The organism is Streptomyces sp. CB02400 (assembly GCF_001905725.1).
In the GTDB taxonomy this organism is placed as follows: domain Bacteria; phylum Actinomycetota; class Actinomycetes; order Streptomycetales; family Streptomycetaceae; genus Streptomyces; species Streptomyces atrovirens.
This window is the reverse complement of sequence record NZ_LIWB01000024.1, coordinates 41024-87452: the sequence shown is the minus strand read 5'-3', so window position 1 is coordinate 87452 and position 46429 is coordinate 41024. Positions and strand designations below refer to the sequence as shown.

Sequence of the window (46429 nt, the reverse complement as noted above, 5' to 3'; positions counted from 1 at the left end):
TCCTTAAACGTGCGTGTGTTCCGTGAAGAGGGTGCCGCCCACGGGGCGGCCCGCGATATAACTTCTACAAGCGAGTAGAAGCATAGGGGATCGGCTCGAGGGAACTTTGCGTTTCCTTTACAGTTGGTGTCGTCTGTCGCCGCCGTCGGGAACACGGTTCCGGCCACGATCGTTATCCGTTCACACACCCACAGAAGGAGCACGTACTTGTCCGCCAGACCGACGGACCCCCCGGGGCACAGTCCCCGACCATCCCGCCAGGCATTTCCTGAGCACGGCACACGGCGGGATGGTGTTCGATGAGTGCCGCGAACGCTCTCCTGGGCCTGCTGGCCGTCTTCGTCCTGACCGCCGGCACCGGATACTTCGTCGCCCAGGAGTTCGCCTACGTCTCCGCCGACCGCCTCGCCCTGGCGCGCGAGGCCGAGTCCGGGGACCGCAAGGCCGCCCGCGCCCTGACGGTGCTGGAGCGGCTGTCCTTCATGCTGTCGGGCGCACAGCTCGGCATCACCGTGACCGGACTGGTCGTCGGCTTCATCGCCGAGCCCTCGGTGTCCGCCCTGCTGAGGCCCGCGCTGTCGGGCCTGGGCCTCCCCGACGCGGCCGTGAGCGGCATCGCGGTCGTGCTGGCCTTCGTGCTGGCCACGGTCGTACAGATGGTGCTGGGCGAGCTGGCCCCGAAGAACCTGGCCATCGCCGTGCCGGAGCGGCTGGCGAAGGCGCTGGCCGGCTCCACGCTGGCGTATCTGAAGGTCGTCGGCCCCCTCGTGCGCGTCTTCGACGGCGCGGCGAACAGGCTGCTGCACCGGGTCGGCATCGAACCGGTGGAGGAGCTGCACCACGGCGCCACCCTGGAGGAGCTGGGCCACCTGATCGGCGAGTCCCACGAGCAGGGCGCGCTGCCCAAGGACACCGCCGCGCTGCTCGACCACGCCCTGGAGTTCTCCGACCGGACGCTGGACGAGGTGATGGTGCCCCGCGTGGACGCCGTCTTCGTCCGCGAGGACGCCACCGCCGCCGAGGCGGTCGACCTCATCGCCAAGCACGGCCACTCCAACTACCCCGTCCTCGGCGACCACCCCGACGACGTCGGCGGCGTCCTCGGCGTGGCCGAGCTGATGCGCCTGCCCGCGGACCGGCTGCCGGACACCACGGCCGGCGCGGTCGCCCGGCGCCCGCTGCTGCTGCCGGACACCCTCCCGCTGCCCGACGCCGTGACCCAGATGAGGGAGCGGGGCGACGAGTTCGCGGTCGTCCTGGACGAGCACGGCGGCGTGGCCGGCATCGTCACCTACGAGGACATCGCCGAGGAACTCGTCGGCGACATCGCGGACGAGACCGACACCGTCACCCAGGTCGCCGTCGCGGACGGTGACGGCTGGCTGGTGGACGCGGGCCGCCGGCTGGACGAGGTGGCCGAGGCCACCGGCGTCGCACTGCCCGAGGAGGAGGACTACGACACCGTGGCCGGCCTGATCGTCGACCGGCTCGGCCGCTTCCCCGCCATCGGGGACCGGCTCACGGTCGAGCTGCCCGACGGCACCGCCGCCGTGATCGACGTACGCACCCTCGACCGGCACGTACCCGACCGGGTGCGGATCCGGCGGCAGGCCCGCAAGACGGAGGAGCAGGCATGAGTTTCCCGATGGCGCTCTTCGTCACCGTGCTGCTGCTGGTCGGCAGCGGATTCTTCGTGGCCGCCGAGTTCGCGCTGGTCGCCGCCAAGCGGCACCGCATGGAGAAGGCCGCGGCCGAGGGCCGGTCGGGCGCCAAGGCCGCCCTTGCCGGTATGCGCGAGCTGTCCCTGATGCTGGCCGGAGCCCAGCTCGGCATCACCGTGTGCACCCTGGGCCTGGGCTCGGTGTCCAAGCCCGCGATCTCCCACGAGCTCGACCCGCTGCTGCACAAGCTGGGCCTGCCGAGCGCGCTCAGCTACGGCGTCGCCTTCGCCGTCGCCATGGCCGTGGTCGTGTTCCTGCACATGGTGGTCGGCGAGATGGCCCCCAAGTCGTGGGCCATCGCCCACCCCGAGCGGTCCGCGATGCTGCTGTCACCGCCCTTCCGGGCCGTGGTGAAGGCCGTACGACCGCTGATCTCGGTGCTGAACAGGATGAGCAACGCCCTTGTACGGCTGTGCCGGGTCACCCCGCGCGACGAGCTGGCCTCCGTCCACAACCGGGAGCAGCTCACCCATCTGGTGGCGGAGTCCGAGCGGCTCGGCCTGATCAGCGAGACGGACTCGGAGCTGCTGACGCGCTCGCTGACCGAACCTCAGACCCCGGTACGGGAGCTGCAGGTACCGGCGTCCGAGATCGTCTCGGTGGACGGCGGCGCCGGCGTCGACGAGATCCTGCGCGTCGCCGCGGAGCGCGACCGCACCCGGCTCCTGGTCCGCGAGCACGGCACGGTCCTCGGCGCGGTGCACGCCCGGGACGCCGTGGTGGCCCGCGCCCGGGGACGGGCGGCCGGCGCCCGCGCCCTGGCCCGCCCGGTGCCCGAACTGACGGACGACGCCACGGTCGCCGACGCGATCGACCTGCTGCGCCGCCGCCGGGCCTCGCTGGCCGTGGTCCGCGACGGCTCCGGGCTGCTCACCGGCATGGTGAGCCTGGACGACCTGCTGGCCCGCTTCCTTCAGCCACAGGCGGCATGAGGCCCACCACGGGCCGGACCAGGGTCACCCCTCCATCCGGCGGCGTCGTTCGTTGTGCCAGGCGATGGCCCGCCGGATGTCCGGCTCGTGCAGTCCGGTCCGGCAGGCGAGCTGCACCATGGTGAGCACCGGCGGACCGGACGTCAGCACACGGGTGATCTTCGCCGCCCACAGCTCCTCCTCCACGAAGGGGCGGCGCCGGTACGCCTCGCGGAGCACGTCGAGGTGCGCCTCGCAGCAGGCGGTCACCCGGCGCAGACCGTCGAACCAGGTGTCGGTGGGGTGGGCGGAGGAGGAGTCCGGAACGTGCCCGCCCACCTCCTCACCGGCCGGGAAGGTCCTCCCGCAGAGGTCGCACAGCTCCAGCGGAAGGGTCTCGCAACGCCGTGCCTGCTTTCTGCGCTTCCACATCAAAGCTCCCGGTGGCCGGATGCGGCCAGCGTACTGCGGGGCACCGGTGCCCGGCCCGGTGGGCGTCGCGACGTTTGCGCCGGGCACCGCACGGAACCCGTCACCTTCCCTGACAGCGTGCTGCGCGGCCCCGTCGAGCGGACGCGCACCAGCGGAACGGAAGGTCGATGGCCGGCATGAAGGTTTCCGATTACATCCTTCAGCGCTTGCGCGAGTGGGAGGTGGACCACGTCTTCGCCTACGCGGGCGACGGCATCAACGGTCTCCTGGCGGCGTGGGGACGAGCCGACGACCATCCGAAGTTCGTCCAGTCCCGGCACGAGGAGATGTCCGCGTTCCAGGCCGTCGGCTACGCGAAGTTCTCCGGCAAGGCCGGTGTCTGCGCGGCGACTTCGGGGCCCGGCGCCATCCACCTGCTCAACGGCCTCTACGACGCGAAGCTCGACCACGTCCCCGTCGTCGCGCTGGTCGGGCAGACCAACCGCAGCGCCATGGGCGGCTCGTACCAGCAGGAGATCGACCTGCAGAACCTGTACAAGGACGTCGCCTCCGACTTCTGCGAGACGGCGATGGTGCCCGAGCAGCTCCCGAACCTCATCGACCGCGCCTTCCGCACCGCCTACGCGCGGCGCACGGTCACCGCGGTCATCATCCCCGCCGACGTGCAGGAACTGGACTACAGCCCGCCGACGCACGCCTTCAAGATGGTGCCGTCCAGCATGGGCCTCAGCCAGTACGCGCCCGTGCCCGCCGACGCCGACATCGAGCGGGCCGCCGAGGTCCTCAACGCCGGTGACAAGGTCGCCGTCCTCATCGGACAGGGCGCCCGCGGCGCCCGCGCCGAAGTGGAGGAGCTGGTGGACGTCCTCGGCGCGGGCGTCGCCAAGGCCCTGCTCGGCAAGGACGTGCTCCCCGACGACCTGCCCTACGTCACCGGAGCCATCGGCCTGCTCGGCACCCGGCCCTCCTACGAGCTGATGCAGGACTGCGACACCCTGCTGATGATCGGCTCCAGCTTCCCGTACACGCAGTTCATGCCGGAACTGGACCAGGCGCGGGGCGTGCAGATCGACATCGACCCGCACATGATCGGCATGCGGTACCCCTTCGAGGTGAACCTCGTCGGCGACGCGGCCGAGACGCTGCGCCGGCTCCTGCCGCACCTGAAGCGGAAGAAGAAGCGTTCCTGGCGCGAGAAGATCGAGAAGGACGTCGCCCGCTGGTGGGAGGTGATGCAGCGGCGCGCCGCCGTGGACGCCGACCCGATCAACCCGGAGTACGTGGTGCACGCCCTCGACGGCAGGCTCCCCGACGACGCGATCGTCACGGCCGACTCCGGTTCCGCCGCCAACTGGTACGCCCGCCACCTGCGGATGCGCGGACGGATGCGCGGCTCCCTCTCGGGCACCCTCGCGACCATGGGGCCCGGTGTCCCGTACGCCATCGGCGCGAAGTTCGCGCACCCGGAGCGCCCCGCCATCGCCCTCGTCGGCGACGGCGCCATGCAGATGAACGGCATGATGGAGATGGTCACGGCCGCCAAGTACTGGCAGGGCTGGTCCGATCCGCGGCTGATCGTGGCCGTCCTCAACAACCGCGACCTGAACCAGGTCACCTGGGAGATGCGGGCGATGTCCGGGGCACCGCAGTTCGAGGAGTCGCAAGCCATTCCCGACCTGCCCTACGCCGAGATCGCGCAGCGGATCGGGCTGGAGGGCGTCCGCGTGGAGAAGCCGGAGCAGGTCGAGGCCGCCTGGGACCGGGCGCTGACGGCCGACCGGCCCTTCGTCATCGACTTCCGCACCGACCCCGCCGTGCCGCCGATCCCGCCGCACGCGGAGCTGGACCAGATCGAGGCCGCGGCCTCCGCCGTGCTCAAGGGCGACAGCGATCGCGCCTCCATGGTGAAGCAGGGCCTGAAGGCCAAGGTGCAGGAGATGCTGCCGGGCACCCGGCACCGCTCCGGCCGCCCCGGCGCCGGAGCCGACGACAGCACCGGCAGGTGAGCCGGCCGGCCGGACGGCAGGGGAGCGTACGGCGAGAGTGAACGACGCGAGTGAGGGCGGGGGACGGTCCGGCGAGGGCCCCTGGGCGTTGCGCGACTACGCGCTGATCGCCGACGGCGAGCGCGGCGCGCTGGTCGACCCCCGCGGATCGATCGTGTGGATGTGCGCGCCCGCCTGGCACGACGGCGCCGTGTTCGCCGCGCTCCTCGGCGGGCCGGGCACCTACCGCGTATCCCCCCGCGATCCCTGGAACGTGTGGGGCGGCTACTACGAGGACGGCACCCTCATCCGGGTCAGCCGCTGGATCGTGGGGGGCGCCGTCGTCTCCTGCCGCGAGGCCCTCGCCGCACCCGCCGACACGGGACGCCTGGTGCTGCTGCGGCAGATCCGCGCGGTGCGGGGGGAGGCCCGCGTCCAGGTGGACCTCGACGTACGCGCCGACTACGGACGCCACCCGATGACGGACCCGCACCACGACGGCCGGGCCTGGCGGGCCCGCTCCGGCCCCCTGCACATCCGGCTCACCGGGGCCGACGAGGCCCGCCCCGGCCCCGACGGCGGGCTCCACGCCGAACTGCGCGTACCGGAGGGCGGGGTCCGCGACCTCGTCCTGGAACTCGGGGACGGTACGGGCGACACCGGCCCGGACGCGCGGGCCCTGTGGCGGCAGACCGAGGACTGGTGGGCGCGGGCCGTACCCGACTGCGAGGACACCGCCGCCCTGCGGGACACCCGGATGGCCTACGCCGTGCTGAACGGGCTCACCAGCTCCCGGGCCGGCATGGTGGCCGCCGTCACCGCCTCACTGCCCGAACGCGCCGACACCGGCCGCGACTACGACTACCGGTACGCCTGGATCCGCGACCAGTGCTACGCGGGCATCGCCGTCGCGGCGCACGGCCCGCACCCGCTGCTGGAACGCGCGGTGCGCTTCGTGTCCGAACGCCTCCTCGACGACGGGACGCACCTGCGGCCCGCCTACACCGTCGGCGGCGCGCCCGTGCCGCCCGAACGGTCCCTGCCGCTGCCGGGCTACCCCGGAGGCAGCGACCGGATCGGCAACCGGGCGGGCGGCCAGTTCCAGCTCGACGTGTTCGGTGAGGCCCTCCAGCTCTTCGCCGCCGCCGCCCGCCACGGCCCGCTCGACGCGCGGGCCGTGAAGGCCGCACACATCGCCGCCGACGCGGTCGCCGAACGCTGGGAGGAGCCGGACGCGGGACTGTGGGAACTGGAGACCCGCTGGTGGACACATTCCCGGCTGTCCTGCGTCGTCGGACTGCGGGACCTGGCCCGCGCACTGGGCACACCGGCCGCCGCCGGGTGGTCCTCCCTCGCGGACCGCATCCTCGACGTCACCCGGGCACGCTGCCTGCACCCCGACGGCCACTGGCAGCGCGCCGCGGACGACACGGGCGTGGAGGCGGCCCTGCTGCTCGCCCTGGCCCGGGGAGCGGTGCCGGCGCGCGACCCGAGCCTCCGGGACACCCGCGCCGCCGTGGCACGCCGGCTCGCGGTCGACGGCTACGTCTACCGCTTCCGGCACGGGGACCAGCCGCTGGGCGACGCGGAGGGCGCGTTCCTGCTCTGCGGGTTCACCATGGCGATGGCCGCACGGGCCGAGGGAGAGGAGACCGAGGCGGTCCGCTGGTTCGAGCGGTCCCGCTCGGCCTGCGGGCCCACCGGACTGTTCGCCGAGGAGTACGACGTCTCCCAGCGCCAGTTGCGCGGCAACCTCCCGCAGGCGTTCGTCCACGCCCAGCTCCTGGAGTGCTCCGCACGCCTCGGCCCCGCCACCGCCGGCTGGTGAGACCCGCCCGGCGTGTCGGGGCCCCGGACCGGGGCACTGGTGGACGATGAAGGACCGACCGGTGGCATGGGCCTGAACGGAGGAAGCGGGTGGAGCAGCGGGTCGCAGCCGATTCGACGGAGAGTACGCCGGGCGCGGACGTGCGACGGCGGATCCCGCGCACCGACGCCGTGCTGCGCGACCCCCGTCTGCTCGAGGCGGTGGACCGGCTCGGAACCGGGCAGGTGAAGTCGGCGGTCCACCGGGCCCAGCAGAGGGCGCGCGAGGGCGCCGTACCGCCCGAGAAGGTGGCCGACACGGCCGTGGCCCTGCTGCCGCGGTCGCCGGTCGGGCTGCGCCCGGTGATCAACGCCACCGGGGTGCTCCTGCACACCAACCTCGGTCGGGCCCCGCTCTCGGCGGCGGCCCGGCAGGCGGTGCGGGACGCCGCCGGGCCCACCGACGTCGAACTGGACCTGGGCACCGGCGTCCGGGCGCGCCGGGGCCGCACCGCCCTGGCCGCGCTGCGCGCCGCGGTGCCGGCCGCCGCCGCCGTGCACCTCGTCAACAACGGGGCCGCCGCCCTGGTCCTGGCCGCCACCGCCCTCGCCGCCGGACGGGAGATCGTCGTCGGCCGGGGCGAGCTGGTGGAGATCGGAGACGGCTTCCGCCTGCCCGACCTGCTGGTCTCCACGGGTGCCCGGCTGCGCGAGGTCGGCACCACCAACCGCACCACCGCCGCCGACTACGCCGAGGCCGTCGGCCCGCAGACGGCCTTCGTGCTGAAGGTGCACCCCTCCAACTTCCGGATCACCGGATTCACCCACGCCGCGGACGTCGCCGAACTCACGGACCTGGGCGTCCCGGTCGTCGTCGACATCGGCTCCGGACTGCTCACCCGCCACCCCCTGCTTCCCGAAGAGCCCGACGCCCACACCCAGTTGACGGCAGGTGCCGCACTCGTCACCGCGAGCGGCGACAAGCTGCTGGGCGGACCGCAGTGCGGACTGCTCCTGGGCCGCGAGGACCTGATCGGCGCCCTGTCCCGGCACCCGCTCGCCCGTGCCCTGCGCGTGGACAAGCTGACCCTGGCCGCCCTGGAGGCGACCCTCACCGGCCCCGCGACCCCCACCGGCGAGGCACTCGCCGCCGACCCGGCGGAGCTGACCCGGCGCGCCGGACGGCTCGCCGCGCTGCTGCGGGCCGACGGCGTCGACGTGCGGGCCGTGGCGAGCGAGGCGACCGTCGGTGGCGGCGGAGCCCCCGGCGTGACCCTGCCCAGCGCCGCCCTGTCCCTGCCCGAGCGCTACGCGACCGCCCTGCGCACCGGACCGGTCCCCGTGGTGGGGCGCCTGGAGGCCGGGCGGTGCCTGCTCGACCTGCGGGCGGTACCGGAACCGGACGACGAGCACCTCGCCGAGGCCGTACGGTCGGTCGAGGGACGGTGGGCGACATGAGGGTGCTGGCCACCGCCGGGCACGTCGACCACGGGAAGTCCGCCCTGGCCCGGGCGCTGACCGGGATGGAACCCGACCGGTTCGCGGAGGAGCGGCGCCGGGGCCTGACCCTGGACCTCGGATTCGTGTGGACCCGGCTCGACCCGCCGGACGGCGAGCACCTGGCCCTCGTCGACGTGCCGGGCCACGAACGGTTCGTCGCCACCATGCTGGCCGGCGTGGGACCCGTGCCGGCCGTGCTGTTCGTGGTGGCCGCCGACCAGGGCTGGCAGGAACAGTCGCAGGAACACCTGGAGATCCTGGACGCGCTCGGCGTGCGCCACGCCGTGCTCGCCGTCACCCGCAGCGACCTGGCGGACCCCGGCCCCGTGCGCGCGGACGCCGCCGAACGCATCGCCGCCACCTCCCTCGGCACCGTGCCGTCCGTCGCGGTGAGCGCGGTGACGGGCGAGGGGCTGGACCGGCTGCGCAAGGAACTCGCGGAGCTGGCACGCGCGTTGCCCGTCCCGCCGGCCGACGCGGACGTACGGCTGTGGCTCGACCGCGCCTTCACCGTGCGCGGTCACGGCACGGTCGTCACCGGCACCCTGGGCGCGGGCACCCTGCGGGTCGGCGACCGGCTGGTGACGGGCGACGGCACGACCGCGGTGCGGGTGCGCGGGCTGCAGTGCCTGCACGAGGAACGGGACGCCGTCGGCGGCGTGGCCCGCGTGGCGGTCAACGTCCACGGGGCGCCCGACGCCGTACTCGGGCGCGGCCGGGTGCTGTTGACGCCGGACCGCTGGCTGCTCACCACGACGGTCGACGCCCGCGTCGGCGGTACGCCCGTCGGCGAGCTGCCCCGCGAAGTCACCCTGCACCTCGGCACCGCCGCGGTGCCGGTGACCGTCCGGCCGCTCGGCGCGGACACGGCCCGGCTGACCCTCGCGCGGGAGCTGCCCCTGCGGATCGGTGACCGGGCGGTGCTGCGCGCACCCGGCGGGCGGCACACGCCCCGCGGGGTGACCGTGCTGGACGTCCGGCCGCCCCCGCTGACCCGGCGTGGCGCCGCCCGCACGCGGGCGGCCGAACTGGACGGCATGACCGGCCGCCCGGACGGCGCGGCGGAACTGGGACGGCGCCGGCTCGTCCGCCGTACGGAGCTGGAGGCCATGGGAGCGCCCGCTCCCGCGCCGCCCGTCGCCGGGGACTGGCTGGCCGACCCGGAGCACTGGGCGGCGCTGCGCGGCCGGCTGGGCGACGAGGTGGAACGGCACGCGGCCCGGCATCCGCTGGATCCCGGCCTGCCCACCGAGGCGGCCCGGCGGCTGCTCGGCCTGCCCGACCGGGCCCTGGTCGACGCGCTCGCCGACGCCCCGGGCACGGTACCGCTGCGGAGCGGCCACGGGCGGTTGCACGGCCCCGGACGGCAGGGGCCCCTTCTCCCGCCACCGGTCCGAGCGGCCGTCGACGCCCTCCAGGAGGAGCTGCGGCACTCGCCCTTCCACGCCCCGGAGGCCGGCCGGCTGGCCGAACTGGGCCTGGGCCGCAGGGAACTGGCCGCCGCGGTCACCGCGGGCGCGCTGCTGCGGGTCGCCGACGGCATCGTCCTGCTGCCCGGAGCGGACGCCCGCGCCGCCGCCGTGCTGCGCGACCTTCCCCAGCCGTTCACCCTGAGCGAGGCCCGACAGGCGCTGGACACCACGCGCCGGGTGGCCGTACCGCTGCTGGAGTTCCTGGACGGGCGGGGCCTCACCGAACGGGTGGACGACCGGCGCCGTCGCTGCCGGCCCGACGGCCCGGAGAGCGGAGGCGGACGGGAATCGAACCCGCCTGCCCGAGATCCTCGGGCACCTCGGTTTTGAAGACCGGGAGGGCCACCAGGCACCCACACGCCTCCACCGCCCGCCCAGGCTACCGGCTCACCCGCCCGATCCCCGACAAGGAGCCCAGGCACATGCACTCCCCGACTCGGACACCCGTACGCCTCACCCGGTTCGCGCACGGCGGCGGCTGCGCCTGCAAGATCCCGCCCGGAGAACTGGAGGACGTGCTCGCCGGGCTCTCCGGACCGGTGCCGGCCGCCGGCGACACCTCGCTCCTGGTCGGTCTGGCCACCGGGGACGACGCGGCCGTCGTCACCCTGCCGGGGGAGGGCGGGGCCACCTCACAAGCCGTCGTGTCCACCGCGGACTTCTTCACCCCCGTCGTCGACGACCCCTACGACTGGGGCCGCATCGCCGCCGCCAACGCCCTGTCCGACGTGTACGCGATGGGCGGGCGGCCGATCGTCGCCGTCAACCTGCTGGCGTGGCCGCGTGACGTCCTGCCCTTCGAACTGGCGCGTGAAGTCCTGCGCGGCGGACGGGAGATCGCCGCCGAGGCGGGCTGCCACGTGGGCGGCGGACACAGCGTGGACGACCCGGAACCCAAGTACGGGATGGCCGTCACCGGCCTGGCCGACCCGGACCGGCTGCTGCGCAACGACACCGGCCGGCCGGGCGTGCCCCTGTCACTCACCAAACCCCTCGGCCTGGGCGTGCTCAACAACCGGCACAAGGCCACCGGCGAGCGGTTCGAGCAGGCGGTGGCCACGATGGCGGCCCTCAACCGGGACGCCTCCGCCGCCGCCCTCGCCGCCGGCGCGGTCTGCGCCACCGACGTCACCGGCTTCGGCCTCCTCGGCCACCTGCACAAACTCGCCCGCGCCTCCGGCGTCACCGCCGTGCTCGACACCGCCGCCGTGCCCTACCTCGACGGGGCCCGCGAGGCCGTGCGGGACGGTTACGTCAGCGGCGGCACCCGGCGGAACCTGGACTGGGTGACGCCGTTCACCGACTTCGGGACCGCGGACGACGACACCCGGCTGCTCCTCGCCGACGCCCAGACTTCCGGCGGCCTGCTGGTCGCGGGCGAGGTGCCGGGCGCCCCGGTCGTCGGCGAACTCGTCCCGAAGGGCACGCACTCCGTCGTCCTCAGGTGAGCCCCACAGTTCACAGTTCGGTGCCGGTCTCCTCGTCGATGCCCGCCCGTTCCCGGTACGCGCGCACCAGCTCCCGGGCCGCCGGACCCCTCGGCCGGCGCCCCGGCCGGATGTCGACGGCGAACGCCTTCGCCTCCTGGATGTGCGTGTTGGGGTCGAGGGACAGATGCAGCAGCTCGTTGGCCGCGTCCCCCGTGCTGTAGCCGTTCGGGCCCCAGTGGTAGGGCAGCCCCACCTGGTGCAGGGTGCGGCCGTGCACGGTCAGCGGTGCCATCCGGTCGGTGACCAGCACCCGTGCCTCGATCACCGCGCGGGCGCTGACGATCGTCGCCCAGCCGGTGTGCGCGAGGCCCCGCTCGGCGGCGAGCGCCGGTGACACCTCGCAGAAGAACTCCGGCTGGAGCTCGGCCAGATACGGCTGCCAGCGGGACATGCCGCCCGCCGTGTGGTGCTCGGTCAGCCGGTAGGTGGTGGCGACGTACGGGAACACCTCGGTGCCCGGCGCTCCGCCGCTCGGCTGGTAGCGGTTGTCCGGGTGCGGCGGCAGCAGATGCCGTACCGGGTTGCGCTGACGGCCGTACAGGAGGTTCGGGAACGGCGAGTCCTGTGGCTCGTAGTGTGTCGGCAGCGGTCCGTCGGTGAGGCCGGACGGTACGTACAGCCAGGCCTTGCCGTCGGCCTGCATGATGAACGCGTCGGTGCCCGACAGGGCATCGGGGCCGGTCGCGTCCTTCGGCGGCCGGTGGCCGGGGGACTTGTCCTTCTTGAAGTCGGGGACGTCGTGCCCGGTCCACTCGCCCGCTTCCGCGTCCCACCACACCAGCGCCTTGCGCTCGCTCCACGGCCTGCCCTCCGGGTCGGCCGAGGCGCGGTTGTACAGCACCCGGCGGTTGGCGGGCCAGGCCCAGCCCCACTCGGCGGCGACCCAGTTCTGTTCACCGCCGGGTGTACGGCGGTCGGCCTGGTTGACGCCGTCGGCACGCACCCCGCAGTAGATCCAGCAGCCGCAGGAGGTGGAGCCGTCGTCCGCCAACTGCTCGTAGCCCGACAGCGGGGCGCCCTCGGCGTCATGGCCGTTGATCTCGTCCAGCACGGACTCGGCGTCCGGCTCGGCGAGCGGGCCCTTGGTGGGGTAGTCCCACGTCAGGTCGAGCAGCGGCCGGTCCATCGGATCGGTGGACGCGGCGAGCTTCTCCCGGATGATCCGCCCGAGGTGGAAGGTGAACCAGAGGTCGCTGCGCGCCTCGCCGGGCGGCTCGACGGCCTGGTGGTGCCACTGCAGCAGCCGCTGGGTGTTGGTGAAGCTGCCGTCCTTCTCGGTGTGCGCGGCGGCCGGCAGGAAGAACACCTCCGTGCCGATGTCCTCGGTGCGCAGCTCACCCGTCCCGATCTCCGGGCCGTCCTGCCACCAGGTGGCCGACTCGATGAGCGAGAAGTCCCGTACGACGAGCCAGTCCAGGTTCGCCATGCCCAGGCGCTGCAGCTTGGCGTTGGCGGAGCCGACCGCGGGGTTCTCGCCCATCAGGAAGTAGCCCTTGCAGACGCCCTCGAGCTGGGCCATGACCGTCTCGTACGTGGAGTGGGAGCCGGTCAGCCGCGGCAGGTAGTCGAAGCAGAAGTCGTTCTCCCGGGTCGCCGCGTCGCCCCAGTACGCCTTGAGCAGGCTCACCAGGTAGGCGCGCATGTTGCCCCAGTAGCCCTTGGGCGCCGCGTCGGCCCGGACGAAGGCGTCCAGGTCCTGCCTCTGGTGGGCGTGCGGCATCGGGATGTACCCGGGCAGCAGGTTGAACAGGGTGGGGATGTCCGTCGAGCCCTGGATGGAGGCGTGCCCGCGCAGCGCGAGGATGCCGCCGCCGGGCCGGCCGATGTTGCCGAGCAGGCTCTGCAGCACGGACGCCGCGCGGATGTACTGCACACCGACCGTGTGCTGGGTCCAGCCGACCGCGTACGCGAGGGCGGTGGTGCGGTCCCGTCCGGAGTTCTCGGTGACCAGGTCGCACACCTGGCGGAACAGGTCCTGCGGGACCCCGCAGATCCGCTCCACCATCTCGGGCGTGTAGCGGGCGTAGTGCCGCTTGAGGACCTGGAAGACGCAGCGGGGGTGGGTCATCGTCTCGTCGCGTTCCGGCTCGCCCTCCGGGATCGTGGGACCGCCGGAGCCGTGGGACTCACCGCGTGCCGCCTCCGCGACGTCCGGAGACTCGCTGAGCTTGTCGAACTGCTGGTCCCGCTGCCCGGAGGCCGCCTGCACGTCGACCCCCCGGTACTGCCAGGTGCTCGGGTCGTAACTGCGGCTGTCGGCGTCGAGCCCGGAGAAGACACCGTCGAGGTCCTCGGTGTCCCGGAAGTCCTCCCGCAGGATCACGGGCCCGTTGGTGTACGCGACCACGTAGTCACGGAAGTACTTGTCGTTGCTCAGTACGTGGTTGATGATCCCGCCGAGGAAGGCGATGTCCGAACCGGCCCGCAGCGGTACGTGCACGTCGGCCAGGGCGCTGGTACGGGTGAACCGGGGGTCGACGTGGACCACCTTCGCCCCGCGGGCCTTGGCCTCCATCACCCACTGGAACCCGACCGGATGGCACTCGGCCATGTTCGAGCCCTGGATGACGATGCAGTCGGAGTGCTGCAGGTCCTGCTGGAAGGTGGTCGCGCCGCCGCGGCCGAACGAGGTTCCCAGACCGGGAACGGTGGAGGAGTGTCAAATACGCGCCTGGTTCTCGATCTGGACGGCCCCCATGGCGGTGAACAACTTCTTGATGAGGTAGTTCTCCTCGTTGTCCAGCGTGGCCCCGCCCAGGCTCGCGACGCCGAGGGTGCGCCGGGTGCGGGCCGCGTCGACCTCCCACTGCCAGCCCGCCCGGCGGGCCTCGATCACCCGGTCGGCGATCATGTCCATCGCCGTGCCGAGGTCGAGGCGTTCCCAGTCGGTGCCGTGCGGACGCCGGTACAGCACCTGGTGCTCGCGCGCGCCCCCGGTGGTCAGCTGCAGGCTGGCCGAGCCCTTGGGGCACAGCCGGCCGCGCGAGACGGGGGAGTCGGGGTCGCCCTCGATCTGGGTGACGCGCTCGTCCTCCACGTACACGTTCTGGCCGCAGCCGACGGCGCAGTACGGGCAGACCGACTTCACCACCCGGTCCGCCGTGGCGGTGCGGGGCGCGAGCCGCCCGCTCGGCCCGCTCCTGGCGGCGGCGCCGCGGCCCAGCGGGTCGGTGCCCTTGAGCTGGCGGTAGACCGGCCAGGAATCGATCCAGGTGCGCACGCCCATCACGTCTGCCCTTTCCGGAGTACGCGTCTGCCCGGCCGGGGTACCCACCCCCGCGCGCTCCAATCCGGGGCGTACATCGCGCGGAAGCGCACAATGGCGACGGCACGAAGGTGACGAAGGAGGGTGTGGCATGCCCCTGAGGCACGTGGCCCACGGGATCCGGGCCTCGCTGCGCAACAACGGCCAGGCCTACGGATACTCGGTGTCGATCACCATCGCGCTGGGGCTGCTGAACGTCGAGGCGAAGGTGTCCGGTTCGGCGTCCTACATCTACTTCGCGCTGGGCGCGGCCGTGGCCTTCAGCGTCCTGGAACTGCTGGCGACCACCGGGTTCCGCAAGGCCCTGGAGGAGGGACCGAGCACGGTCACGGCCATGGGCGTCTCGCTCAGCCTGGTCTCCGTCGGCGTCTCGGCGCTCCTGGCGTGGGCCACCGCCTCCCTCGTCGGCGGCGTGGCCGGTGACCTCCTTCGTGGTGTCGGTCGTCTACCTGCTGCTGGCCGGGACGGAGTTCGCCCTCGCGGAACGGGCCCAGCGCTCGCCGTCCCCGGACGACCAGGACCACCGCTGACGCCTGAGCGCTCCGCCGGAAGTACGGATATGTGTCGTTGGTCGTCTGCGGCGCCGTCGTGGCTGGTCGCGCAGTTCCCCGCGCCCCTTTGGGACGCCGTCGGACCCCGTCGGATCCGCCCCGGACCCCGTCGGATCCGCCCCGGACCCCGTCGGATCCGCCCCGGACCCCGCCGGACCCGCTCAGGACTCCCCGGCCCGCGACCGGGCCGCCAGTCGTTCCCGCTGCGGTACGACCGTGTACCGGGGATCCTCGGCCGAGGCCACCCCGGCGTGGAACACGCCGAGCCGCAGGGCGGCGGAACCGGCCAGCAGGGCCGTGCCGGCGAGGGCGGTGAGCGCCCGGTTACGGCGGCCCGCGCAGGCCGCCAGCGCGGCGCCGCCGGCCGTGAGCACCTCCGCGGCGCGCAGCCACGTCCGCGGCCCGCCCTGCTCGTACGGCTCGGCCGCCAGTCCCATGTTCCGCTTCATGAGCCGGAAGGCACCCAGTTCGAGCAGCGCGCCCAGGACGGCCGTACGGCGCGCCGGACCCGTCTGGTCCGTGGGCGCCGCAGCCAGGGCCAGACCGGCCGCCGCGGTGGCGCCGGAGCCGGCGAAGACGAACGGCAGCTCGCGGTATCCCTCGTGCCACGACGGCACGGCGGTGTCGGAGATCAGCACGGCGGTGTACGTCACCACCGCCGGGCCGAGGGCGGCGGCGGACGCCGTGGCGGCGGCCCCCGCGACCCTGTACCTGCCCGCGACGTCGGCGGCGGCCGCGGCCATCGTGAGCGGCGCGTAGGTCGCGAGCAGCCACGAGCCCATGCTCATCGGGGACGTCGGCTTGAAGACGCGGAGCATGTTGAGGAAGCGGGCGGGACGCCCCAGGTCGTGCACGAGTGCCGCCGTCGAGAGGGAGATCGCGCCCACCGCCCCCAGTTTCGCCGTGCGGGCCAGCGCGGGCCGGGCGGTGGCGTCCGCCCCGGCGGCCAGCAGCGACGACGCCCCGGCGAGACCGCCGAGGAAGAGGTAGCCCGCGATGTCCAGGGGCTTCCACGTGGGCCTGTTGAGGACCGGCCTGCCGTAGTACGACGTGAACTCGGCGTCGGGGACCATGGCCCGCTCGCCGCGCCCCCGGCGGCGCCCCGCGCCCCTGGCGCCGTCGCGGGACCCGCTCATCGGGGCCTCCCGACGAAGCCGGCGACGGCCAGCGCGGCGAGCGAGGCCGCGGCCGCCGCCGCGTGCCGCCACATGGCGGGCAGGTCACGGGTGGTGACGACCGGGTCGGGCGGCAGCCCGTACACCTCCGGCTCGTCCAGCAGCAGGAAGAACGCGCCGTCACCCCCGACGCCGTCCTCCGGGTCCTCGCCGTACAGACGGGCGTCCGTCGTCCCGGCCGCGTGCAGCTGTGCCACCCGGCCCGCCGCGCGTTCCCGCAGCTCCTCCAGCGGGCCGAACTGGATGGAGTCGGTCGGGCAGGCCTTGGCACAGGCCGGTTCCATGCCGTCGCCGAGCCGGTCGTAGCACAGGGTGCACTTCCAGGCGCGTCCGTCGTCGGGCCGCTGGTCGATGACGCCGTACGGACAGGCCGGCACGCAGTAGCCGCAGCCGTTGCAGATGTCCTCCTGGACGACGACCGTGCCGAACTCGGTGCGGAACAGCGAGCCCGTCGGGCACACGTCGAGGCAGGCGGCGTGCGTGCAGTGCTTGCACACGTCGGAGGACATCAGCCAGCGCATCTCACTGCCGCCGGGGGAGTCCGCGAGATCGCGGGCGGCGTCGAAGACGTCGACGTCGTCGTGGCCGGTGCTCCCGCCGGCGGGCCGCGCGCTCTGCTCGACGAAGGCCACATGCCGCCAGGTGCTCGCACCGAGGCCCTGGGTGTTGTCGTAGGACATGCCGGTCAGTTCGAGGCCGTCCTCGGGGATCGCGTTCCACTCCTTGCAGGCCACCTCGCACGCCTTGCAGCCGATGCACACCGTGGTGTCCGTGAAGAAACCCATGCGCGGCGGCGGATCGGTGTGCCCGGCCGCGTGCGCGACGTCGTCCGTCATACGGGACCTCCTGCCTCAGCCGGGCACGGGTGCCCCCGCCGGGCCCGGCCGAAACGGTCACCGCGGGGCGAGGGTGAGCGCGCCGTCCGGGTCGAGTGCGATGCCCACGCCGCTGACCCGGTCGAGCGTCTCCCGCAGCCAGGCCCGGTCGTCCGCCGCGGCGGGCTCCAGCCGCATCCGCCGCGTTCTCAGCGGCACCATGCGCAGCCCGGACGGGTGCCCGCCGTCCGGGGGCACCGACAGCAGACAGGCGAGCCGCAGGTCGTCGCGGTACTCCTCGTAGCCGGTGATGCCCTCGTAGTCGTCGACGAAGTCGCCGCAGCCGTAGAGGATCACCCGGCCGCGGTACATCTCGACCGGGCGGGGATGGTGCGAGGAGTGGCCATGGACGACGTCCACACCCCCGTCGACCAGCGCGTGGGCGAAGCCGACATGGCTCCGCGGCACATGATGGCCCCAGTTCGAACCCCAGTGCACGGACACCACCGCGACGTCCCCCGGACGCTTCGCCTGCCGCACCCGCCGGACGACCGCCTCCGCCGCGGCGGCCGACGGCTCCGCGAGGAACGCCACCCCGGACTGCTCCGCCGTCGCCGCCCAGCTCGGCGGGATGCCGCTGGACATCATCCCCAGGGCGAACACCAGCACCCGGCCGCCCTCGACGGGAACCACCGCCGGCGCGTACGCCTCGTCGGCGTCCCGTCCCGCGCCCGCCGTCCTCAGACCCGCGCCGTGAAGCACGTCCAGCGTCTCCCGGAGCCCGGGGCGGCCGAAGTCGAGCACATGGTTGTTGGACAGGACGCACACGTCGGGACGCGCCACCTCCACGGCGGGCACATTGGCCGGGCTCATCCGGTAGTGGACGGCCTTCCCGGGCGCGAACGCGTCGCTCCGCGTCACTGAGGTCTCCAGATTGACGATCCGCACATCCGGGGCGGCCCCACCGAGCACCTCCAGCGCCCGGCCCCACGGCCACGAGAACGGGACCGGCCGGGGAACCGGGCCGCTCACCGCCTCCGCCAGCTCCACATAGCCGCGCGCGTCCCGGACGAAGTCCTCCCGCAGCGCGGGATCGCCCGGGTGCGGAAGGATCTGGTCGACACCACGCCCGAGCATCACGTCCCCGCACAGGAACAGCGTCACCGTCCCGGCGCCCATGCCTCCACCGTAGGACTACGGCACGCCCAGTTCGAACAGGACGTATCCCGCGTACGAGCCGGAGGCCAGGGCCGCGGTGCCCAGCACCGTGGCCAGCGAGGGCCACCTCAGCCGGCGCATGGCCAGGGCGAGCGGGACGAACAGCGGGAACAGGGGGAGCAGATAGCGGGAGACGTTGCCGAAGTACTGCTGGGTGGCCATCACCATCAGGTACGACAGCACCGTGTACACGACGAGGACGGCGGGCGGGCGCAGCCGCATCAGCAGCACCGTCAGCACCGGCACCAGCAGCACCACCCCGACCCCGATCAGGTCCTCCACGGGCATCGCGAACCGGTAGTCGAAGTGCCCGACGGGTACGGAGGTCAGCACGTCGAGACTGTGCCGGCCCCAGTCGAACTTGTGGGCCCAGGCGCCGTCCTGGAGCTTGTTGTAGCCGCCCCAGTCGCCCATCCGGTAGCCCACCCAGCCCAGATAGCCGGCCACGCCCAGCGGGGCGATCGCCACCGCGACCAGCGGGCGGCGGATGCCCTCCTCGCGGCGCCACACCGCGAGCAGTCCGGCGACGGCGAGGGCGGCGACCAGGGTGACGGCGGTGGGCCGGGCGAGGCCGGCGGTGAAGGTCAGCACCCCGGCGGTGAGCCAGTGCCGGGTCATCACGGCGTAGCAGGCCCAGGCGGCCAGCGCCGTGTACACGGACTCGGAGTACACCGCCCACTCCGCGCCGGAACCGGGCCACACCGCCCACAGCCCCACGGCGACCAGACCGGCCCGGTGCCCGCCGAGCCGGGCCGTGACGGCGTGGATCCCGAGCGCCGCGACGAAGGAGGACACGACCGACACGGTCATGCCGGCGCCGTACGGGCCGAGCCCGGTGACCTCCGAGACCATCCGCATCAGCGCCGGGTACAGCGGGAAGAACGCCGCCGAGTTGCCCTCCAGGGTGATCAGCCCGGTGGCGCCGGGTATCGGCTCCAGCGCCGGGTCGTAGCCGTGCAGGGCGATCTGCTGGTACCACCAGCCGTCCCAGCTTCCCAGCACGTCCCAGGTGTGGGCGCCGCCGCCGAAGCGCGGGTGCTTCTCGCGGAAGTCGCCGGCCGAGTCCAGCAGGTACATGAAGACGGCGAAGCCCACCAGCTTCAGCACGCCGTACGTCGCGAGGACGGGTCCGTAGCGCACGGCGGCGCGGCGCAGCCGCTCGCGTGGGTCCGGGGCGGCCGGCGGGGCGGTGTCGGGCCGGGGCACGGGGGACGGGGCCGGGCCGGCCTGGTTCGTCGGGGCGGTGGTCATGAGGTCGGGGATCCTGTCGTACGGCGGGAGCGCCGGCCGGGGAACACCCAGGCCCGCAGAAGAAGGAAGCGCAGCAGGGTCGCGGCGAGGTTGGCGGCGACCAGCGTCAGCAGCTCCACCCGGGGCCCGGCCCCGGGCGCCGCGCGGTGCAGCACGGCCAGCGAACCGCTGGTGAGGGCGAGGCCGACCAGGAACGCCGCCAGCCCCTTGAGCTGGTGGCGCAGTACCCCGGTCCGGCCGCGCACCCCGAAGGTGAGCCGCCGGTTCGCGGCGGTGTTGGCGACGGCGCTGGCCAGCAGGGCGAGCGCGTTGGCCGCCTGGGCGCCCGCGGCGGGCCGGAGCACGCTGTAGAGCAGCAGGTAGAACAGGGTGCTGGCCGCCCCGACGGCGGCGAAGCGGAGCAACTGGGGGACCAGCGCGGGCGGCAGCCCGGCGGCCCCGTCGAGTTCCCCCGGGCGGCGCAGCGCGGCCAGCGGCAGCCGGCCGCCGGCCAGGGCGCGCCCCAGCCGGGCCATGCCGCGCAGGTCCGCCAGCGCCGTGGACAGGATGTCGACCCGGCTGTCGGGGTCGTCCACCCAGTCCACCGGCACCTCGTGGATGCGCAGTCCGGCACGCTCGGCTATCACCAGCAGCTCGGTGTCGAAGAACCACCCCCGGTCCTCGACCAGCGGCAGCAGCCGCTCGGCCACGTCCCGCCGTACCGCCTTGAAACCGCACTGCGCGTCGGAGAACCGCACGGCGAGGGTGCCGCGCAGCAGCCCGTTGTAGCAGCGGGAGATGATCTCCCGCTTCGGTCCGCGCACCACCCGGGAGCCGCGGGCCAGACGGGTGCCGATCGCGATGTCCGAGTGCCCGGAGATCAGCGGGGCCACCAGCGGCAGCAGGGCCGCGAGATCGGTGGACAGGTCCACGTCCAGATAGGCGAGCACCGGCGCGGACGACCGGGACCAGGCGGTGTGCAGGGCCCGGCCGCGGCCCTTCTCGGCCAGCCGTATCCACTCCGTCCCCGGCAGCTCCCGCGCCAGCCGCTCCGCGATCGCCGGAGTGCGGTCCGTGCTGGCGTTGTCGGCGACGGTGATCCGGAACGTGTAGGGGAAGGTCTCCGCGAGGTGCGCGTGGAGCCGCCGGACACAGGGCTCCAGGTCGTTCTCCTCGTTGTGCACGGGCACGACCACGTCCAGGACGGGTTCCGGATGGTGCGCCGGCAGCGGCGCCCGGCGCGGCAGCGCCACCTGCGCCGCGGACGCGGCGGATGAGCGGCGGTCGGTCGGTGCCGACCGCCTCGCGGTTCTCATGACGGGTTCACGGTCTCTTTCCGGCGTACGGCATGACGGGGCCCTGGTACGGGCATGCCGCGCCCGAGTGGTGGTCGGGGGAACGGCCCGGGGCGGGGTCGCCCACGGGCGGGGATCGGAGGGGCTAGCCGCTGCCGGCCGACTCCTCACCGGCCGAGGCGGAGGGCCCCCGTGCCGGTGACGTGGACGGCGGTGCGGTCGGCGGCGGTGCCGTCGTGGCCCGCCGGGTGGTGTCGGGCGTGCTGGTCGGCGGGAGCGAGGTCGGCGTGCCGCCGTACCCGGGTGACGTGGTGCCGGCGTCCGTGGTCCCGGGCGTGTCCGTCGGCGGCCACGACACGCTCGGGTCCGCATCCGGGGCGGACGTCGTCGGCTCCGGGGACACCGGCGGCGGCGTCGGACTGGTCGCCGGCAGCGGCCGCCGGTCGGCGGGCAGGGACCGGGAGCCGGCGCCGGGCAGCAGGGCCAGTCCGACGCTCAGCCCGGCCACCGCGAGGGCCGAGCCGCCGGCCCGCCACAGCAGCCGGACCCGGCGGCGGACCCGGATGCCCTCGTACAGGCGCTCCTGGTGCTCGGACCGGAAGGGAGCCGGCTGCCGGGTGTCACGCATCATGCGCGTCAGCTCACGCTCGAAGTCGTCCATCGCTTCTCCCCTCACCCCACGGGCCTGACGGTGTCGGACAGGATCTGCCGCAGCCGCGCCACACCGCGCGACGCGTGGGAGCGCGCGGTGCCCACCGGACAGCCGAGGGCCTGCGCCACCTGGCCCTCGGGCAGGTCCTCGCAGTAGCGCAGCACCACCGCGGCCCGCTGCCGGGGCGGCAGCAGCGCCAGCGCGGCCTCCAGCCGCGAGCGCTCCGCGACGGCCGACGACACGTCGCCCGGCCCGGCCCGGTCGGGCAGCTCGCCCACCGGGCGCTCCCCCCACCAGCGGCGCCGGGCCGAACGGGCCGCCATCCGCACCAGCACCTGGCGCACATACGCCTCCGGGGCCTGCTCGGCGACCCTCGGCCAGACGAACCACAGCTTCACCAGGGCCTCCTGGACGAGGTCCTCGGCGCGCTGCCGGTCACCGCCGGTGAGCAGCCGCGCGACATGGAGCAGCGCCGACCAGCGGGCAGCCACGAACTCGTCGAAGCCGTCCACCCGAAACCGCTCCATCCCCACCGCCCCGTGTCCGAACAACCCCTTACACCTGAGACAAAGACTCATGACCCGGCGAAACGATGCACCTAAGTGCTGTGATCCACCTCACCTCGGACGCGCTCGCCTCGGACACGCTCGCCTCGGACACGCGAAAGGGCGGGCCGTACGCCCATGACCGCGTCACAGCGGTCGATGGACGTACGGCCCGCCCCGGGGCGGTGGCCGGCCCTGCCTACGTACGGTCGCCCTTCGGCTTGCCCCGCTGGTCCGGGGTGCCGTGCGGCGGCGGGCTGGACGGCTGCGGCGAGGTGGCGGGCGAGACCGGGGACCCGGCCCGCCCGGCGCCCTGCTCGGGACGGAGTGCGCCGGGGTCGCCGGACGTCGGCTCGGCACCCGCGTTGAGCTGCTCCAGCCGGGCCTTCAGCAGCCCGGTCGCCGGAACCCGGTCGGCGTGCGAACGCTCGTACGCCAGCAGCTCCTCGACCTCGCCCGCGGACAGCGAGCGGATCCGGCTCTCCAGGCCGCCGATGGGCAGATGGTCGTAATCGGGCAGCGGCAGGGCGTTGCGGGCGGGATCTGCCATGGTTCTCACTTCCCTGGTGTACGACGTTGCATGGCCGTCGGCGGCAGGCCGACGGGGAGCGGGACGGTCAGCGGCCCCCCGGCCCGCCGCTGCCGAACGCCCCGCTGCTGCCCTCGTCCCAACGGGGCCGCTCCTGCGACGCGCTCGTACGGCTGCCGGCGTTGCCGTGGCCCTTCAGCTCGTGCGGCAGCAGCCGCTCGTCGCTTCCGGGCACCTCGTCCGGCTCCCGCCGCTCCCGTGTCTCCCGGACCGGGCCCCCCTCGGGCATCCGGGGCTGTTCCTCCGGGCCGGGTCGGCGCACCGTGCTGTTCCTGACCCGGCGGCTGCCGAAGACGAACATGCCGATCAGCAGCGCCAGGACCACCACACCCGCCACCACGAGCCCCGCACCGAGGGCACCGCGGCCCGCGGCGAGGTCGGCCGTCTCCATCCACGCGGTGTTCATCATGGCCCGCGAGTACCCCCGGTCCCGCCCGCCAACCTGCTCACCTCGCAGCGCCGCACAGCGCGTGGAACCCTTGCGGGCACCGGGTTTGGCCGCCGGGGCGGCGGCTACCCGCACGATGTGACGACGACATCCCAGGAAGAGCTGTTCCGGTTCCTGGAGGACCGTTTCGCGTGCGCCCAGGCATGCACCGAGTGCGCGCGGTCCTGCGCGACGCGGGCGAGCCTCGTGGACCCGGACGGCACCGAGAACCAGGAACTCGTACGACGCAAGGGCATCATGTGCGCGGAGGTCTGCGACGCGACCTGCCGGGTGCTGTCCGAGCAGAACCAGGTGGACGAGGCGACCATCCGCGTCCAGGTGGAGTGGTGCCGCCAGGTGTGCCTGGAGAGCGCGCAGGTGTTCGACGGTTGCTCCGGGGCGGAACAGACGGCACAGGCGTGCCGCGCCTGCGCACGGGCCTGCACGGAATTCCTCGCCACTCTGAACTGACCCGCCGGTAAGCGACGAGGACCGGGCGTCGCGGCACCGTACAAACTCGGGCGAGTTGTCGCCATACTGGACGAGCCAGGGGAGGGCGGGGCGGACTGCGACGGGGGCGGGCGAAGGAGATGGGGGACAGCAGGCTGATCCACGGCCGGTACCGGCTGATCGACCGGATCGGACGCGGCGGCATGGGGGAGGTGTGGCGGGCACGGGACGAGTCACTGGGGCGGCAGGTCGCCGTGAAGTGCCTCAAACCCGTCGGCCCGCAGCAGGACCAGTCGTTCAGCCGGGTGCTGCGCGAGCGGTTCCGCCGGGAGGCCCGGGTGGCCGCGGCACTGCAGCACCGGGGGATCACCGTCGTACACGACTTCGGGGAGTCCGAGGGCGTGCTCTATCTGGTGATGGAGCTGCTCCAGGGCCGCAACCTCAGCCAGCTCCTGGAGGACAACAAGCAGCATCCGCTGCCGGTCGACGAGGTGGTGGAGGTCGCCGAGCAGGTCGCCGCGGCCCTCGCCTACACCCACGACCAGGGCGTCGTGCACCGGGACCTCAAGCCCGCCAACATCGTGCGGCTGGACGACGGCACGGTGAAGATCTGCGACTTCGGCATAGCCCGCCTCGGCCACGACATCGGCTTCACGTCCCGGCTGACCGGCACCGGCGTCGCCATGGGCACCCCGCACTACATGTCGCCGGAGCAGATCAGCGGCTCGGAGGTGGACCGGCGCAGCGACCTGTACTCCTTCGGCTGCGTGCTGTACGAGATCGCCACCGGTGTGCCGCCGTTCGACCTCGACGACGCCTGGGCGGTCCTCGTCGGACACCGCGACACCCCGCCCCGGCCGCCGCGCGGCCACCGCGCCGAACTGCCCGAGCGGCTGGAGCGCATCATCCTGGACCTGCTGGCCAAGGAGCCCGGCGGGCGGCCGGACAGCGCCCGCGAACTGGCCCGCCGGGTCGGCGCGCTGCGGGCCGCACCGGCCGCGGTGGCGGCAGGGCCGGGCCCGGCGGGCCCGCCCGACGCACCCGCGGGCGCGGTCCGTCCGTACCTCTTCGAGGAGCCCGAGCCGGTGGGGCGCGCGGCCCGGCTGCCGTCCTGGACCCGCGGCATGACCACCGGACACAAGGCGGCCGGCGCCGGGCTGCGCACCACACCCCCCGACCCGGCGGCCGGCCTGTCCGGCGAGTGGATCGCCCGCCCCGCCGCCGGCTCCCGCGCGCGGCCCGCGGCGGACGGGCCGCCCGCGCCCTCACCGGAGGCGCTGACCGCCCTCGCCGGACGGCACAACGCGGGCCTGAGCCTGGGGCGCCTCGGCCGCTGGACGGAGGCGGGGGAGGTGCACCGCGCGGTCGCCGCCGAGCGCGAGCACCTCCTCGGCCCCGACCACCCCGACACCCTCGCCAGCCGCTACGAGGTCGCGTTCACCCTCAGCCGCACCGGCCGCGCCGCCGACGCGCTGCGCGCCTACAAGCAGGTCGCCGAGGCCCGCATCCGCGCGTTCGGCGCCGACCACCCCGACACCCTCGCCGCCCGCCAGGAGATGGCGTACGTCCTCGCCCAGCTCGGCCGCCCCTTCGACGCCCACCAGGTCTATCTGTCGGTGCTCGCCGCCCGCGAGCGGACCATGGGACCCGACCACCCCGACACCCTGCGCTGCCGCCACAACCTCGCCTTCAACCTCAGCCGGCTCGGCCGCCTGGAGGACTCGTACGGCATGGCGTGCGAGGTGGCCGCCGACCGCGCCCGCGTGCTCGGCCCCGAGCACCCCGACACCCTCGTCACCCGGTACGACGTCGCCTACACCCTCGGTCAGCTGGGCCGCTGGACGGAGGCCCTGGAGACCTACCGCGAGGTCGCCGAGGCCCGCGCCAGGGCCCTCGGCCCGGACCACGCCGACACCCTCGCCGCCCGCTACGAGACCGGCATCAGCCTGGGCCGGCTCGGCCGCACCGCCGAGGCCCTCGACCTCTACCGCGCCCTGGTCGGGGACCGCACCCGCGTCCAGGGACCCACCCACCCCGAGACCCTGCGCGCCCGGCACGGCATCGGCGTCAACCTCGGCCGGCTCGGCCGCTGGGTGGACGCCCTCGCCGAGTCCCGCGAGGTGTGCGCGCTGCGCGAGCGGGTCCTCGGCGCCGACCACCCGGACACCCTGGTCAGCCGTCGCGAGGTGGCCGTCGGGCTGGGCTGGCTCGGCCACTGGGCGGACGCGCTGACCGAGTACCGGCGGGTCGCCGAGGCCCGTGAGCGCGTCCTCGGCGCGGACCACGCCGACACCCTCGCCGCCCGCAACGACGAGGCCCACTGCCTGGAGCGGCTGGGCCGCGGCGCGGAGGCGGCCGGGCTGTACCGCCGGGTGGCGGCACTGCGGCAGCAGGGGGCGGTCGGCGGGGCGTGAGACTCCGGCGCGTGTCCGGCCGGTGCGGACCGGTGCGTGTCTGGCCGGTGCGGACCGGTGCGTGCTACGAAGAACCATGACCGCACCCGAGGCAACCCGGACCTACGACGCCGTCATCGTCGGCGGAGGCCACAACGGCCTCGTCGCCGCCGCCTACCTCGCCCGGGCCGGGCGCTCCGTGCTGGTGCTGGAGCGGCTGGACCACACCGGCGGGGCGGCGGTGTCCACCCGCCCGTTCACCGGCGTCGACGCACGGCTGTCCCGGTACTCGTACCTGGTCAGCCTGCTGCCCCGGAAGATCGTCCGGGACCTGGGGCTCGACTTCCGACTGCGCACCCGCACCATCTCCTCGTACACCCCCGTCGAACGCGACGGACGGCCCACCGGGCTGCTCGTCGGCGGCGGCGAGCAGCGCACCCGCGAGGCGTTCGCCCGGCTCACCGGTTCCGAGAGCGAGTACCGGGCCTGGCAGCGCTTCTACGACATGACCGGCCGCGTCGCCCGCGGCGTCTTCCCGACCCTCACCGAGCCGCTGCCCACCCGCGACGAACTGCGCCGCACGGTCGGCGACGAGGAGGCCTGGCGGACCCTCTTCGAGGAACCCCTCGGCGTCGCCGTCGAGGAGCGCTTCGCCGACGACCTGGTGCGCGGCGTCGTCCTCACCGACGCCCTCATCGGCACCTTCGCCGATGCCCACGACCCTTCGCTGAAGCAGAACCGCTGCTTCCTCTACCACGTCATCGGCGGCGGCACCGGCGCCTGGGACGTCCCCGTCGGCGGCATGGGCGCCCTCACCGAAGCCCTGGCCGACGCCGCCCGCGCCGCCGGAGCGGTCATCGCCACCGGCCACCGGGCGGTGCGCGTCGACACCGACGGCCGCACCGCCGAGGTCACCCACCGCACCGCCGACGGCGAGGGCGTCGCCGCCGCCCGGCACGTCCTGGTGAACGCCTCCCCGCAGGAACTCGCGAGGCTCACCGGCGACACACCCCCGTCGCCCGCCGAGGGCGCCCAGCTCAAGGTGAACATGCTGCTCGAGCGGCTGCCGAGGCTGCGCGACACCTCCGTCGACCCGCGCGAGGCGTTCGCCGGCACCTTCCACATCGCCGAGGGATACGGGCAACTGGCCGCCGCCCACGCCCAGGCCACCGCCGGTGAGCCGCCCGCCGTCCCGCCCTCGGAGATCTACTGCCACTCGCTCACCGACCCCACGATCCTCGGCCCGGACCTGGCCGCCCGGGGCTACCAGACCCTCACCCTGTTCGGACTGCACACCCCCGCCCGGCTGTTCGAACGGGACAACGACGCCGTACGCGAGGAACTCCTGAAGTCGACGCTCGCCCAGCTCGACGCCCATCTCGCCGAGCCCCTCGCGGACTGCCTGGCCACCGACGCCGACGGCCGCCCGTGCCTGGAGGCCCGGTCCCCGCTGGACCTGGAACGCGACCTCGGACTGCCCGGCGGCAACATCTTCCACCGCGAACTGTCCTGGCCCCATGCCCAGGACGGCACCGGCCGCTGGGGCGTGGAGACCCGGCACGCCAACGTCCTCCTGTGCGGCGCGGGCGCGGTGCGCGGCGGCGGGGTGAGCGGTGTACCGGGGCACAACGCGGCGATGGCGGTGCTGGAGTCCGGGGAGGGCTGACGCGTCGACGGGCAACTCCGGACGTAGTACTCTGCCTGAAGTGGTGTGATGGTGGGTGCTGCGGGCGGAGTTGGTGTCAGTGGTCAGACGGAACGAGCAGCGGCGGGCCGCGCTGGTGGACGCCGCGATCGAGGTGCTGGCCCGTGGGGGCGCCCGGGGGCTGACGTTCCGGGCGGTGGACACCGAGGCCGCCGTACCCGTCGGCACCGCGTCGAACTACTTCTCCTCGCGCGACGACCTGCTCACCCAGGCCGGCGCCCGGGTCTACGAGCGGCTCCAGCCCGACGACGAGCTCATCGCCCGGCAGCGGGCCGCCGGCCGTGACCGGGAGGCCTACGCGGGGCTGATGCGGGAACTGGTCGGCCGTGTCGCCGCCTTCCGCACCGGATACCTCGCCCTGCTCGAACTCCGGCTGGAGGCCACCCGCCGCCCCGGACTCCGCGAGGTGCTCACCGAGCGGGTCCGTGCCGACGTCGAGGCCAACGTCCGCTACCACGAGGGAGCGGGTCTGCCCGGCGACGCCATGGCCGTCAGGCTGCTGTATCTGGCGCTGAACTGGCTGATCGTCGAACAGCTCACCCTGCCGGACGTCTTCACCCCGGACGAGCGCGAGCGGCTGGTGACGGCCGCGGTCGAGCGGATCGTGGCCGCCGAGTAGCCGGAACGGGCGGTCAGTCCCGCTTCTCGCGCAGGTCCACGATCCGCCGGATCTTGCCCACCGAGCGCTCCAGCGTCTCCGGATCGACGATCTCCACGTCCACCGAAACGCCGATGCCGTCCTTCACCGCCGCCACGATCGACCGGGCGGCCACGTCCCGCACCGTGGCGTCCGTGCCGGGGCGGGCCTCCGCGCGGACGGTGAGGGAGTCCATACGGCCCTCCGTGGTGAGACGGAGCTGGAAGTGCGGTGCCACGCCCGGGGTGCGCAGCACGATCTCCTCGATCTGCGTGGGGAAGAGGTTCACCCCGCGCAGGATCACCATGTCGTCACTGCGGCCGGTCACCTTCTCCATCCGCCGGAACACCCGGGCGGTCCCCGGCAGCAGACGGGTCAGGTCCCGCGTCCGGTACCGGACGACCGGCATCGCCTCCTTGGTGAGCGAGGTGAAGACCAGCTCACCCCGATCGCCCTCCGGGAGGACCTCGCCGGTGAACGGATCGATGACTTCCGGATAGAAATGATCCTCCCAGATATGGAGCCCGTCCTTGGTCTCCACGCACTCCTGTGCGACACCCGGTCCGATCACCTCCGACAGCCCGTATATGTCGACCGCGTCGATCGCGAACCGCTCCTCGATCTCCTGCCGCATCCGCTCCGTCCACGGCTCCGCGCCGAAGATCCCCACCCGCAGCGAGGTGGAGCGCGGGTCGACACCCTGCCGCTCGAACTCGTCGAGCAGGGTGAGCATGTAGGACGGGGTCACCATGATGATCTCGGGCTTCAGGTCCTGGATCAGCGTCACCTGACGGGACGTCATCCCGCCGGACGCGGGGATCACCGTACAACCGAGCCGTTCGGCGCCGTAGTGGGCGCCCAGACCACCGGTGAACAGACCATAGCCATAGGCCACATGTGCCGTGTCCCCGGGTCGGCCGCCCGCCGCGCGGATGGACCGGGCCACCATGTCGGCCCACATGGAAAGGTCACCTTCTGTGTAGCCGACGACCGTGGGGCGTCCGGTGGTGCCGCTGGAGGCGTGCAGACGGCGGATGCGGTCGCGGCCCACCGCGAACATGCCGTACGGGTAGTTCTCCCGCAGGTCCGCCTTGGTGGTGAACGGGAAACGGGACAGGTCGGACAGCGAGCGGCAGTCGTCCGGGTGGACGCCCGCCTTGTCGAAGGACTCCCGGTAGAACGGCACATGGTCGTACGCGTGCCGCAGCGAGCTCCGCAGCCGCTCCAACTGGAGCGCCCGCAGGCCCTCGAGGTCGAGCCGTTCCGCCGGGTCCAGCAGGTCCGCCGCCTCCGTCATCGGGACCGTCCTCCCACCTGTCATACCAATTCGGGCGACCGATCATTCGGTCGATCTTTCCGGGAACAGTAAGTCAGGCCACTGGCCTGGGGGCAAGAGTCCGCCCGCGCTTTTCTCACCCCCGCCGCCCCTTCCCGCCCCGGACCCCGCTCCTCAAACGCCGGAGGGTCTGTTCTTCAGCCCGTCCGGCAAAAATTCAGCCTCACTGGCGCTCCCCCTCGCCCCGCGGTCCGTAGGCCGTCATGAAGCGGTCGCGGAACTTTTCCATGCCCCAGCGCGGAGCGTCCGGCGCGGGCTTGAGGCCTTCGGTCCAGTTCCAGCCGGCCACCCGGTCCAGCACCTTCGGGTCCTTGGCGACGATCGTGACCGGCACGTCCCTGTTGGTGCTCCCGACGGTGACGGTGGGCACCGGCTGGTGGTCGCCGAGGAAGACCAGGACCGTGTTCTCGTCGCCGTACCGCTCGACCCACTCGGTGATGCTGCTCAGTGAGTACTCGATGGCCCGCCGGTACTCGGTGCGCACCTTCTCCGGGTCCTTCCAGACCTCCTTCGGGTCCGTGCCCTCCTTCTTGATCTCGTGGAACACCGAGCCGTCGCCGAGGTCGTCCCAGTCGATCATGTGCGCGATGGGGGACCAAGGGTTGTGGCTGGAGGCGAGGATGATCTCCGCCATGATCGGCTCGCGGTCCTTCCTGCCGTGCTCCAGCCGCTCGAAGGCCTCCAGGCTGAACTGGTCGGGCACGGGGGTCCAGCTGAAGTACGGGCCGTGGTAGCCGAGGTGCTCGGAGTCGTAGATGTGGTCCAGGCCGAAGAACTCGCCCTCCGGCCAGGCCCGCCGCACTCCGGGCACGATGCCGACGGTCCGCCAGCCACCGGCCTTGCGGAAGTACTTGGTCAGGGTCATGCGGTCACTGGTGGTCAGGTTGCGGTAGCGCTGCTGGTTCTTGATCCACAAACCGGACAGGAAGGTGGAGTGCGCGAGCCAGCTTCCGGCGCCGGTCACCGGGGACTTCAGCCAGCCGCTCCGGGAGGCGAAACCGGCGTCCTCGAGCCTCCGGGTGCCGTTCTTCAGCGCCGTGTCGACCGGTCCCGCCATCGCCGGGTCGTCGATCGCGACCCGGCCGTAGCTCTCGATGAAGGTGAACAGGACGTCCTTGCCGCGCAGCCCGGTGAGCAGTCGGTCGGGCGGCGTCTTCGCGAAGGCGTCGACCGCGGCCTCCTTCTCGAAGACCCGCGCGTCGCGCAGCCCCGCCCGCACCTGCTCCACCCGGTTGCCCAGCATCTCCGAGGTGCCCCTGGTGGCGACCGGCACACCGGTGACCCGCACGCCCAGCGTGACACAGGTGATCCACACGACGCCCAGGACCAGCGTCGTGCGGACGGCGACGGGACGGTGGCGGGCCATCAGACCGGTCAGCCGCACCGTCGCCAGCGTCATCACCACCAGCAGGGCCACGAACAGCACGATCACCCCGGCCACGGCGAGCACCTGCCCGCCCCGGCCGAACGACTCCCGGACGAAGTCCGTCGCGTCGTCCAGCAGGATCCAGTCGAGCACCAGGTCGAACGGCCGGGCCAGCACCTGGTGGAAGCCCATGTCCACGAGCTTCAGGACGATCAGCAGACCGAGCAGGACGCCCGAGACCACCGCCCCGGTCCGCCGCCACCTCGACGGCAGCGCGAGCAGCAGCGCGGCGAGCAGGACGCCCTCGGCGGGCAGCCGGACGAACGCGTCGACGCCGACGCGTTCCACCCGGTTCGGCATGAGGAACGCGAAGAGCACCAGCGCCCCGGCGAGAACCGTCGTCCCCACGGTGACCCCGCGCGCCGTACGAGGCCACCGGTGCCGCCAGCCGAACCAGCCCGGTGGCGTGACCACCGGCGGTGTGCTTCCGACGCTCTCCCCGGACGCGGCCGGATCGCCGCCTTGGTCCGCTCCGCCCTCGGTGGTGTCCGGCAGCCGGCGGGGGCGAATGAAGAGCGACACCCGGAGGGTCCTTCCGTGCGGTCCTGCGGTGGCATGGCGGACAGGGCCCGGTGAGCGGGCCTGCCCACACCAGTACGTCGGCACGTCGCCGTGGGTTCAAAGCGCGCCGGCCCGGTTTGCTCCGCCCGCCCCGGCGTCCTCGCGGAAAGGTGTTCCTCGCGGCCTGTCGGGGGCAGGGACCGATCGCTAGGCTGGCCCGCGGACGACGGTAATCGGGAGGAGCACGGACGTGGCCGAGAGCACCACCCAGCAGCGCCCGCTCACGGGCTGGGACAAGCCGGAGCTGGACCTCAGCAACGCGCAGTGGCAGTCCAGCAGCCGTGGCCTGGGCGATGTCCAGATCGCCTTCGTGGAGGGCTTCATCGCCATGCGCAACAGCGGCAGCCCGGAGAGCCCTTCCCTGATCTTCACCCCCGCCGAGTGGGGCGCGTTCGTGTCGGGAGCGCGGGAGGGGGAGTTCGACCTGACGTGAGCGGCTCCGCCGCCACGGGGGGTGTTCCGCGCGTTTTTCCGGACACGCGATCCGAAGCGCCGTTCCCGGCCCGCGCCTGAGTCAGGCTGGCCGGGGGGCGGAGACCGAAGGTCGTATCCCGGAGGCGAGGAACCATGAACACCCAGCCGGTCGTCGCGGCGGTCGACGGTTCGGACGACAGCCTGCGCGCCCTGGAGTGGGCCCTCGACGCCGCACGCCGGCGCGAGGCCCCGCTGCGGATCGTGCACGTGCGCCAGTACGCCTCCTGGGCACAGCCCGAGGTCCTGGCGGCCGGGCCGCCCGACCCCGACGAGGACCCGGTCCTCGACCAGGTCCGCGGCCACCTGGCACAGCGGAGCGGTCTGCCCGCTGCCGAGTACGTGGCGCTGGAGGGGGCGCCGGGCGCGCTGCTGCCCGAAGCGGGGGCCACGGCCCGGCTGCTGGTGCTCGGCTCCCGGGGACGCGGGGGCTTCGCCAGCCTGCTGCTCGGGTCCAACTCCCTGGCCGCGGCGCGTGACGCCGAGTGCCCGGTCGTCGTCGTGCCCCGGCCCGGGCGTGGGGGCGGGGACGAGGAGGGGGCGTCGGCCGGGGCCGACCGGCCCGTGGTGGTCGGGCTGAACGCCGACAGTCCCGACGAGACCACGCTCGCCTTCGCCTTCGCGGAGGCGGCGCTGCGTGGTGTCCGGCTGCGGGTTCTCGCCGCTTATCCGTGGCCGTTGCAGACCTGGATGCTGCCGGGGGAGATGCCTCCGCCGCAGGTCGACCAGGACGCCGTCGAGCACGAGACCCGTCTTCTCGCCGACGGCTTCCTCGCTCCGCACCGGGAACGGCATCCCGAGGTCGCCGCCGGGATCGACGTGCTGCCCGGGGACGCGGCCGGTCATCTGGTCGACGCGTCGCGGGACGCCGAACTGGTCGTCGTGGGCCGTCATCGTCGTCGGCTGCTGGCGCCGGCCCGCATGATGGGGTCGGTGACGCAGGCGGTGCTGCTTCATGCGGTGAGTCCGGTCGCGGTGATTCCTCCCCCCTCGTAGCTGCGGGCACTCGTGCCGCTGGGGCGGCACGGGTGGGCGCAGCGGCACCTCGCAGCGCCGAGTTGCGCGACGTCCCCCGCCCGAGCACAGCGCCCGGTGCTAATGGCAGCAGACTCCTTTATCATTAGCGGCATGCGGGACTCGATCATCACGGACGCCCATCTCGTCCTGGACCTCGCCCTCACCATTCGTCATGACGGCAACGGCGGAGTCGCCGACGACCTGGCCGAGACCGGCGGGCTCACCGGCTGGGTGCGGGCGCGTCCGGAGGTGCTGGCCGGCGCGGAAGGCTATGTCGCTGACGCCGGCGGCCTCGCCGACGTCCGCGACCTGCGCGCCGCCGTCCGCGCCCTGTTCGCGCACGCCGTCCGCCCGGCCGAACCGAGCCCCGCGGACGCGGCCCGCCTCCTGCCCGTCCCCGAGGCCCTGCGCAAGCTGAACGACGCTGCCGCCCGTACCCCCACCGTCCCGGTCCTGCGGTGGGACGACGGAGCCGAGCCCGTCGTCCGCCGACGGCCCGTCCCGGACGGCGGGCACGACCTGACCGCCGTACTCGCCCAGGCCGCGATCGCCTTCCTCACCGGCCCCGACCGCGAACGCCTCCGCGCCTGCCACGCCCCCCGCTGCGTGCGCTACTTCCTGAAGGAACACCCGCGTCAGGAGTGGTGCAAGCCCTCCTGCGGCAACCGCGCGCGGGTGGCCCGCCACCACGAGCGGCACCGGCGGTCCGGGTAGCGGAGGCGGGCGTCGCCCGACCGTCCATACGCGGGTCCGGGCACGTACCATGGCGGCATGTCGTTCCTCCGCCGCCGCAGTGCCACGCCCGCCGGGCCCGAATTCGACGTTCTGGCCATGGACCCGGGTGACTGGCCCGGCAATCTGGGCGCCGGGCTGCTGCCCGCCCCCGACGGAAGCTGCCAGGGCGTCTTCCTGCGTTACGACCTGTTCGGCGGCCGCGGCCCCGCGATGATCATCGGCAATCTGCCCGAGGGCTCCCCGGCCCGGGACGTCCCGGAGGGCGAGGTCCCCTTCGAGGTCGGGCAACTGCTGCTGGCGCTGGAGAACGACGAGGAGATCACCGTCGTCGGCACCGAGGACGTGCCGGTGATGCAGGGCGACAACCTGCTGATCGTGCGCCGGGTCAAGCTCTCCGAGAGCCGGATCTCCTGCGTGCAGTTCGACCGCAGCGACAACGTCCTGGTGACCATCGCCGCCTGGGACCGCCCCATCACCGACGACCTGTACGCCCTCCTCAAGCCGCTTCCCGCGGAGCTGTTCCAGCAGGGCTGACACAAGGGGCCGGGTTCCGTGGGAACCCGGCCCTCCCGCTACGTCCTTCGCGCCGCTACGACGACGTCACCGTCACGTCCGCCGCCCGGACGAACCCGACCCGGTGGCCGAACTGGATCTCGTAGTACAGGTCCTTGCCCCGCACCACCTGGTGGGACGCCTCGTCGAAGGTCACCGCGTAGTAGTACTCGCCGGGCACCTTGCCCCCGGTCACGTACTTCTGGCCCTTGAGCACCGTGTACGGCAGCGGCGACACCGCCTGGGCCGGCACGCCCTCCGGGTAGGCCGCCTTCTCCGGGTACGCCCTCCCGTACACCGGCACCGAGTCGAGGCCCTTCTTCGGTGTGACGACCTTGCCCTTCGCGGGCACCGCGGTGGGATGCTTCCTCGGGTTCTCGAACCAGGCCTTCTGGCCGAGGTACCAGATGGCGGTCCAGTCGCCCCAGCGGTCGGCGACCGCGTACTGCTGGCCCGTGGAGATCCGCGAGGACAGGTCGTTCACCCCGGTGGTCGGGGCGGAGCCGAGGCCGATGTCCCTGATCAGCGGGGAGTCCTCGTCGTGGTCGGAGTACAGCCGCACCGCGCTCGACCCGTGGGTGGCGCACGGCTCGCCCGCGGTCTCGCAGCCCGTGAAGACGGGCCGGTTGGCGGTGTAGTCGGGCCGGATCGTGACGATGCCCGCGTGCTTGCCGGCCGTGGCCTTCAGTGGCCTGCCCAGCAGTTCGAAGTAGTGCCGCCAGTCCCAGTACGGTCCGGGGTCGGTGTGCATGCCGGGGATGGTGGCGGTGGTCGTCCCCGGCACCGTGTCGTGGCCGAGGATGTGCTGCCGGTCCAGCGGGATGTCGTACTTCTCGGCGAGGTACTTCACGAGCCGGGCCGAGGACCGGTACATCGCCTCGGTGTACCAGGCGTCGGGGTCCGCCAGGAAACCCTCGTGCTCCAGTCCGATCGACCCCGCGTTGACGTACCAGTTGCCCGCGTGCCAGGCCACGTCCTTCGCCTTCACATGCTGGGCGATGTGACCGTCCGTGGAGCGCAGACTGTATTGCCATGACACATAGGTGGGGTCCTGCACCATGTCGAGGACGCCCTCCCAGGCGCCCTCCGTGTCATGGACGACGATGTACCGGATGCGCTGCGAGGCGGGCCGGTCGCCCAGGTCGTGGTTGCCGTAGTCGCCGTCGCCGAACTCCTCGTACGGTGCCGGGATCCACTCGCAGGACACCGTCCTCGGGCACTCCGTCCCTGCGGCGGAGGCGGTGCGCAGTCCGGCGCGCTCCAGCGCCGCGGTGTCGGGCGCGAGGCCCGGGCGGGCGGCCAGGGCGACCTGCTGTCCGGCGTCGGTGACGCGTTCCTCGCCGGCGCGGATCACCTCGTACACGTCGTTCGCGTACGCCGTCGCCGACGCGGTGTCGTCCGCGCCGGAGAAGAGGGCGACCGCCGCGTACCAGTCCGCGGGGTCGTCGCTCTTCGGCTCGCCCAGCCGGCGTTGGGCCTCGGCCAGCAGCGCTGCGCCGCCCGCCACGTTCGCGGCCGGGTCCTCGCGCAGGCGTTCGGGGCTGAGGCCGGTCAGGTGGGCGGCTCTCGGCAGGGTGGTGAGCCGGGCGGGCAGCTCTTCGGTACGTGCCGCTCGTGCCTCGGGACGCTTCGACGGGCGGGCCTCGTCGCCGCGCGGGTCCTCCGCGCCGGAGGAATGGTGGTCGGAGGCGGCGAGCGCGGTGCGGGCGTCCGTGAGGTGCATGGGGCCGTAGCCGCCGGTCACGCTCGGGGCGCCGGCGTGGGCGTCCCAGCGGGACTGGAGGTAGGAGACGCCGAGCAGCACGCTCTGCGGTACGTCGTACTCGGCGGCTGCGGTGGCGAATGCCTGCTGGAGGTGGGCGGTGCTCGGCGGGGTGGTGGAGGGGGCGGCGCCGAGCAGGGGGAGGGTGAGGGCGGCTGCGGCGAGGATGCGGACGGGTTGTCTCAATGCGGCCTCCTGGGACGGTGGGACGTGTGACGTGAGCCGAGTGGTGCGTCAGTGGTACCGGTCGGCTGATAATCCGTCAATCATGCCCAGGGAGGCGCGTATTACCTTGTCAATCGGGGTGCGCGTCGGTTTCGTGGTGGTGGGTGCCGGGCCTGCGGGGCGTCAGTGGTGTACGCCAGTGGTGGTGGGGCGGGGGTGGGTTCGCCGGCCGGCGCTTGCCGGGTGCCGCTGCGCCCACCCGTGCCGCCCTGGGGGTACCTCCCAGGCCCTTGAGGCACTGGGGGAGGCACGACTGCCCGCAGTTGGGGTGGCACGACTGCCCGCGATCGGGACGGGGTGGTCAGCGGGTGCCTACTGCTGCTCGTACTGCTCGGCGGGCCATCTGGCAGTCGTCGTGGAGGCGGCGGAGGAGGAGGCGGTGTTCCTCGCCGGACGGGGCCGTGGGGGACGTGTCCTGCATCGAGCGCTGGACGGCCGTCTCGTACGTGCGGATCTCCCGGGTCAGCACCAGCATCAGGTTGACCAGGAAGGCGTCCCGCGAGGCCGGCCCCGCCGACTGGGCGATCTGGCTGATCTGACGCCGGGCCGCCGGAGCGTCACCGAGGACCGACCACAGCGTCGCCAGGTCGTACCCCGGCAGATACCAGCCCGCGTGCTCCCAGTCCACCAGCACCGGACCGGCCGGTGAGATCAGGATGTTGGAGAGCAGGGCGTCGCCGTGGCAGAACTGGCCCATGCCCTGCCGCCCGGTCGCCAGCGCGATGCCGTGCAGCAGCTTCTGCAGGTCGCCCAGGTCCCGGTCGGTGAGCAGACCCAGCTCGTGGTACCGGGAGATACGGGCCGCGTAGTCCAGCGGCGCGTCGAACGTCCCGGCCGGCGGCCGCCAGGAGTTCAGCCGGCAGATCGCGCCGAGTGCCGCCCTGATGTCCGCCCGCGGCGGTGCCTCCGCCGGGTGCCGCTGGAGCGCCGCGACCCTGCCGGGCAGCCGCTCGATCACCAGCGTGCCGTTGTCCGGGTCCGCCGCGATCAGCCGGGGCGCCCGCACAGGCGGACGGTGCCGGACGAACGAGCGGTATGCCGCTATTTCGTGGCGGATCCGCTCACTCCACGCGGGGGAGTGGTCCACTAAGCACTTGGCGACCGCGGTGCTCCGGCCGGTGGTGCCGACCAGCAGGACGGACCGGCCGGTGCGGCGCAGCACCTGGACCGGGGCGAACTCCGGGCAGATGCGGTGCACCGACGCGATCGCCGTGCGGAGCTGGGCGCCCTGCGGGCCGGACAGGTCGAGCCTCCCGCTGAGCGGCTGGGTGCCCGGTCCCGCGGTGCGCCGTACGTTGCCGGCGCCGAGGACGGGGTTCGCCGGGCGCGCGGGGGCGAGGTAGGGGCCGCTGTCCGACGGACGGGGGCGCAGCGGCCGGGGCGGGGCGGACACGGAGGACGATGCTGCGTACATGGGTGATACAGATCCCTTCGTGTGCCTGCGACGTCAGTGCACCACCCGGCCCGGCCGCCCGGGCGCACCCTGGGGGAATGCCCCTGTGCGACGGGGTCGTGGTGGCGCGTTCCTACTCGACACCCGATGTCCCCTGGCACACCATCTGGCGCACCCTGGCGAACCCTGGCGAATAGTCGCCCGGCAACCCGCACCGGGCTACTGTCAACTCAGCCGAGAACCTGGGGGCTTGACGTGAGCGGACAACCCAACACCCGGCTCTCGGACCTGTTCGGCCTGGCCGGCTGGTCCAAGGGCGAACTCGCGAGGCTGGTCAACCGGCAGGCGGCGGCCATGGGCCACCCCCAGCTGGCGACCGACACCTCCCGGGTGCGGCGGTGGATCGACATGGGAGAGATCCCGCGCGATCCCGTACCGCGGGTGCTGGCGGCTCTGTTCACCGAGCGTCTCGGCCGTGTCGTGACCATCGAGGATCTCGGTCTGGTCCGGCACGGGCGTACGGGGAAACGGCCACGCCCCGGGAGTGCGGAACATCCCGACGGAGTGCCGTGGGCGCCCGAGCGGACAGCCGAGGTCCTCACCGAATTCACGGGAATGGACCTCATGCTCAACCGACGCGGCTTGGTGGGCGCGGGTGCCGCGCTCACCGCGGGCTCCGCACTCAGCAGCGCCATGCACGACTGGCTGCACACCGATCCGGCCCTGACCGCCGACGCTCCCCGACTCGACGACCCCCTGCGCGCCGACCCCGCCGGGTTCGACCGGTACGAGGCCGCCCCGATCGGCTCGCAGGAGATCGAGGAACTGGAGCGCTCCGTGGAGGTGTTCCGCGCCTGGGACGCCGCCCGCGGCGGCGGTCTCCAGCGCAAGGCGGTGGTCGGCCAGCTCAACGAGGTGGGCGGGATGCTCGCCTACCACCACCCACCCCATCTCCAGCGGCGCCTGTGGGGCGTCGCCGCCAACCTCGCCGTCCTCGCGGGCTGGATGTCGCACGACGTCGGCATGGAACCCACGGCCCAGAAGTACTTCGTGATCGCCGCCCACGCGGCCCGGGAGGGCGGTGACCGGCCGCGCGCCGGTGAGGCCCTGTCCCGGGCGGCCCGCCAGATGGTGCACCTGGGCCGGCCCGACGAGGCGATGGACCTGATGAAACTCGCCCAGTCCGGCTCGGGCGAGGAGGTCCTGCCGCGCACCCGCGCCATGTTCCACACCATCGAGGCGTGGGCGCAGGCGTCCATGGGCAGGGGCCAGGCGATGCGCCGCACCCTGGGACAGGCGGAGGACCTGTTCGTCTCCGACAAGGGGGACGTGCCCCCGCCGAACTGGATGCAACTGTTCAACGAGGCGGACCTGTACGGCATGCAGGCGCTGGCGTACCGGACGCTCGCGGAGTTCGAGCCGGACGCCGCCACGCACGCCCAGCACTACGCGGACAAGGCGCTGGCACTGCGGGTCGACGCGCAGCAGCGGTCGAAGATCTTCGACTTCCTGTCCATGGCCTCCGCGTGCTTCATCGCCGACGACCCCGAACAGGCGGACCGGTTCGCGCGCCTCGCCCTGGTGTCGATGGGGCAGAACTCCTCGCGCCGCACCTGGGACCGGCTGCGCCAGATGTACCGGCTCACCGCCGAGTACGCCTCGTACCCGAGGATCCAGGAGCTCAGGGAGGAGATCGAACTGGTGCTGCCCAGGCCCAGGGGCAAGGGCGGCACCGCCCAGGCGTGAGGGGGCGGCCCGGCCCGGCGCGGATCGCTACGGGGCGACCCGGGCGACGAGCACACAGGCGGCGTCGTCGCGCTCCCGCTCGCCGAGCTCCTCCACGACCGCCCGGACGCACTCCTGCGCGGTGCGGGCGGCGGCGAAGCGCGGGGCCAGTTCGAGCAGACGGTGCACGGCCGTGGCTCCGGCGTGCCCGGGCACCAGTCCGTCGGTGTGCAGCAGCAGCACGTCACCGGCTTCGAGGGTCTCCTCGGCCTGTCCGTAGGAGGCGCCCGAGGTGGCGCCGAGCAGTACGCCGTCCGGCGCGTCCAGCGCCCGCCCCGTCCCGCCGCGGAACAGCAGCGGGGCGGGGTGTCCGGCCTGCGCCCACAGCAGTGAGCGGGTCTCGGGCCGGTAGCGCAGACAGACGGCGCTGCCCAGGGCCGGCTGCGCGGTGGTGTCCAGTAACCGGTTGAGGCAGGCCAGCAGCGGTCCCGGCGCGGTGCCGGTCATCGCCATGCCGCGCACGGCGCCGAGCAGCATCGCCATGCCCGAGGCGGCGCCGACGCCGTGTCCGGTCAGCTCGCCGACGCTGAGCAGCGTCGTGCCGTCGGGCAGTTCCAGGGCGTCGTACCAGTCGCCGCCGATCCGCGCGTGCGCCGACGGCGGCAGGTGGGCCGCGGCGAGGTCGAGGGCCCCCGGGCCGGCCTGCGGGAGCCGCAGGGGGCCGTGCCACGTCGGCAGCACGGCCTCCTGCAGCTCGACCGCGAGCCGGTGCTCGGTCCGCGCGGCGGCGTGCCGCCGGCGGTGCAGCGAGTCACGGGTCTCGCTCACCGCCCGTCGGCAGCGGCGCAGTTCGCTGACGTCGCGCAGCACCGCCCACATCGAGGCGGTGCTGCCGTCGGCACCGAGTACCGGTTCGCCCATCATGTGCACGGTCCGTACGCCGTCGTCCGGGCGTACGACGCGGAACTCCCCGTCGATGGGCCGGGCGTCGACCAGACAGTCCGTGACCATCGCGGTCAGTCTGGGCCGGTCCTCCTCGAACACCAGCGAGGGCAGTTCGTCGAGGGTGAGCGGCGCGGCGGCCGGGTCGCGGCCCAGGATCCGGTACAGCTCCCCGGACCAGCGCACCTCGTCCGTGAGCAGGTCCCACTCCGCGCTGCCGACCCGGCTGAGCAGGGCGTCGTGCGGTGCCGGCGCCGGACCCGGCACGGGGAGCGGGTCGTCCCGCAGTTGCGCCAGGTGCCCGTCCAGGTCGTCGAGCTGGTGCAGCGCCAGGTCGTACAGCGCGCGCCGCCAGCGTTCCCGCGGGTCCTCCGTGTCGGCCGGGGTGTCACGGCGTACGGCGTCCACCTCGCCCTTGAGCCGCCGGGTCTGCGAGATGAGCGCGTCGACCGGACCGCGTCCCGGCGGCGGGGCGGCTGGACGGTCCGCGGAGAGGTGGGACGGCATGACGCACTCCGATGCGGGAACGGTACGGCCTTCAGGTGGAGGGAGGGGCCGCTACGACTGTCGCACAGCCCGCGACGGCCTGTAAGGGATTCGGCAACACACGATAAGGCGGTGCCTACGGCATATGCCACCGTCTTCGCCGGGTTACCCGCGGGAATACGTCAGAGGCACTGTGGGCGTCTCAACTCCCATGGTACGCAAGTGATATGACGTCCCGTCGGCCACCGGTCACCACTCATTCGCGCGTTCGACGGACAAGTGTTTGCATGCGGGTGACCGGTGGGTCGCCCCGTCCTCAGTAGCGCAGCACCGCCGCCATCCCGTCCGCGTCCCCGAGCGCCCCGTCCGGGACGAAGCGGACCTCGGCGCCGGTCTCCAGGCACTGCTCCACGATCTCGTCCACGATGTCCGCGCGGGCGTCCAGGTCACCGTCCTCGGCGACGATCAGATGCTCGCCGGCGTCGCGCACCGTGATCCGGTAGTTCTCCTCCACGGCCAGCAGCCGGACCCGGCCCTCCCGGGCGCTCTGCCACAGCTCGTCGACGCCGGCCGCGAACTCCTTGCGCCCCCGGGCCGACTCCAGCGACCGGGCCACGTCCTCGGTGCTCTTGCGGGCCTCGGTCTCCAGCACCGGCCGCACGGCCTGCCACACCGCCTCGGGCGTGCCGTGCGCCAGCCCGCCGTGCGGGACGTGCACGGCGTCCCTGGCCACGCTGCCGGCCTCGCACAGCAGGGACAGGGCGGCGGGCTCACCGGTGACGTACAGCGGTCGCGGGTGGTCGCGCAGCAGCCTCCCCATCGCGGTGTCCGTGTCGCGCAGGAACCGGCGGGTGTCCTCGTCCCGGAAGTTGCTCGGCTGGTCGCCGACCTGCTCCTGCCGCTCGGGGTCGAAGTTCCGCTGCTCCCGGACCAGCGGGAAGCCGCCGACGCGTTCCTCGACGACCCGGTCCACGCCGCCGCTCCACAGGGTGCACCGGTCGGCGGAGACGGACAGCACCCAGAACGGCCGCTGCGCCGTGTGGGCGGAGACGAGGTTGCGGGTCAGGAAGGTGTCCGAGAGGACGATGCGCTCGGGCACGGCGCGGGCGAGCGACCACACCTGGTGCTCGCCGGGGGCGGCGAAGATGACCAGTCCGTCCTCCGAGTGCGACAGATCGACCTCGGTCAGGGCCCGGTCGAGCTGCAGGGACACATCGTTGCGCCGGTCCCGGGTGACCGCGGGATCGGCCTCCAGCTTCTTCTTGGCCTCGGCCACCGCGTTGCGCAGCCGGACGGCGTCCTGGGTGTTGAGGGGCTCGCGCCGGTGCGTCGGCGTCAGCACGGACACCGCGGGGTAGGGGCGCGGGCGACGAAGCTCGGCAAGGGTCGCGGGACTCAGATCGTGCTCCATGACAGCACCATAGGGCGGATTCACCGGCGGGGCATTCGGGGCGAAACGGCCTGTGCGTCTTCGGGGCCGGGCCGCCGTTCAGACGCGGCCGTCGTCCTCGGAGCCGCAGGAACTGCCGCTGCGCGGCAGGGAGCCGTAGAGCAGGAAGTCGTCGATCTTGCGGTGGACGCACTCGGACGACCCGTAGCCGGTGTGCCCCTCGGCCCGGTTGTCCAGCACCACGGCGGAGGGACCGAGCCGCTCGGCCGTCTCCACCGTCCAGCGGTACGGCGTGGCCGGGTCGCCCCGGGTGCCGACCAGCAGCATCTTCGGCGTGTCGAGGTCCTTGACCCGCTCGCGGATGTAGTCGGTCCCCTTGGGGCGGCCGTAGCACAGCACCACCTGGGCGAGCCGGTACCGCCCGAAGACCGGCGAGGCCTCCTCGTAGGCGCTGCGCAGCCGGGCCAGGTCCCGGGTCAGCCGTTCGGCGTCCGGACGGTCGGGGTCGTCCGCGCAGTTCACCGCCATCAGCGCCGCCGGCAGGTTGTCCAGGGGCACGTCCTCCTCGTCGACGAGGGGGTGGTCGGCCCGCTGCGGCACGGGCGGCGCCATCCCTCCGGTCGCGAGGGCCTCCACCCCGCGGGTGTCCCCGTCCTCCATGAGCTGGGCGAGCGCCCGCTGCAGCAGCGGCCACATCTCCTTGGTGTAGAGGCCCTGCCCGATGGCGCCGGCCAGGTCCTGACCGGTGAACTCGTAACCGAAGTCGGTCGGCACCGGGTTCTCGTCGAGCGAGTCGACCAGCTCCACGACCTGTGTGCGGGCCGTGCGCGCGTCCTGCCCGAACGGGCAGGCGAGCTCCTCGGTGCACCACGTGAGGAAGTTGTCCAGCGCGGTCTGCTGCCCCTTGGCACCGGCCAGCCCCTGCTCGGCCAGCGGCTCGGTCAGCGTGTCCACGCCGTCCAGCGCCATGCGGCCGACCCTGTCGGGGAACTTGGCGGCGTACACCGCGCCGAGCCGGGTCCCGTACGAGAATCCCAGGTAGTTGAGCTTCCTGTCGCCGAGCGCCTGGCGCATCACGTCCAGGTCGTGTGCGACGTCCACGGTGCCGATGTGATCGAGGACCGGGCCCGAGTGCTCGGCACACTCGGCGGCCACCTCGCGCAGTTTGCGCAGCGTGTCGCGCGGGTCCGCCATCTCCTCGCCGTCGGTGGCCTCCAGCGCCTGACCGGTGGCGTCGGCGCCACAGCTGACCGGTGCGGAACGGCCGACGCCGCGCGGGTCGAAGGAGACCACGTCGTAGTCCTCGGTCAGGCCCAGGAAGTCCTCGCGGCCGCCGGCGAGCCCCATCACCCCCGAACCGCCCGGGCCGCCGAAGTTCAGCAGCACCGAGCCCCGCGGGTCGCCGGAGGCGCGGTAGCGGGCGAGGGCCAGTTCGAGGGTGCCCTCGTCGGGCTTCGCGTAGTCGAGCGGCACGGTGACCGTCCCGCACTGCATGTCCTTCGGCAGGTCCGCGCTCTCGCAGGCCGCCCATGTGATCTTCTGGTCGTAGAACCGGTCGAGGTCGGAATCCGTCCGGCCGGTGGCCGTCAGCCCCGTACCCAGCAAGGCCAGCCCGACCGCCCCGGCGGCCGCGCAGCGCGGGACCGAGGGCCGCACCGCGCAGCGCCGGACCGAGGGTCGCTTGGACAGCTTGGCCAGCATCGATGCCTCCAGGGACGTCCCGACCTGCGCCCTCGCCCACCATAAGCGGGCCCCGGGGCTCCCGCCCGTCGGCCTCGCGGCGGCCCGCCGGGCGCCCCGGTCCGGTGTTCGGCCGCCATGAGTTCGACGGTCTTTGCCCGGGGTTCGAGCGGCGGGACGCCCGATGGGGTGAACCGGCTGCGGCATACGGATGAGCCATAACCCGGATGCCGCAGTCGCGTTCTATCCGGTGCGGGCGGACGCCCGCGACCATCTCTGGAAGGCAGGGAACCGATGAGACGGGTCACCCGAAACGGCGTGATCGCCGTCGCCGCGGCGTCGGGCGCGATGGCCGTGGCGGTACCGGCGTACGCCGATGCCGGGGCGGAGGGGATCGCGGCCGGTTCGCCCGGCGTGGGGTCCGGGAACACCGTCCAGCTCCCGGTGCACGTCCCGGTGAACGTGTGCGGGAACACGGTGAACGCGGTGGGCCTGCTCAACCCCGCCGCGGGCAACACCTGCGTCAACGAGGACACGGGCGAGCGGGGCGGTACAGCGGCGGGGCCCTCCGCCGTGACCGAGGCGCAGGACTCGCCGGGCGCGGTGTCCGGCAACGGGGTGCGGTTGCCGGTGGACCTTCCGGTCAACGTCAGCGGGAACAGCGTGAACGTGGCCGGCGCCGGCAACGCGTCGGCCGGCAACACCTCCACGAACACCTCCGGCGAACGGCCCGACCGCCCGGACGGACCCGGGCCCGCCGCGCCGCCGCGCACCCTCCCCGACCCGGCGCCGCACGCGGCCCCGCCGCACACCGCAGCCCTCGCCGACACGGGTGCCGACCGGACGCTCCCGGTCCTCGGCACCGGCGCCGCGCTCTTCCTGGGCGGAGTCGCCCTGTACCGCCGCGCCCGCCTGCGGACGTACGGCTGAACCGTCCGGAGAAACGATCGGCCCCCGTGGGTCAGCCGCGTCCGCGGTGGAACCGCCGGTGCAACTCCTCGACCTCGTCCGCCAGTCCGGGGACGGGCCCGGCCACGGTCACGCCCGGGGCGATCTCGGTGACGGGCAGCGTCCGCACCGGCGGGGCGGGCACCCCCAGCTCGGCGAGCCAGGACGCCAGCTGCTCGGAGGAGGCGACGTACACGATGCGTCCGAGGCCCACCCAGGCGTGGGCGGCGGCGCACATCGGGCAGTGCTCACCGGAGGTGTACACCGTGGCCGCGGCCCGTTCGGCGGGGCTCATGTGCGCCGCCGACCAGCGCGCCAGCTCGAACTCGGGGTGCCGGGTGCGGTCGCCGGAGGCCACGCGGTTGTGGTCCTCGGCGAGCACGGTGCCGTCCCCGGCCACCAGCACCGAACCGAACGGCTCGTCGCCGGACTCCAGCGCCTCGGCCGCCAGTTCCACGCAGCGCCGCAGATACGGCAGTTCCTCATCCCGCACGACCATGGTCCGGCCTCCTCACGACGCTTGAACGACAGCAACGGTAATCCCGTTGCCCCGGACACCGCCCCATGGTGGGGTCTGCCGCATGGATGAAGCTGCCGTACTCGCCCTGTTCGACCGTGAGATGCGTGAGGAGGTGCGGCCCGACGGCCCCGGTTCGGAGGTCGAGCGCGTCGGCGCCGTGGTGCGCCATGCGGGCCCCGCGCACGGCTGGAACGGTGTCGTCTGGTCCGCGCCGGAGGCGGCGGGCGTGGACGTGGACGCGGCGATCGCGGAACAGATCGCGTACTTCACCGGGATCGGCCGTGAGTTCGAGTGGAAGCTGTACGGGCACGACCTGCCGGTGGACCTCGGACAGCGGCTCGTGGCGGCCGGATTCACCCCCGAGCCGGTCGAGACGCTCATGGTGGGCGAGGTCGCCGGTCTCGCCCTCGGCACCGAGCCGCCCGAGGGCGTCCGCATCGTGCGGGTCACCGACCGGGCGGGTGTCGACCTGATGGCCGACGCGCAGGCGAAGGCGTTCGGCACCGATGCCTCCCGGTTCCACCGGTACCTGCTCGACCGGCTCACCACCGCCCCCGACAGCGTCGTCGCCGTCGTGGCGCTGGCGGGTGACGAGCCGGTGAGCGCGGCGCGCATGGAGCTGGTGCCGGGTACTTCGTTCGCCGGGCTGTGGGGTGGTGGCACGGTACGGCACTGGCGTGGGCGGGGCATCTACCGCGCGCTGGTCGCCCACCGGGCCCGGGTCGCGGCGGACCTCGGCTACCGCTACCTCCAGGTCGACGCCTCCAGCCAGAGCCGCCCCATCCTGGAACGCCTCGGCTTCACCCCTCTGACGACGACCACACCGTACGTCTACCCGAGCCGCTAGCTACGAGCGGCTGCGCCGCTTACCGGCGCAGCCGCGGGCAGTGGGGCCACCCACCCCCGTAGCTGCTGGCAGTCGCGCCACCCACCACTGCAACCGCCGTAGCTGCGGGCAGTCGTGCCTCCCCCAGGGAGGTACCCCCAGGGCGGCAC

37 protein-coding genes, 1 tRNA gene and 1 pseudogene are annotated in these 46429 nt (G+C 73.5%); 18 read left to right on the top strand and 21 right to left on the bottom strand.

Annotated elements, in window-relative coordinates; genetic code table 11:
- Positions 1-299 precede the first annotated feature (299 nt).
- Positions 300-1637 carry a hemolysin family protein gene (locus AMK33_RS36645; protein WP_073937367.1) on the top strand — a complete coding sequence of 446 codons (1338 nt, stop codon included), beginning with the start codon at positions 300-302 and terminating at the stop codon, positions 1635-1637.
- Positions 1634-2653 carry a hemolysin family protein gene (locus tag AMK33_RS36640; protein ID WP_073937366.1) on the top strand — a complete coding sequence of 340 codons (1020 nt, stop codon included), beginning with the start codon at positions 1634-1636 and terminating at the stop codon, positions 2651-2653. The genes AMK33_RS36645 and AMK33_RS36640 overlap by 4 nt, the downstream gene beginning before the upstream one ends.
- 24 nt (positions 2654-2677) lie before the next feature.
- Here AMK33_RS36640 and AMK33_RS36635 read toward each other — a convergent pair whose 3' ends face one another.
- On the bottom strand, positions 2678-3064 hold the full coding sequence (locus tag AMK33_RS36635; RefSeq protein WP_073937365.1) for a hypothetical protein: 387 nt from the start codon (positions 3062-3064) through the stop codon (positions 2678-2680).
- Between the two features lie 176 nt (positions 3065-3240).
- Between AMK33_RS36635 and AMK33_RS36630 the strand changes: the two genes are divergently transcribed.
- From AMK33_RS36630 to AMK33_RS36615, 4 genes and pseudogenes are all read left to right on the top strand, one after another.
- Complete coding sequence (locus tag AMK33_RS36630) at positions 3241-5070, top strand: thiamine pyrophosphate-requiring protein (protein WP_073937400.1); 1830 nt, start codon at positions 3241-3243, stop codon at positions 5068-5070.
- A 37-nt stretch (positions 5071-5107) separates the two neighbouring features.
- Positions 5108-6877, top strand: a complete 1770-nt coding sequence (locus AMK33_RS36625; RefSeq protein ID WP_073937364.1) for a glycoside hydrolase family 15 protein — start codon at positions 5108-5110, stop codon at positions 6875-6877.
- Positions 6878-6966: 89 nt separating this feature from the next.
- Positions 6967-8313, top strand: a complete 1347-nt coding sequence (gene selA / locus AMK33_RS36620; RefSeq protein WP_073937362.1) for an L-seryl-tRNA(Sec) selenium transferase — start codon at positions 6967-6969, stop codon at positions 8311-8313.
- A pseudogene (locus tag AMK33_RS36615) lies at positions 8310-10061 on the top strand (SelB domain-containing protein); the annotation flags it as partial. The gene selA and the pseudogene AMK33_RS36615, both read left to right, overlap by 4 nt.
- A 38-nt stretch (positions 10062-10099) precedes the next feature.
- Here AMK33_RS36615 and AMK33_RS42590 read toward each other — a convergent pair.
- A tRNA-Sec gene (locus AMK33_RS42590) sits at positions 10100-10192 on the bottom strand.
- Between the two features lie 57 nt (positions 10193-10249).
- Here AMK33_RS42590 and selD point away from each other — a divergent pair.
- Positions 10250-11275 (top strand): selenide, water dikinase SelD, encoded by a 1026-nt coding sequence (selD, locus tag AMK33_RS36610; protein ID WP_073937359.1) that lies wholly within the window; start codon positions 10250-10252, stop codon positions 11273-11275.
- Between the two features lie 10 nt (positions 11276-11285).
- Here the strand turns inward: selD and fdh are convergent, their stop codons facing one another.
- The 11 genes from fdh to AMK33_RS36555 all read right to left on the bottom strand — a co-directional run bounded on the left by fdh (position 11286) and on the right by AMK33_RS36555 (position 23058).
- Complete coding sequence (gene fdh / locus AMK33_RS36605; protein WP_235618299.1) at positions 11286-14543, bottom strand: formate dehydrogenase; 3258 nt, start codon at positions 14541-14543, stop codon at positions 11286-11288.
- Positions 14544-14813: 270 nt separating this feature from the next.
- Positions 14814-14975, bottom strand: coding sequence for a hypothetical protein (locus tag AMK33_RS42585; RefSeq protein WP_158075159.1), 162 nt, complete (start codon positions 14973-14975; stop codon positions 14814-14816).
- A 319-nt stretch (positions 14976-15294) separates the two neighbouring features.
- Positions 15295-16269, bottom strand: coding sequence for an NrfD/PsrC family molybdoenzyme membrane anchor subunit (gene nrfD / locus AMK33_RS36595; RefSeq protein WP_201263143.1), 975 nt, complete (start codon positions 16267-16269; stop codon positions 15295-15297).
- Positions 16266-17144 carry a 4Fe-4S dicluster domain-containing protein gene (locus tag AMK33_RS36590; protein WP_107425329.1) on the bottom strand — a complete coding sequence of 293 codons (879 nt, stop codon included), beginning with the start codon at positions 17142-17144 and terminating at the stop codon, positions 16266-16268. The genes nrfD and AMK33_RS36590 overlap by 4 nt, the downstream gene beginning before the upstream one ends.
- 57 nt (positions 17145-17201) lie before the next feature.
- Entirely contained in the window at positions 17202-18302 is a 1101-nt protein-coding gene (locus AMK33_RS36585; protein ID WP_073937352.1) for a CapA family protein, read from the bottom strand.
- A gap of 15 nt (positions 18303-18317) precedes the next feature.
- Positions 18318-19592 (bottom strand): hypothetical protein, encoded by a 1275-nt coding sequence (locus AMK33_RS36580; RefSeq protein WP_107425328.1) that lies wholly within the window; start codon positions 19590-19592, stop codon positions 18318-18320.
- Positions 19589-20887 (bottom strand): bifunctional glycosyltransferase family 2/GtrA family protein, encoded by a 1299-nt coding sequence (locus tag AMK33_RS36575; protein WP_079195111.1) that lies wholly within the window; start codon positions 20885-20887, stop codon positions 19589-19591. The genes AMK33_RS36580 and AMK33_RS36575 overlap by 4 nt, the downstream gene beginning before the upstream one ends.
- A gap of 124 nt (positions 20888-21011) precedes the next feature.
- Positions 21012-21527, bottom strand: a complete 516-nt coding sequence (locus AMK33_RS36570; protein ID WP_073937351.1) for a hypothetical protein — start codon at positions 21525-21527, stop codon at positions 21012-21014.
- A gap of 11 nt (positions 21528-21538) precedes the next feature.
- Positions 21539-22045 carry a SigE family RNA polymerase sigma factor gene (locus AMK33_RS36565; RefSeq protein WP_073937349.1) on the bottom strand — a complete coding sequence of 169 codons (507 nt, stop codon included), beginning with the start codon at positions 22043-22045 and terminating at the stop codon, positions 21539-21541.
- 217 nt (positions 22046-22262) lie between these two features.
- The gene (locus tag AMK33_RS36560) at positions 22263-22613 is read right to left on the bottom strand and encodes a hypothetical protein (protein ID WP_073937348.1); all 351 of its coding nucleotides are present in this window, start codon (positions 22611-22613) and stop codon (positions 22263-22265) included.
- Between the two features lie 67 nt (positions 22614-22680).
- Entirely contained in the window at positions 22681-23058 is a 378-nt protein-coding gene (locus tag AMK33_RS36555; protein ID WP_073937392.1) for a DUF6479 family protein, read from the bottom strand.
- A gap of 120 nt (positions 23059-23178) precedes the next feature.
- On the opposite strand from AMK33_RS36555, the gene AMK33_RS36550 reads away from it, so the two are divergent.
- The 4 genes from AMK33_RS36550 to AMK33_RS36535 all read left to right on the top strand — a co-directional run bounded on the left by AMK33_RS36550 (position 23179) and on the right by AMK33_RS36535 (position 28246).
- Entirely contained in the window at positions 23179-23550 is a 372-nt protein-coding gene (locus AMK33_RS36550) for a ferredoxin (RefSeq protein WP_073937345.1), read from the top strand.
- Positions 23551-23669: 119 nt separating this feature from the next.
- The gene (locus tag AMK33_RS36545; protein ID WP_073937343.1) at positions 23670-25943 is read left to right on the top strand and encodes a serine/threonine-protein kinase; all 2274 of its coding nucleotides are present in this window, start codon (positions 23670-23672) and stop codon (positions 25941-25943) included.
- Between the two features lie 76 nt (positions 25944-26019).
- On the top strand, positions 26020-27588 hold the full coding sequence (locus AMK33_RS36540; RefSeq protein WP_107425326.1) for a phytoene desaturase family protein: 1569 nt from the start codon (positions 26020-26022) through the stop codon (positions 27586-27588).
- 79 nt (positions 27589-27667) lie between these two features.
- The gene (locus AMK33_RS36535; protein ID WP_073937342.1) at positions 27668-28246 is read left to right on the top strand and encodes a TetR/AcrR family transcriptional regulator; all 579 of its coding nucleotides are present in this window, start codon (positions 27668-27670) and stop codon (positions 28244-28246) included.
- 13 nt (positions 28247-28259) lie between these two features.
- Here AMK33_RS36535 and paaK read toward each other — a convergent pair whose 3' ends face one another.
- Both paaK and AMK33_RS36525 read right to left on the bottom strand, forming a co-directional pair.
- Entirely contained in the window at positions 28260-29561 is a 1302-nt protein-coding gene (gene paaK / locus AMK33_RS36530) for a phenylacetate--CoA ligase PaaK (protein WP_073937340.1), read from the bottom strand.
- 202 nt (positions 29562-29763) lie between these two features.
- A complete protein-coding gene (locus AMK33_RS36525; RefSeq protein WP_443030949.1) occupies positions 29764-31326 on the bottom strand; it encodes a sulfatase in 1563 nt (520 codons plus the stop codon).
- Positions 31327-31777: 451 nt separating this feature from the next.
- On the opposite strand from AMK33_RS36525, the gene AMK33_RS36520 reads away from it, so the two are divergent.
- From AMK33_RS36520 to AMK33_RS36505, 4 genes are all read left to right on the top strand, one after another.
- Positions 31778-32020, top strand: a complete 243-nt coding sequence (locus AMK33_RS36520) for a DUF397 domain-containing protein (protein WP_030862688.1) — start codon at positions 31778-31780, stop codon at positions 32018-32020.
- Positions 32021-32154: 134 nt separating this feature from the next.
- Positions 32155-33054 carry a universal stress protein gene (locus tag AMK33_RS36515; protein WP_073937338.1) on the top strand — a complete coding sequence of 300 codons (900 nt, stop codon included), beginning with the start codon at positions 32155-32157 and terminating at the stop codon, positions 33052-33054.
- A 132-nt stretch (positions 33055-33186) separates the two neighbouring features.
- A complete protein-coding gene (locus tag AMK33_RS36510) occupies positions 33187-33789 on the top strand; it encodes a CGNR zinc finger domain-containing protein (RefSeq protein ID WP_079195110.1) in 603 nt (200 codons plus the stop codon).
- 57 nt (positions 33790-33846) lie between these two features.
- The gene (locus AMK33_RS36505; RefSeq protein WP_073937336.1) at positions 33847-34344 is read left to right on the top strand and encodes a hypothetical protein; all 498 of its coding nucleotides are present in this window, start codon (positions 33847-33849) and stop codon (positions 34342-34344) included.
- A gap of 55 nt (positions 34345-34399) precedes the next feature.
- Here the strand turns inward: AMK33_RS36505 and AMK33_RS36500 are convergent, their stop codons facing one another.
- Positions 34400-36310, bottom strand: a complete 1911-nt coding sequence (locus AMK33_RS36500; RefSeq protein WP_073937335.1) for an N-acetylmuramoyl-L-alanine amidase — start codon at positions 36308-36310, stop codon at positions 34400-34402.
- Positions 36311-36650: 340 nt separating this feature from the next.
- Positions 36651-37763 (bottom strand): aminoglycoside phosphotransferase family protein, encoded by a 1113-nt coding sequence (locus AMK33_RS36495; RefSeq protein WP_073937334.1) that lies wholly within the window; start codon positions 37761-37763, stop codon positions 36651-36653.
- A gap of 234 nt (positions 37764-37997) precedes the next feature.
- On the opposite strand from AMK33_RS36495, the gene AMK33_RS36490 reads away from it, so the two are divergent.
- Complete coding sequence (locus tag AMK33_RS36490; protein WP_073937333.1) at positions 37998-39488, top strand: DNA-binding protein NsdB; 1491 nt, start codon at positions 37998-38000, stop codon at positions 39486-39488.
- Between the two features lie 27 nt (positions 39489-39515).
- Here the strand turns inward: AMK33_RS36490 and AMK33_RS36485 are convergent, their stop codons facing one another.
- The 3 genes from AMK33_RS36485 to AMK33_RS36475 all read right to left on the bottom strand — a co-directional run bounded on the left by AMK33_RS36485 (position 39516) and on the right by AMK33_RS36475 (position 43986).
- Positions 39516-40916, bottom strand: coding sequence for a PP2C family protein-serine/threonine phosphatase (locus tag AMK33_RS36485; RefSeq protein ID WP_073937332.1), 1401 nt, complete (start codon positions 40914-40916; stop codon positions 39516-39518).
- Positions 40917-41211: 295 nt separating this feature from the next.
- On the bottom strand, positions 41212-42306 hold the full coding sequence (locus AMK33_RS36480; protein WP_073937331.1) for a baeRF3 domain-containing protein: 1095 nt from the start codon (positions 42304-42306) through the stop codon (positions 41212-41214).
- 78 nt (positions 42307-42384) lie between these two features.
- Complete coding sequence (locus AMK33_RS36475; RefSeq protein WP_073937330.1) at positions 42385-43986, bottom strand: alpha/beta hydrolase; 1602 nt, start codon at positions 43984-43986, stop codon at positions 42385-42387.
- Positions 43987-44259: 273 nt separating this feature from the next.
- Between AMK33_RS36475 and AMK33_RS36470 the strand changes: the two genes are divergently transcribed.
- The gene (locus AMK33_RS36470; protein WP_073937329.1) at positions 44260-44895 is read left to right on the top strand and encodes a chaplin; all 636 of its coding nucleotides are present in this window, start codon (positions 44260-44262) and stop codon (positions 44893-44895) included.
- 31 nt (positions 44896-44926) lie between these two features.
- On the opposite strand, the gene AMK33_RS36465 is transcribed toward AMK33_RS36470, so the two are convergent.
- Positions 44927-45412, bottom strand: coding sequence for a nucleoside deaminase (locus AMK33_RS36465; RefSeq protein WP_073937328.1), 486 nt, complete (start codon positions 45410-45412; stop codon positions 44927-44929).
- An 82-nt stretch (positions 45413-45494) separates the two neighbouring features.
- On the opposite strand from AMK33_RS36465, the gene AMK33_RS36460 reads away from it, so the two are divergent.
- A complete protein-coding gene (locus AMK33_RS36460; RefSeq protein WP_073937327.1) occupies positions 45495-46280 on the top strand; it encodes a GNAT family N-acetyltransferase in 786 nt (261 codons plus the stop codon).
- Positions 46281-46429 lie beyond the last annotated feature (149 nt).

Bases quoted from the DNA above. Each gene is read 5' to 3' on its own strand.
- AMK33_RS36645 (WP_073937367.1), top strand. From the start codon at position 300: ATGAGTGCCGCGAACGCTCTCCTGGGCCTGCTGGCCGTCTTCGTCCTG.
- AMK33_RS36640 (WP_073937366.1), top strand. From the start codon at position 1,634: ATGAGTTTCCCGATGGCGCTCTTCGTCACCGTGCTGCTGCTGGTCGGC.
- AMK33_RS36635 (WP_073937365.1), bottom strand. From the start codon at position 3,064: ATGTGGAAGCGCAGAAAGCAGGCACGGCGTTGCGAGACCCTTCCGCTG.
- AMK33_RS36630 (WP_073937400.1), top strand. From the start codon at position 3,241: ATGAAGGTTTCCGATTACATCCTTCAGCGCTTGCGCGAGTGGGAGGTG.
- selD (WP_073937359.1), top strand. From the start codon at position 10,250: ATGCACTCCCCGACTCGGACACCCGTACGCCTCACCCGGTTCGCGCAC.
- nrfD (WP_201263143.1), bottom strand. From the start codon at position 16,269: ATGAGCGGGTCCCGCGACGGCGCCAGGGGCGCGGGGCGCCGCCGGGGG.
- AMK33_RS36590 (WP_107425329.1), bottom strand. From the start codon at position 17,144: ATGACGGACGACGTCGCGCACGCGGCCGGGCACACCGATCCGCCGCCG.
- AMK33_RS36585 (WP_073937352.1), bottom strand. From the start codon at position 18,302: ATGGGCGCCGGGACGGTGACGCTGTTCCTGTGCGGGGACGTGATGCTC.
- AMK33_RS36580 (WP_107425328.1), bottom strand. From the start codon at position 19,592: ATGACCACCGCCCCGACGAACCAGGCCGGCCCGGCCCCGTCCCCCGTG.
- AMK33_RS36575 (WP_079195111.1), bottom strand. From the start codon at position 20,887: ATGAGAACCGCGAGGCGGTCGGCACCGACCGACCGCCGCTCATCCGCC.
- AMK33_RS36570 (WP_073937351.1), bottom strand. From the start codon at position 21,527: ATGGACGACTTCGAGCGTGAGCTGACGCGCATGATGCGTGACACCCGG.
- AMK33_RS36565 (WP_073937349.1), bottom strand. From the start codon at position 22,045: ATGGAGCGGTTTCGGGTGGACGGCTTCGACGAGTTCGTGGCTGCCCGC.
- AMK33_RS36560 (WP_073937348.1), bottom strand. From the start codon at position 22,613: ATGGCAGATCCCGCCCGCAACGCCCTGCCGCTGCCCGATTACGACCAT.
- AMK33_RS36555 (WP_073937392.1), bottom strand. From the start codon at position 23,058: ATGAACACCGCGTGGATGGAGACGGCCGACCTCGCCGCGGGCCGCGGT.
- AMK33_RS36545 (WP_073937343.1), top strand. From the start codon at position 23,670: ATGGGGGACAGCAGGCTGATCCACGGCCGGTACCGGCTGATCGACCGG.
- AMK33_RS36540 (WP_107425326.1), top strand. From the start codon at position 26,020: ATGACCGCACCCGAGGCAACCCGGACCTACGACGCCGTCATCGTCGGC.
- paaK (WP_073937340.1), bottom strand. From the start codon at position 29,561: ATGACGGAGGCGGCGGACCTGCTGGACCCGGCGGAACGGCTCGACCTC.
- AMK33_RS36525 (WP_443030949.1), bottom strand. From the start codon at position 31,326: ATGCCGAACCGGGTGGAACGCGTCGGCGTCGACGCGTTCGTCCGGCTG.
- AMK33_RS36515 (WP_073937338.1), top strand. From the start codon at position 32,155: ATGAACACCCAGCCGGTCGTCGCGGCGGTCGACGGTTCGGACGACAGC.
- AMK33_RS36510 (WP_079195110.1), top strand. From the start codon at position 33,187: ATGCGGGACTCGATCATCACGGACGCCCATCTCGTCCTGGACCTCGCC.
- AMK33_RS36505 (WP_073937336.1), top strand. From the start codon at position 33,847: ATGTCGTTCCTCCGCCGCCGCAGTGCCACGCCCGCCGGGCCCGAATTC.
- AMK33_RS36495 (WP_073937334.1), bottom strand. From the start codon at position 37,763: ATGTACGCAGCATCGTCCTCCGTGTCCGCCCCGCCCCGGCCGCTGCGC.
- AMK33_RS36485 (WP_073937332.1), bottom strand. From the start codon at position 40,916: ATGCCGTCCCACCTCTCCGCGGACCGTCCAGCCGCCCCGCCGCCGGGA.
- AMK33_RS36480 (WP_073937331.1), bottom strand. From the start codon at position 42,306: ATGGAGCACGATCTGAGTCCCGCGACCCTTGCCGAGCTTCGTCGCCCG.
- AMK33_RS36475 (WP_073937330.1), bottom strand. From the start codon at position 43,986: ATGCTGGCCAAGCTGTCCAAGCGACCCTCGGTCCGGCGCTGCGCGGTG.
- AMK33_RS36470 (WP_073937329.1), top strand. From the start codon at position 44,260: ATGAGACGGGTCACCCGAAACGGCGTGATCGCCGTCGCCGCGGCGTCG.
- AMK33_RS36465 (WP_073937328.1), bottom strand. From the start codon at position 45,412: ATGGTCGTGCGGGATGAGGAACTGCCGTATCTGCGGCGCTGCGTGGAA.
- AMK33_RS36460 (WP_073937327.1), top strand. From the start codon at position 45,495: ATGGATGAAGCTGCCGTACTCGCCCTGTTCGACCGTGAGATGCGTGAG.